At 43.7% G+C, this 57671-nt stretch carries 51 protein-coding genes, 1 pseudogene, 1 riboswitch and 1 other annotated feature (2 of these 54 cut by a window edge); of the genes and pseudogenes, 3 read left to right on the top strand and 49 right to left on the bottom strand.

Annotated features, from left to right (window positions below; all coding sequences use genetic code 11):
- The 13 genes from C5Q96_RS00530 to C5Q96_RS00470 form a co-directional block, all read right to left on the bottom strand.
- Positions 1–452: the 5' end (the start) of a murein hydrolase activator EnvC family protein gene (locus C5Q96_RS00530; protein ID WP_106056193.1), read on the bottom strand. It extends 730 nt beyond the left edge of the window; the window shows 452 of its 1182 coding nt (coding positions 1–452); its start codon is at positions 450–452; its stop codon lies beyond the left edge, outside the window.
- Positions 453–463: 11 nt separating this feature from the next.
- Positions 464–1357: a permease-like cell division protein FtsX gene (gene ftsX / locus C5Q96_RS00525; protein WP_106056190.1), complete on the bottom strand. Its 894-nt coding sequence runs from the start codon at positions 1355–1357 to the stop codon at positions 464–466.
- On the bottom strand, positions 1347–2075 hold the full coding sequence (gene ftsE, locus C5Q96_RS00520) for a cell division ATP-binding protein FtsE (protein WP_106056188.1): 729 nt from the start codon (positions 2073–2075) through the stop codon (positions 1347–1349). Before ftsE ends, ftsX begins: the two co-directional genes overlap by 11 nt.
- 245 nt (positions 2076–2320) lie before the next feature.
- Complete coding sequence (locus tag C5Q96_RS00515) at positions 2321–3040, bottom strand: amino acid ABC transporter ATP-binding protein (RefSeq protein ID WP_106056186.1); 720 nt, start codon at positions 3038–3040, stop codon at positions 2321–2323.
- Positions 3040–3756 carry an amino acid ABC transporter permease gene (locus tag C5Q96_RS00510; RefSeq protein WP_106056184.1) on the bottom strand — a complete coding sequence of 239 codons (717 nt, stop codon included), beginning with the start codon at positions 3754–3756 and terminating at the stop codon, positions 3040–3042. Before C5Q96_RS00510 ends, C5Q96_RS00515 begins: the two co-directional genes overlap by 1 nt.
- Positions 3757–3956: 200 nt before the next feature.
- Positions 3957–4316: a hypothetical protein gene (locus C5Q96_RS00505; RefSeq protein WP_106056182.1), complete on the bottom strand. Its 360-nt coding sequence runs from the start codon at positions 4314–4316 to the stop codon at positions 3957–3959.
- A gap of 167 nt (positions 4317–4483) precedes the next feature.
- A complete protein-coding gene (locus tag C5Q96_RS00500; RefSeq protein WP_106056180.1) occupies positions 4484–4840 on the bottom strand; it encodes a hypothetical protein in 357 nt (118 codons plus the stop codon).
- A 112-nt stretch (positions 4841–4952) separates the two neighbouring features.
- On the bottom strand, positions 4953–6323 hold the full coding sequence (locus tag C5Q96_RS00495) for a peptide MFS transporter (protein WP_106056178.1): 1371 nt from the start codon (positions 6321–6323) through the stop codon (positions 4953–4955).
- 329 nt (positions 6324–6652) lie between these two features.
- Positions 6653–7585, bottom strand: a complete 933-nt coding sequence (locus C5Q96_RS00490; RefSeq protein WP_106056176.1) for a transketolase family protein — start codon at positions 7583–7585, stop codon at positions 6653–6655.
- Positions 7585–8415, bottom strand: a complete 831-nt coding sequence (locus tag C5Q96_RS00485) for a transketolase (protein WP_106056174.1) — start codon at positions 8413–8415, stop codon at positions 7585–7587. The genes C5Q96_RS00490 and C5Q96_RS00485 overlap by 1 nt, the downstream gene beginning before the upstream one ends.
- A 162-nt stretch (positions 8416–8577) precedes the next feature.
- Positions 8578–9972 (bottom strand): magnesium transporter, encoded by a 1395-nt coding sequence (gene mgtE, locus C5Q96_RS00480; protein ID WP_106056172.1) that lies wholly within the window; start codon positions 9970–9972, stop codon positions 8578–8580.
- Positions 9973–10047: 75 nt separating this feature from the next.
- The gene (gene ligA, locus C5Q96_RS00475; protein ID WP_106056170.1) at positions 10048–12009 is read right to left on the bottom strand and encodes an NAD-dependent DNA ligase LigA; all 1962 of its coding nucleotides are present in this window, start codon (positions 12007–12009) and stop codon (positions 10048–10050) included.
- Between the two features lie 69 nt (positions 12010–12078).
- Positions 12079–14406, bottom strand: coding sequence for an ATP-dependent helicase (locus C5Q96_RS00470; RefSeq protein ID WP_106056168.1), 2328 nt, complete (start codon positions 14404–14406; stop codon positions 12079–12081).
- A gap of 242 nt (positions 14407–14648) precedes the next feature.
- Between C5Q96_RS00470 and gdhA the strand changes: the two genes are divergently transcribed.
- On the top strand, positions 14649–15995 hold the full coding sequence (gdhA, locus tag C5Q96_RS00465; protein WP_106056166.1) for an NADP-specific glutamate dehydrogenase: 1347 nt from the start codon (positions 14649–14651) through the stop codon (positions 15993–15995).
- A gap of 204 nt (positions 15996–16199) precedes the next feature.
- Here gdhA and ahpC read toward each other — a convergent pair whose 3' ends face one another.
- Positions 16200–16763 carry an alkyl hydroperoxide reductase subunit C gene (gene ahpC / locus C5Q96_RS00460; RefSeq protein WP_106056164.1) on the bottom strand — a complete coding sequence of 188 codons (564 nt, stop codon included), beginning with the start codon at positions 16761–16763 and terminating at the stop codon, positions 16200–16202.
- Between the two features lie 577 nt (positions 16764–17340).
- On the opposite strand from ahpC, the gene C5Q96_RS00455 reads away from it, so the two are divergent.
- On the top strand, positions 17341–18402 hold the full coding sequence (locus C5Q96_RS00455) for an NAD(P)-dependent alcohol dehydrogenase (RefSeq protein ID WP_106056162.1): 1062 nt from the start codon (positions 17341–17343) through the stop codon (positions 18400–18402).
- Positions 18403–18504: 102 nt separating this feature from the next.
- Positions 18505–19446 carry a GTP-binding protein gene (locus C5Q96_RS00450; protein ID WP_106056160.1) on the top strand — a complete coding sequence of 314 codons (942 nt, stop codon included), beginning with the start codon at positions 18505–18507 and terminating at the stop codon, positions 19444–19446.
- 73 nt (positions 19447–19519) lie between these two features.
- Here C5Q96_RS00450 and thiC read toward each other — a convergent pair whose 3' ends face one another.
- The 35 genes and pseudogenes from thiC to C5Q96_RS00280 all read right to left on the bottom strand — a co-directional run.
- The gene (gene thiC / locus C5Q96_RS00445) at positions 19520–20833 is read right to left on the bottom strand and encodes a phosphomethylpyrimidine synthase ThiC (RefSeq protein WP_106056158.1); all 1314 of its coding nucleotides are present in this window, start codon (positions 20831–20833) and stop codon (positions 19520–19522) included.
- Positions 20834–20911: 78 nt separating this feature from the next.
- Positions 20912–21859 (bottom strand): bifunctional hydroxymethylpyrimidine kinase/phosphomethylpyrimidine kinase, encoded by a 948-nt coding sequence (gene thiD / locus C5Q96_RS00440; protein ID WP_106056156.1) that lies wholly within the window; start codon positions 21857–21859, stop codon positions 20912–20914.
- The gene (gene thiE, locus C5Q96_RS00435; protein ID WP_158696636.1) at positions 21856–22548 is read right to left on the bottom strand and encodes a thiamine phosphate synthase; all 693 of its coding nucleotides are present in this window, start codon (positions 22546–22548) and stop codon (positions 21856–21858) included. The genes thiD and thiE overlap by 4 nt, the downstream gene beginning before the upstream one ends.
- A 74-nt stretch (positions 22549–22622) precedes the next feature.
- Positions 22623–22729, bottom strand: a riboswitch (TPP riboswitch).
- Positions 22730–22829: 100 nt separating this feature from the next.
- Positions 22830–24716, bottom strand: coding sequence for a tRNA (guanosine(46)-N7)-methyltransferase TrmB (trmB, locus tag C5Q96_RS00430; protein ID WP_106056153.1), 1887 nt, complete (start codon positions 24714–24716; stop codon positions 22830–22832).
- A gap of 22 nt (positions 24717–24738) precedes the next feature.
- Positions 24739–25542: an energy-coupling factor transporter transmembrane component T family protein gene (locus tag C5Q96_RS00425; protein ID WP_106056151.1), complete on the bottom strand. Its 804-nt coding sequence runs from the start codon at positions 25540–25542 to the stop codon at positions 24739–24741.
- 1 nt (position 25543) lies between these two features.
- Positions 25544–26404 (bottom strand): energy-coupling factor transporter ATPase, encoded by an 861-nt coding sequence (locus tag C5Q96_RS00420; protein ID WP_106056149.1) that lies wholly within the window; start codon positions 26402–26404, stop codon positions 25544–25546.
- Entirely contained in the window at positions 26395–27231 is an 837-nt protein-coding gene (locus C5Q96_RS00415; protein WP_106056147.1) for an energy-coupling factor transporter ATPase, read from the bottom strand. Before C5Q96_RS00415 ends, C5Q96_RS00420 begins: the two co-directional genes overlap by 10 nt.
- Positions 27232–27541: 310 nt before the next feature.
- A complete protein-coding gene (locus C5Q96_RS00410; RefSeq protein ID WP_106056145.1) occupies positions 27542–28528 on the bottom strand; it encodes an ornithine cyclodeaminase family protein in 987 nt (328 codons plus the stop codon).
- Positions 28529–28539: 11 nt separating this feature from the next.
- Positions 28540–29631: an endonuclease/exonuclease/phosphatase family protein gene (locus tag C5Q96_RS00405; RefSeq protein ID WP_106056143.1), complete on the bottom strand. Its 1092-nt coding sequence runs from the start codon at positions 29629–29631 to the stop codon at positions 28540–28542.
- A 178-nt stretch (positions 29632–29809) separates the two neighbouring features.
- Positions 29810–31003, bottom strand: a complete 1194-nt coding sequence (gene tuf / locus C5Q96_RS00400) for an elongation factor Tu (protein ID WP_106056140.1) — start codon at positions 31001–31003, stop codon at positions 29810–29812.
- 82 nt (positions 31004–31085) lie between these two features.
- The gene (gene fusA, locus C5Q96_RS00395) at positions 31086–33155 is read right to left on the bottom strand and encodes an elongation factor G (protein WP_106056138.1); all 2070 of its coding nucleotides are present in this window, start codon (positions 33153–33155) and stop codon (positions 31086–31088) included.
- Between the two features lie 51 nt (positions 33156–33206).
- Entirely contained in the window at positions 33207–33677 is a 471-nt protein-coding gene (gene rpsG / locus C5Q96_RS00390; protein ID WP_106056136.1) for a 30S ribosomal protein S7, read from the bottom strand.
- 99 nt (positions 33678–33776) lie between these two features.
- Positions 33777–34190: a 30S ribosomal protein S12 gene (gene rpsL, locus C5Q96_RS00385; protein ID WP_106056134.1), complete on the bottom strand. Its 414-nt coding sequence runs from the start codon at positions 34188–34190 to the stop codon at positions 33777–33779.
- A gap of 178 nt (positions 34191–34368) precedes the next feature.
- Positions 34369–38001, bottom strand: a complete 3633-nt coding sequence (gene rpoC, locus C5Q96_RS00380) for a DNA-directed RNA polymerase subunit beta' (RefSeq protein ID WP_106056132.1) — start codon at positions 37999–38001, stop codon at positions 34369–34371.
- 13 nt (positions 38002–38014) lie between these two features.
- Positions 38015–41830: a DNA-directed RNA polymerase subunit beta gene (gene rpoB / locus C5Q96_RS00375; RefSeq protein ID WP_106056130.1), complete on the bottom strand. Its 3816-nt coding sequence runs from the start codon at positions 41828–41830 to the stop codon at positions 38015–38017.
- Between the two features lie 288 nt (positions 41831–42118).
- Positions 42119–42484, bottom strand: a complete 366-nt coding sequence (rplL, locus tag C5Q96_RS00370; RefSeq protein WP_094233844.1) for a 50S ribosomal protein L7/L12 — start codon at positions 42482–42484, stop codon at positions 42119–42121.
- Positions 42485–42579: 95 nt separating this feature from the next.
- Complete coding sequence (gene rplJ / locus C5Q96_RS00365; RefSeq protein ID WP_106056129.1) at positions 42580–43098, bottom strand: 50S ribosomal protein L10; 519 nt, start codon at positions 43096–43098, stop codon at positions 42580–42582.
- A gap of 73 nt (positions 43099–43171) precedes the next feature.
- Positions 43172–43284, bottom strand: a sequence feature (ribosomal protein L10 leader region).
- Positions 43285–43297: 13 nt separating this feature from the next.
- Complete coding sequence (rplA, locus tag C5Q96_RS00360; protein ID WP_106056127.1) at positions 43298–43993, bottom strand: 50S ribosomal protein L1; 696 nt, start codon at positions 43991–43993, stop codon at positions 43298–43300.
- Positions 43994–44043: 50 nt separating this feature from the next.
- Positions 44044–44469, bottom strand: a complete 426-nt coding sequence (gene rplK / locus C5Q96_RS00355; RefSeq protein WP_106056125.1) for a 50S ribosomal protein L11 — start codon at positions 44467–44469, stop codon at positions 44044–44046.
- A gap of 34 nt (positions 44470–44503) precedes the next feature.
- A complete protein-coding gene (gene nusG, locus C5Q96_RS00350; RefSeq protein ID WP_106056123.1) occupies positions 44504–45097 on the bottom strand; it encodes a transcription termination/antitermination protein NusG in 594 nt (197 codons plus the stop codon).
- Positions 45098–45114: 17 nt separating this feature from the next.
- On the bottom strand, positions 45115–45399 hold the full coding sequence (gene secE / locus C5Q96_RS00345) for a preprotein translocase subunit SecE (RefSeq protein WP_106056121.1): 285 nt from the start codon (positions 45397–45399) through the stop codon (positions 45115–45117).
- A gap of 13 nt (positions 45400–45412) precedes the next feature.
- Positions 45413–45562, bottom strand: coding sequence for a 50S ribosomal protein L33 (gene rpmG, locus C5Q96_RS00340; RefSeq protein ID WP_094233838.1), 150 nt, complete (start codon positions 45560–45562; stop codon positions 45413–45415).
- A 184-nt stretch (positions 45563–45746) separates the two neighbouring features.
- Positions 45747–46835 carry a 23S rRNA (guanosine(2251)-2'-O)-methyltransferase RlmB gene (rlmB, locus tag C5Q96_RS00335; RefSeq protein WP_106056119.1) on the bottom strand — a complete coding sequence of 363 codons (1089 nt, stop codon included), beginning with the start codon at positions 46833–46835 and terminating at the stop codon, positions 45747–45749.
- Positions 46835–47329 (bottom strand): dihydrofolate reductase, encoded by a 495-nt coding sequence (locus tag C5Q96_RS00330; protein ID WP_106056117.1) that lies wholly within the window; start codon positions 47327–47329, stop codon positions 46835–46837. The genes rlmB and C5Q96_RS00330 overlap by 1 nt, the downstream gene beginning before the upstream one ends.
- A gap of 117 nt (positions 47330–47446) precedes the next feature.
- The gene (gene thyA, locus C5Q96_RS00325; protein ID WP_106056115.1) at positions 47447–48277 is read right to left on the bottom strand and encodes a thymidylate synthase; all 831 of its coding nucleotides are present in this window, start codon (positions 48275–48277) and stop codon (positions 47447–47449) included.
- A 1-nt stretch (position 48278) separates the two neighbouring features.
- Positions 48279–48647 (bottom strand): Mini-ribonuclease 3, encoded by a 369-nt coding sequence (locus C5Q96_RS00320; RefSeq protein WP_158696635.1) that lies wholly within the window; start codon positions 48645–48647, stop codon positions 48279–48281.
- Positions 48648–48660: 13 nt separating this feature from the next.
- Complete coding sequence (gene cysS, locus C5Q96_RS00315; RefSeq protein ID WP_106056111.1) at positions 48661–50064, bottom strand: cysteine--tRNA ligase; 1404 nt, start codon at positions 50062–50064, stop codon at positions 48661–48663.
- Positions 50065–50131: 67 nt separating this feature from the next.
- The gene (locus C5Q96_RS00310) at positions 50132–50722 is read right to left on the bottom strand and encodes a chromate transporter (protein WP_106056109.1); all 591 of its coding nucleotides are present in this window, start codon (positions 50720–50722) and stop codon (positions 50132–50134) included.
- Complete coding sequence (locus C5Q96_RS00305; RefSeq protein WP_106056107.1) at positions 50722–51384, bottom strand: chromate transporter; 663 nt, start codon at positions 51382–51384, stop codon at positions 50722–50724. Before C5Q96_RS00305 ends, C5Q96_RS00310 begins: the two co-directional genes overlap by 1 nt.
- A 59-nt stretch (positions 51385–51443) precedes the next feature.
- A complete protein-coding gene (locus tag C5Q96_RS00300) occupies positions 51444–53180 on the bottom strand; it encodes a proline--tRNA ligase (protein ID WP_106056105.1) in 1737 nt (578 codons plus the stop codon).
- A gap of 2 nt (positions 53181–53182) precedes the next feature.
- The gene (gene ispF, locus C5Q96_RS08865; protein ID WP_334293712.1) at positions 53183–53653 is read right to left on the bottom strand and encodes a 2-C-methyl-D-erythritol 2,4-cyclodiphosphate synthase; all 471 of its coding nucleotides are present in this window, start codon (positions 53651–53653) and stop codon (positions 53183–53185) included.
- A gap of 21 nt (positions 53654–53674) precedes the next feature.
- Positions 53675–54475: pseudogene (locus C5Q96_RS08860) on the bottom strand (IspD/TarI family cytidylyltransferase); the annotation flags it as partial.
- 74 nt (positions 54476–54549) lie between these two features.
- Entirely contained in the window at positions 54550–55638 is a 1089-nt protein-coding gene (locus tag C5Q96_RS00290) for a PIN/TRAM domain-containing protein (RefSeq protein WP_245905570.1), read from the bottom strand.
- A 92-nt stretch (positions 55639–55730) separates the two neighbouring features.
- A complete protein-coding gene (locus C5Q96_RS00285) occupies positions 55731–56204 on the bottom strand; it encodes a CarD family transcriptional regulator (RefSeq protein WP_106056101.1) in 474 nt (157 codons plus the stop codon).
- A gap of 225 nt (positions 56205–56429) precedes the next feature.
- Positions 56430–57671, bottom strand: partial view of a leucine-rich repeat domain-containing protein gene (locus C5Q96_RS00280; RefSeq protein ID WP_106056099.1) — the final stretch only. It continues 2256 nt past the right edge of the window; only the last 1242 of its 3498 coding nucleotides appear in the window; the start codon falls outside the window, past its right edge; it ends in the stop codon at positions 56430–56432.

Below are 57671 nucleotides of genomic sequence, written 5' to 3'. Positions count from 1 at the left end.
TAGTCCTTCTGTAGTGTGCTGAGAAGCTTCTTGTCACTAGAGAGCACTCTCTGCACCATACTAACGTTTGTTATCAGTTCGCTAACATTGCCTGAACTCAAGATTACATTGATAAAGCCCGCTGTACCCGTCTTATACATAGCTCTAAGCCTTGAATTTAGAGCTTCAGTCTGCTTGCTTACAGCAGCCTTCTTTGCCTCGAGCTTTGCCTGTGTCGCATTGATCTCCGCTTGTGCATTATTAATATTAGCTTCTAGTTCTTCAACCTTCTTAGTCGCTTCACCAACTTTAGCGCTAAACTCCGCAGACTTTGCTCCTGCAGCTGCCGCTTCCTTCTTCTTCTGAGTAGCGCTAGTTGCATATGACGGCACAGATGTTACAAATGTCGACACAACCATAGTTAAGGCGAGCAGTGAAACCACTACACACTTTGTTTTATTCACCCTAGTCATTCGTCTCCTCCTTATCTATCTAAGAACCTTCTTATCGAGATTATACTGCCGCAGGTACCTACTCCTACTCCTAGCGCAATGAATATGAGCATTACGTTAGGAATCAGGTATCCTGTTGGAACTACCGGCACTGATAACATCCTCATGATATCAGGTCCAACTACCCCGATGAGTCTCGAATATATAACAAACATTAAAGCAGTTGAAATCGTCGCCGACACAAATCCGAGAATAATCCCCTCAAACAAGAATGGTCCTCTTACGAACCAGTCCGTCGCTCCAAGGTATTTCATTATGCTTATCTCCTTAGAACGTGCAAATACAGTAAGCTTAATGGTATTAGCAACGATGATAACCGATACGATTATAAGGAAAATCATGGTGATAATCGACGCTGTCTGAATGAAATTCGTTATCCTCTGCAGCTTCTCGACTGTATCCTGATAGTACTTAATATCTTCAACACCAGAAATGGATGTTGCACTCTTGGAAAGCTTATCTGCTACCGACTTATCCTTAACATACACGAGATATGAGTTAGGTAGCGGGTTATCCGCAAGGCTATCGAGAAGATAACCGTTATCTCCCCAGCGTTTCTTCATGATCTTTATCGCATCTGCCTTAGATCTGAACTCAACCTTGTCCACACCTTCTGTGGACTTAAGTTTGCTCCCGATATCATTATTTACAGCATCTGTATTGTTATCGTTTAAGAAGACCTCAACGATATTGTAATCCTGTTTGATAACATTGGCGAAAAGGTCAACGTTTACAAATGCTACGAAGAATAATCCGAGGATAAGCATCATCGCCGAAATAGCAAGTACGGCAGTGATGTTCATACCCTTGTTACGACCAATCTGCGAAACCGACTGCTTGAGAGTGTACTTTGCTCTAGAAAACATATTTATCTACCCCCTCATCGTAATCGTAGTATTCTTCTTCGTTATAGAATCCATATTGCCCCTGCTCATCACGGACAATATGACCATCTTCAATCGCTACTACACGCTTATTCATCTGGTCAACGATGTCCTTCGCATGTGTAACCATGAGGATTGTGGTGCCACGAAGATTAATCTTATCCAGGATTTCCATAATTTCCATGGCCGTAATAGGGTCAAGATTTCCAGTTGGCTCGTCGGCGATAAGGACTCTCGGATTATTGACAATCGCTCTAGCGATACCGACACGCTGCTGCTCACCAGCACTGAGCTCATTAGGATATCTGTCCTGCTTATCGAGAATGCCGACTAGGTCAAGCACGTATGGGACCTGTCTCCTGATATCCTTGCGCTTAGCATGTACTACTTCCATAGCGAAAGCGACATTTTCATACACAGTCTTCTTTTCAAGAAGTCTGAAATCCTGGAACACCATTCCAATCTTCTGCCTCAGTTCTGGGATCTCCCTTCTGGACAGTCTTGTTATATCCTTACCGGCAACTACAATGGTTCCCTTATCTGTGCTAATTTCATTAAGTATCAGCCTTACAAAGGTTGTCTTACCCGCACCACTCGGTCCAACGAGGAAGACGAAATCGCCTTTCTCAATGCGAACAGTTGCGTTCTCTAGTCCTACGTTGTTGCCATAATGTTTAGTAACATTCTTAAATTCGATCATATGACCTCCTAGATACACCAACAGATTGTAGTATTATACACCAAAAACGCTGAAAAATAAACAAAAGGCACTACAAAAGCACGGTACAGAGTCACTATACCGTGCCATTTTTCAACAAATTCAATCGCAAATCTTCACATAAAAACTGAATAGCGCAAAATATTGTTGTGCGTACTTTGAGAGCCACTACATATCAGCATTTAACAACCACTATAGCTTTTATGTATCAGCTTAATTGCGTAATATTAACTTAAAACCTTGGATAGGAAGTTCTTCGTTCTCTCCTCTGACGGATTTACGAGAACCTCTTCGGGTGTTCCCTGCTCGACGATAACGCCCTCATCCATGAATATGACCTTATCAGCTACCTCCTTGGCAAACCCCATCTCGTGAGTGACCACAATCATCGCCAACCCTTCCTTGGCTAAGTCCTTCATTACATCTAGAACCTCTCCCACCATCTCAGGATCAAGTGCAGATGTAGGCTCGTCAAAGAGCATTATCTCAGGATCCATAGCTAGAGCTCTAGCTATCGCAACACGTTGCTGCTGACCTCCTGATAGCGAACGTGGATAGGCATTAGCTTTGTTATCAAGACCAACTCGCGTAAGAAGCTCCATGGCTTTTGCTTCAGCATCAGCCTTGCTCACACCTTTAACGTTGATAGGTGCACAGGTTACGTTCTCGAGTACTGTCATATGCGGGAAGAGGTTGAAGTTCTGAAACACCATCCCCATCTTAGTTCTGATTTCATTGATATTCTGGCTCGTCACTAGTTCCCCATCGATGTATACTTCTCCGGATGTAGGAACTTCAAGTAAATTGATGCATCTAAGCATCGTGGATTTTCCAGAGCCTGAAGGTCCTACTATGCAGAGCACCTCCGCCTCGCTTACTGTCTGATCGATGCCCTTAAGCACTTCATTATCTCCATATGATTTATATAGCTTCTTAATCTCTATCATTATGCTGCTCCTCCCTCGAGCACTGGTTTGTTTTTCTCTTCCCCTATCTTCTTCTCACTCCCCTTGCCACGTCGCTCAAGAACAGCGATTAGCTTAGAAAGAGGCAGTGTTAGTAGCAGATAAGCTAATGCTACGCCTATGTATGCCGGAAATGCTTCAAATGTTGCTGCACTAAGCAGTGTACCCTTACGCAAAATCTCATGTACTCCTACATAACTCAGAACAGATGTCTCCTTGATAAGTGTTACAAATTCATTTCCAACCGCTGGAAGTATAATCTTAACAGCCTGCGGAATGATTATAAGTCTCATAGCCATAGTCTTACTCATACCGAGCGACCTCGCTGCTTCCATTTGTCCTTTATCCACAGCCTGGATTCCGCTGCGAATTACCTCAGACATATATGCTGCACTATTAAGCCCACAAACGATTATAGCAGGTATGATTAGGTTTGCCCATTTGAAGTAAAACAGATGTGTTTGTATGAACTCCGGTATTCCATAGGCAAATATGAGTGCCTGCACGAGCATAGGAGTACCTCTGACTATATCGACATATAGCTTTGAGATTCCACTTAAAAATCTATTCTTTGATGTTCTCATGAGAGCAATCAGCAGTCCGACTACCGATCCTATGGCAACTGATAATACACTTACAAATACTGTTGCGGGGATTCCCTTACATGAAACTAGAAAACCTGTGATATAAGCATCCATTTTGATTCCTTACTTTCTATAATCATTTAACGATATGAATATAATAACACCATTTTATCTGTAAATCAACAATTTTTTGTATTTATTTTAGTATAATAGTATATTTATACAAACGAGTGCAACGCACATAATTTCTGCAAATAATAAAAAACTCACCTTCTGCAAGGTGAGCTTTCGCATTAACTTTTAACAAATAGCATTTACATAGCCTCTGATCTTTTATTTTTAAGAGCAACAATAATTATTGCATATAGCACAGCAATTATACCGAGTGCTGTAATTCCATATATAACTTTCGTTGCGAAAAATCCTACAGCTATGCCCAGTATAAACGCACTGTTGTTAAGATACCCGCCAAACCAATTCTTACCATACGAGTAGAACATAGGCTTATCGGTCTTAGTTTCCCTGATAGCGAGAGCGATGCCTATAAGTGCAAGAATTGTCCCTACGCCAAAAGATAGTATCATCGGTAGGTCGTTTCCTCCCGTGGCAGCGATGATTAACAATACAGCAAGTCCTACTACAATTAAATATCCAACTCTCTTGATGTTTTTCATAGCGATAACCTCCTTAGAAGATTTAATGTGTAAAAACCTATGCTTAAAGGTTTTATAAATCGTCTGAAGCGCTTCTTTGTATCTTTATGATATCACTTTAATATCATATGTCAATTGTAAGTTCTATTATTATCGCTATTATATTTGTATTTATTCTGTACAATATATTATTTCCATTCGAATATGGATATCAACGCATATAGAGCTATTTCAATTCCAAATGCACATATGCCATGGACTCCATTACTTGCAAAGAAGAAGATGCTTGCTCCTACAACCATCGAGCTATTGATCACCCCGATATTAAATATCGAGCTTCCAGCGCCCCAGAACAGCGGTAGCTCATTCTTTATCTCCCAAAATTCTAACGCAAGTCCATAGATTAAGAAAAATACACCAAGTGTAATCTGAACCTTGTACGGAACCATAAAAGAATATGAAATATTCAAAACCATTCTGACTATCAACAGGAACATGCCGCATATTACAGTAAAAGCAATATTCTTTCCTCTCCTTAGTTCCATAACGCACCTGCTTTCGTAAATTCTATATTAGAGAGATGTGAAAAAGCGAAGGGCATGCCCTTCGCTTTAATTCTAATATATACGATTTAGACTGTAAATCAGTATTATATAATTATTCCTGTTCAGCCCAAGAATCAAGCTTACCGCTGAGGATCCATAGAACTACACCGAATACGATTACGATTCCACCGAGTAGACCGTAAGCAAAACCGAAGTTCTGTGTTAAAGTCCAAGCATAGATCTTAGGGTAGATGAACTGTGAAATAAATACAGCTACTGGCCATGTTCCTAGAAGAAGTCCTAGAAGCTTAGCAGGAGCTAGCTTGTTAATGAATGAGTTTCCGAGTGGTGAGAATACCATCTCTCCAACTGACATCATTATACAAACTAGACCAACCCATAGTACAGAAACCTGACCATGGTCTCCAGCGAGTTTGTCAGCGAATACCATTACGAAGTATGCAAGTCCTAGAAGTCCGCATCCTAGACCAGTCTTCTTGTACATGCTGAGGTCTCCCTGAGGTCTCTTAGCAAGCTTTAACCATACACCAGCGAGAACTGGTCCAAGAACTACACAAGTTAGAGCGTTTACAGAGTCAAACCAAGATGTAGGAATCTTGAAGTTACCAATTACCCAGTTAGCCTTGTTTAGATACTCAGCTCCGTCTCCGTAACCAAATCTGAAGTATGCTGGGAAGTAAGCGAGGTACCATAGCATCCAGAATACCATCGAGAATACGATTACGAGAAGTACAGCTGCAACTCTCTTCTTATCTCCTGCTGTTAGAGGAGCAGACTCTTCGCTCTCCTTCTTCTCAGCAGATACGAACTCTCTCTGGTCCTTCTTGAATGGTGACATACCAGCTTCACCGAGAGCCTTGCCTCCAACTACGAAGAACCAAATAGCATCGATGAATAGGAAGATACCTGTAATCAAGAATATCGTTCTGTAAGTTACGTGAACACCGAACATACCTGTTGTTGCAAGCGGAGCAATGAATGTTATTCCGATGAACGAACCGATGTTAACGAACGTGTACTGAATAGAGAATGCAGAGTCAAGCTGCTCAGCGCTGTTGAATAGCTGACCTGTGATTCCGGATAGGTTACCCTTGAAGAGTCCTGTACCAACAGCTACGAATACGAACATCACGTATACGAGAGTAAGTGATGTTGCCTTCCATGCAATCATGTAGCCAACACCCATCAGAAGCATACCGATAAGCACGCACCATCTAGGCTTAACCCAACGGTCAGCGATATATCCACCGAACATAGGTGTGATATATGTCCAAGCTACGAATCCTGCGGAAATAGCAGTAGCCTTAACCTGGCCCATGCCTAGACCACCACTTAGTACATCTGCAGCAACCCACATTGCCAAAATGTACTTTACTGTGTAGAACGAAAGTCTCTCAAATGTATAGCCCATGGAGCATACATAGAAGCCAAACGGTCTACCTTTCTTTACACCAGTTTCCATAAAAAACCTCCTAAAGTAATAAAAATATAATTGCAAGTAACGAATATATATTAGGTATTAATATAATACGTTTCGCCAATTGCTCTTGAACCCAATCCCCTCGAGTCCATATGTTATAAAACAATTCATACTATATCACTTATTCATCACATTGTAAATTGAGTTTGTACTAATTTCATATTATTTTGTTAAATTTTTACTAGCTAAAAACAAAATCCACTCTGAACCCTAGTATTTGCAAATGAAAAAGCAACCCTTGTGTGAAGAATAATTCACTAAAAGAGTTGCTATTTTTTTATAATTTTAAGTTCTTTTATTATTTTTAATCTTTACGCGATTACTTTCTTAACAGCTTTAACGATATCAGCCTTTGTAAGCCCATACTTTTCTCTGAGTTCAGCCGGCTTTCCAGATTCACCAAACGTATCCTTCTGTCCTACCATCTCAACTCTCACTGGTTTATTCTTAACCACGACCTCTGCCACCGCACTGCCGAGTCCGCCGATAACCGAGTGTTCTTCTGCGGTTACAATCGGACCATTCTCTCTAGCTGCGTTTATAATCGCCGTCTCATCAATTGGCTTAATAGTATGCATGTCGATTACACGAGCATAGACACCTTCATTTGCAAGCTCTTCAGCCGCTTCAAGCGCGTCTGCTACCATGATTCCAGTTGCGATGATTGTCACATCACTGCCTTCCCGAATTACATTCGCCTTCCCAATCTTGATGTCAGAACTCTCATCATAAATCACTGGCACTCCAGATCTGCCCAGTCTAACGTACGCAGGACCATCTGTATCAACCACTTCATTTAAAAGCTTCTTAGCACTTACAGCATCAGCGGGGTTTACAACGAGCATGCCCGGAATCTCCCTCATGAGCGCAATATCTTCGAAAGTCTGATGGCTCGCACCATCTTCTCCAACTGTAATACCTGCGTGAGTTGCGCACACCTTAACATTTGCATTTGTATATCCAATTGAATTTCTTATAATTTCATATGCCCTACCTGCAGCGAACATAGCGAATGTACTAGCACACACAACGTGCCCCGAAAGAGCAATTCCAGCTGCCTCAGCCATCAAATCCTGTTCAGCAATGCCGCAGTTTACGAATCTTTCAGGATAAGCCTTTGCAAACCCCTTAGTCTTTGTCGAACCTGACAGGTCTGCATCCATAACGATAAGATCCTCGCGTTCTCTGCCCTTTTCCACCAGGAATTCTCCGTATGCAGCCCTAGTTGCAATCTTATCTGCCATTAGTTGTCACCTCCAAGCTCTTCTATCGCAGCAGCTAGTTCCTCATCGCTTGGCGCCTTGCCATGCCAGCCAGCATTATCTTCCATGAACGATACGCCCTTGCCCTTGTGAGTATGAGCTATAATTGCAGTCGGTACACCTTCAGAGCTCTTTGCTTCCTTAAATGCCGTAGTCAGTTCTTCAAAATTATGACCATCTACGTTTATCACGTTCCACCCAAAGCTCCTAAATTTCTCGTCCACCGGGCACACGCACTTTACATCGCTTACCTTGCCATCAATCTGAAGTCCGTTCAGATCAACGATTGCAACTAAGTTGTCGAGTTTCCTATGAGCTGCTTGCATCGCAGCCTCCCACACGATTCCCTCTTGAAGTTCTCCGTCACCAGTGAGCACATATACTCTGCCAGGATTTTTATCAATTTTGCCTGCGACAGCCATTCCTACTGCTGCGGAAAATCCCTGTCCGAGCGAACCGGTTGACATCTCAATCCCAGGAACTTTACGCATATTAGGGTGTCCTTGGAATTTGCTGCCCACCTGTCTGAGCGTCATCATTTCGTTTACTTCGTAAAAACCTCTCTCCCCGAGTGCTGCATAAAGCGCAGGAACCGCATGACCCTTGGATAACACAAATTTATCTCTATCTGCCATCTTCGGATTCTTTGGGTCGATATTTAGCTCACCAAAATATAGCGTTGCAAGAATATCAGCAGAAGATAATGAACCTCCCGGATGACCTGACTTTGCGGCATGAATTGCCTTTAGAGCATTGATTCTGATTTTGCGCGCTTTTTCAGCGAGCTCAGCATAGTTGTTAGTATTCACCATATCCTCCTACAATGAAATTTTGAAAACTAATTGTGTTATTTGTGTTGATATTTAAATAGAAATATCTTGAAGCTTTTTATATATTATTTGTTATTGATAATTTAATTGTTGTAGTCGTCGTTGAAATTGTCTTCCCAGTATGTAAGGCAGTCGCTTTCATCTCTAGATTTTAAGCACCAGCCTTGCCATCGTAAAATACGTGCCGAGCGCAACCATGTCGGTAAGTGAAGCCATCATCGGGCCAGCAATAAGAGCCGGGTCAATGCCGATTTTCTTAGCAATCATAGGCAGGAGAGCACCGATGCATTTTGCGATGATAACGATTAATACCATCGACAGGCACACCGTAAGCGCTACCAAAGAGCCGTTATGGTCAAATGCCACTATCCTCATGTAGTTCAAGATGCTGACACATATACCGACTATAATTCCTATGCGAAATTCCTTCCATAGAACTCTAAGAACATCCGATAACTCGAGGTCTCCTGTAGCCATACCTGTGATAATTACTGTAGACGACTGAGTTCCTGAGTTACCACCAGTGCCCATTAGCATCGGCATATAAGCTACTAGCGCGATTACTGCGGAGAGCGATTTTTCAAAACTAGCAATCATGCCTCCAGTAAATACATAAGATACCATGAGCACTAGTAGCCATGGCAGTCTAGCCTTGACGTGCATCAGGACGGGTGTATCGAGGTAGTCCTTGTCTGTGTTATCGATGACACCTCCCATACGCTCCATATCCTCGGTGTTCTCTTCTTCGATTACGTCGAGGATATCGTCGAAAGTGATGATTCCGACCAATCTGTCTTCATTATCAACTACCGGTATCGCGATAAAACCGTATTTCTTAAAAAGTTCAGAAGTCTCTTCCTGGTCATCATCGACGTGTGCGAAGATGATGTCTTCTTTCATAATATCGGAGACCTTAGTATTCTCATCTGCAAGAACCAAGCTCCTGAGCGATACGACACCTACGAGTTTACGCCCACCGTCGAGCACGTAGCATGAGTAAATCGTCTCGGAGTTCATTCCCACATCGCGGATATGATCCAGCGCCTCACGCCTCGTCATATTTTTACGCAGATTTATATAGTCCGGCGTCATCAGCGAACCGGCACTGTATTCCTTGTACTTCAGGAAAGTGTTTATCTGTCTTCGCTCATTCTTAGGAGTTTTGTCTAAAATCTTGTCAACGATATTGGCCGGCAGCTCGTCAAGCACGTCGATCATATCGTCGAAATCCAGCTCTTCAATTATGTATTTAATCTCGGGATCAGTGATAATATTGATGATTTCAACCTGATCATCAACGTCAAAGTGTGCGAATACCTCAACAGAAGCACCCTTTGGAAGCGTGCGAAACAGTATGATAGCTGTCTGCATGCTATACTTTCGCATCACTTCTTCAAGTAGCTCAGCAATATCTACTGCGTTGAATTTTAACAGTTCATCCCTACAACGGAAATATTTCTTCTCTTCGAGGAGTTCGAATATCTTTTCTTTGCTTTCTTCAAAAGCCTGTTCCTGGTCAATCAAGTTTGTATTTTCCATTGGCCTTCCTCCTCACTTTAAAATTTAGTACTGCGAATATTTATTATATATCGAAATAGACTTTTCGATAACCCCCTAATATCCGAGCATCGTACGAATTTCGTCTTCTGTTATGATTTTTACACCGAGTTCCGCTGCTGCCTTGTTCTTAGACGAACCTGATTCAGGATTGTTGGTCACGAGATAGCTGGTGTTTTTACTAACGCTTCCTGCAACCTTACCTCCCTGTGCCTCGATTTCCTTCTTAAGTTCAGTGCGGCTCTTATAATGTTCAAGGCTGCCAGTTATTACAAAGATTTCACCCGACAAAGCTTCCCCGGCCTTCTCATAGCTCTCATCTATGTCGAGTTCGCTCACTAAATCCAAAACGACAGACTTGTTGTGTTCATCTGCAAAAAAAGCCTCATAGTCTCTAGCCATAACTTCTCCGATGCCACTTACGGATATAAGTTCATCGTAAGTGAGCGAAGAAATTTTAGCCCATTTATTCTCATACGCTCTCGCAATCTGAGCTGCAGTAGTAACACCAACTCCAGGTATACCAAGTGCAACAAGAATCCTAGCTGGGACTGTATGGCGAGACTTCTCTATCGATGATGATAATTTATCATATGACTTTTTACCGAAACCATCTAATTCTACGATTTCATCCCTATGATTCTCTAGTCGGAATATATCAGCGAAAGACTTGATATAACCGAGTCCTATGAACTTTAGCAAGGTCTGTTCAGATAGTCCCTCGATATTAAGCGCATCCCTCGATACGAATAGAGAAAATCTCTTCACCTGCTTAGCCAGGCAATTTGGATTGGTGCATGTAAGTACCTTTGTGCCGGTCATCAGTTTTATCTCTGTAGTACCATCGCATACCGGACAATGGCTAGGAAGCTCAATATTCCCACTCTTAGTAAGGTTATCACCAATCTGCGGTATTATCATATTCGCCTTGTATACGGTGATAGTATCACCGATGCCTAGCTTTAGGGTTTCCATTATATTAAGATTATGAACCGATGCTCTCTTAACTGTGGTTCCTTCGAGTTCTACCGGGTCAAATATAGCAATTGGATTTAGCAGCCCAGTTCTCGATGGGCTCCATTCGATTTCACGGAGAATTGTCTCCGCTTGCTGATCTGCCCACTTGAAAGCCAGAGAATCACGCGGAAATTTCGCGGTCGTTCCAAGTGTAGCCGCATATTCTAAATCCTCTAATGTCAGCACGAGGCCATCAGACGGGATCTCAAAGCTATGCACTCTCTCTGCATAATTGTCTATCGCTTCGAAAATACTCTTATTATCTACTTTCACGTATTCAACCACGTCGAAGCCTTGCTCCGCCATCCACTTCATTTGGTTTGATCTAAGGCCTTCATAATCAACTCCATCTGCTTCGCTGAGCGTGAAAGCATAGAACCTAACATTTCTCTCAGCGGTAATTTTGCTATTTAGCTGCCTTACGCTTCCGCTGCATAGGTTTCTCGGATTCTTATACTTCGCATCTGCATCGTCGATTGCCTCATTGATTCTATCGAATTCCTCATAGGTAATAACCGCCTCGCCACGGATTACAGCATGCCCTTTGTAAGGAATGTGCTTCGGTACATTGACAAATACACGTGCATTAGGCGTGATAACCTCTCCGATATCCCCATTTCCACGTGTCACGGCCTTGACTAGCTCTCCTCCCTCATATGTGAGCACAACGGTTAAACCGTCGAGCTTCCATGATAAGAGTCCTTCATGATCCCCAAGCCAAGCCGCGAGTTCCTCACGGCTCTTAGTCTTATCAAGGCTAAGCATACGGCTTCTGTGCCTTTCCTTAGGGAGCTCCGACTGAACTGTGTAGCCGACATTCTTAGTCGGACTATTCAGAGGAGTATACCCCGTCTTCTTCTCAAGCGATTCAAGCTCATCGTACAGCGCATCGTATTCGTAATTGCTCATAATCTCACTAGCCTCGTCATAGTACGCTGCCGAAGCCTTGTTAAGAGTTTCTATTAACTCCTCTATCCTTCTCTTCTTGTCATCAAGATTCATAATATCCCCTATTTACTTCTCTTACTGTTAGTGAATTCGTTCCTGTAAATCCCCTTACCTATGTAGTCACTACTCGACTTTAGTTAGCTTGACGAAGCCCTTGCCAAGCTTTTTAATCCCAACGGAATCAAAGGCAATAGTCAGCGTTTTAGCATCCTGGTCTATGAGCAGACCTTCTCCGAACTTCGGATGGCGAATCCTGTCTCCTGCCTCAAAGCCTTCGTTGCTTATACCCTTGGAAGCCTGTTTCTTAGCGAATTTAAGTGCATCAAATGGTTTAGAGAAGCTGGCATCATAGCCATCCGCACTACCTTCATATCTACCCTTGAATTCTCTCATTCCGAGTATTCCGCCGTCTCCGCAGATTCCGCCTGCATTAGCCGACCTCTCTGCTACTGTCGGATCACCATCTAGGAGATCTGTGTCCATCTCTCTCATGAATTCCGATTCAATCGTGAAGTCCGTCCTACCGTAGAGCATCCTAGTCTGCGCACCTGTTAGGTAAAGCTTTCTCATAGCTCTTGTAATTCCAACGTAACAGAGCCTGCGCTCCTCCTCCATCTTGCTTGGATCATCCATAGATGCTGACCCTGGGAACAAACCGTTTTCCATACCCGGCATGAAAACCACTGGAAATTCAAGTCCCTTAGAGCTATGTAGCGTCATCATCACAACCGCATCTTCGCTCTCATCTCTATTATCTATGTCCGACAGCAGTGCGATTCTCTCGAGGAATGACTGGAGCAAGGTGGGTTCTTTTACATCAAATCCATCTTCTCTTAGCCTATCTCTCTCCTCTCTGAACTCGTCTTCTTCATCTGTCAGCACTGAGCCTGCTGCTTTTTCCTCGAATTCTACTATCACCGAGCGCAGCTCCAGGATGTTCTCTATCCTCGCATCTGCTTCTACTGTATTTTCTGCTTCGAGTGCTGTCAGATAACCTGAGCGTCTAATCAGATTGTCATATATATCTGAAAGCTCCATGTTATCCTGTTCAGCTCCTAGTTCATCGAGCATCGTAACTAAATCTTCTACTGCAGCTCTCGATTTCCTTGACAGCGAACCCAGAACCTCCTGCTCCTTGAGTGCTTCAAATATGCTTAGTTTGTATGCCTTGGCATATGAAACTATTCCGCCTAGGCTCTTCGGTCCTAGTCCCCGCTTAGGCTCGTTTATTATCCTCGCCATAGCCACGTCATCGCTAGGGTTTTCGACGAGGTGCATGTATGACATCACATCTTTGATTTCCTTGCGGTCGTAAAATCTAGTGCCACCTAAAACCCTGTACGGGATGCCTCTAAATGAAAACTTTTCTTCGAACGGTCTAGACTGTGCATTCTTTCGATACAAGATAGCCATATCGTTAAACGGAACACCTTCTTCATCATGCAAACGCTGGATTTCACCGCCTACATACCAAGCCTCTCGCTGTTCATCCTCGAGTCTACGGTACGTTATCTTATTGCCTTCATTCCTATCTGTCCAAAGCTCTTTCGCCTTACGGTTTCTATTGTTAGCAATTACAGAGTTAGCTAAATCTAGTATGTTGGCATCGGACCTGTAGTTCTGCTCTAGTTTGATGACCTTGGTTTCAGGAAAATCCTTCTCGAAGTCGAGAATATTCCTAATATCTGCACCTCTCCATTGATAGATACATTGGTCGTCATCGCCGACCACGCATAGATTATGGCTCTTCTCCGCCAAAGCATGTATGAGTTTGTACTGAAGATAATTTGTATCCTGATACTCGTCTACCATTATATATTTAAATCTCTCTTGGTAATATGAAAGAACCTCGCTGCTCGCTTCAAACAGCTTGACAGCATTCCAGAGGAGGTCATCAAAATCCATAGCGTTATTCTGCTGTAGATCTTCCATGTATCTCGCGTATACCTTTGCGACCGTCTCGGCTTTGAAATTCATAGAGTTGTTCTCTATATAATCGTCGGGATCTTCCTCAGCCTCCTTACAAGAGCTTATTACACTCCCAAGGTACGAAACTGGATAAATCTTTTCATCAATCTTAAGGTCTTTGACGATTCTTTTGAGAAGAGCCTTCTTGTCTGACTCGTCGTATATCGAAAATCCGTTTTTAAATCCAAGAACGTCCCCGTGATTTCTGAGTATACGAACACACATGGCGTGAAATGTCATCACCCACATGCCTCGAGTACCTCCAGTCAGCGACTCAATCCTATCCTTCATCTCCCCGGCAGCTTTATTTGTAAATGTAACAGCCAAGATATTATAAGGGCTCACTCCCTTTTCTAGCATGTATGCTATACGGTGAGTCATCATAGTGGTCTTCCCGCTTCCAGCACCTGCTAAAATCAGCAGTGGTCCCTCCATATGCTTTACCGCTTCTTGTTGCTCTTTATTAAGTCTGCTCAGATCCATTTTTCTCAACTTTCTTCCATAAAATAATTACTTTTAATTTTATCATAGTGCCCTGCATTAATCTAATATTAAAAATCTGTCAAACTATTGAATAATCGTCGTTCCAACTTTATTTATAGTGCATCGCTGTATATTGTATACACGTTGACAGCGTATTATCAGAGTGCTAAAATTCAACTATATGGTGCAGAGGCACCAGAATTTATACATTTTTATATTGTATTTTTTGTAAGGAGTTTAAAATGGCTAATATTTCACAAAAGTACATCGACATCGCTAAGAAGAACTATCCAAACGAGCCTGAGTTCCTTCAGACTGTAGAAGAAGTTCTACTATCAATCGAGCCAGTTCTTGAAGCTCATCCTGAGTATGAGAAGGCTGGTCTTGTAAAGAGACTTATCGAGCCTGAAAGAATGATTTCGTTCAGAGTTCCTTGGGTTGATGATAATGGTGAAGTTCAGGTTAACAGAGGATACAGAGTGCAGTTCAACAGCGCTCTAGGACCATATAAGGGTGGTCTAAGATTCCAGGCTAACGTATACCCAGGAATCCTTAAGTTCCTCGGATTTGAGCAGATTTTCAAGAATTCCCTAACAGGACTTCCAATCGGAGGTGGTAAGGGTGGTTCTGACTTCGATCCAGCTGGAAAGTCGGATGCAGAAGTTATGAGATTCTGCCAGAGCTTCGTAACAGAGCTCTACAAGCACATCGGACCTAACACTGACGTACCTGCTGGAGACATGGGTGTAGGCGGCAGAGAAATCGGTTTCATGATGGGTCAGTACAAGAGAATGACTAACCAGTACGACGGAACATGGACTGGTAAGGGAACTACAAACGGCGGACTAAACGGAAGAACAGAAGCTACTGGTTTCGGTATCGTATTCTTCGCTAGAGAGGTCCTCAACCACTTCGGTGATTCCCTTGAAGGAAAGACTGCAGTTGTTTCCGGATTCGGTAACGTATCTTGGGGAACAATCACTAAGCTAGTTGAACTAGGTGCAAAGCCAATCACAATTTCTGGACCAGACGGATACATCCTCGACGAGGAAGGAATCACAACACCAGAGAAGATCAACACACTTCTTGAGCTACGTAACTCTGGAAAGAACGTTTGCGCACCTTACGTAGAGAAGTTCCCTAACGCTAAGTTTATCCCTGGAAAGAGACCTTGGGAAGTTAAGGCTGATCTATACCTACCTTGCGCTATGCAGAACGACATCACTATGGATTGGGCTAAGGAAATGGTTGCTAACGGAGCTAGATACCTCATCGAGGGAGCTAACATGCCTACAACAAACGAGGCTGTTCAGTACCTCATGGAGAATGGTTGCGTAGTTGCTCCTTCCAAGGCTGCTAATGCTGGTGGAGTTGCTTGCTCTTGCCTCGAGATGGCACAGAACGCTGAGCACCTCATCTGGAACAAGGAGAGAGTATACGCTGAGCTAGAGAACATCATGGTTCACATCTTCAAGATCACAGAGGAAGCTTGTGCTAAGTACAACCTCGGTGAAAACCTCGTAGCTGGCGCTAACATCGCTGGATTCGAGAGAGTTGCAGAAGCTATGATGATGCAGGGCATTGTATAAGCTCTGATACTCGGAGATATAACACCAAACAATTAATGGGGGATGCATTAGCATCCCCCATTTTTTTCGTTATGATTTGCTACTTATGTGGTCTATATATGATCTATAGGTGCTTTAGCTATCTCTTAATCACTCTAGTTATCACTTATCCACTCTAGCTGATTCTTAGTCAACCTAGTTGCCCTTTAGTTGCTCTAGCTATATCTATAGAGCCCCTACTAGATCAATCCCAGGCTTCAGTGTTGCTGCACCCGGAGTCCATCTAGCCGGGCACACCTGATCACCATGCTCAGCTACGAACTGGCTAGCTTGAAGCTTTCTAAGCAGCTCTTCTGCATTTCTTCCAACATTTCCTGCATTAACTTCATATACCACAATCTTCCCCTCAGGATTTACTATGAAGCTTCCTCTTTCCGCAATGCCTTGATCTTCAATCAGAACTTCAAAGTCCCTTGCGAGCGCCTGTGTAGGGTCAGCGAGCATCGGATAAGTAATCTTGCCAATACTCTCCGAATTATCGTGCCATGCCTTGTGCACAAAGTGAGTATCGCAAGATACTGAATATACCTCGCATCCAGCTTTCTGAAACTCTGCATACTTCATCTGAAGATCCTCGAGCTCCGTTGGGCACACGAAAGTAAAATCAGCTGGGTAGAAAAAGAAAACGCTCCACTTTCCTAATATATCCGCTTTAGTAATAGTTTTAAACTCATCATTCACATAAGCCTGAGCTGAAAAATCCGCTACTTCTTTATTAATTAAAGACATACCAATATCCTCCTTTATATAGTTAGCTATATCTAACCTTTGCATTTATCAAAAGGCAGGCTGTGAATTACATACCTGCCCGTAAATGCAGAAATATTTTCAAGAGAGTTAGTCCCCTCTTACTCGTAATATAACCTTTGATATAGTGAATGTCAATCCCTTTTTTCGATTATGCAATTATATATCACGCTATCAATATTCATCATTCATTTTGCATAGCTCATACATCTATATCTACCTATTAGTCCCAAATTTCACTCCACCTGCTCATTTTTAATTGATGATTTTAACGATTAAAGTTTTATATAATATTGATAGATAATTATCAATATTGAGATTTAAATATATTTTATAACCTATGTACTCATTTGCATATAAGACTTATCGCCTTCTGTCGCTCTTTACAACCCTTAAAATTCCAATATTTTTAGATTTTGTTTACAATATAATCTTGTTGCTTTCTTTTCAAATTCATGTCAATATATTAACAAAGAGCAGGTGTTCTCACTTTCTCGCAGAAGGCTTGCATACAAAACACTTAATGACATTAAAAAAAATCAAAAATGGAGGTAACACAATGAAAGGCTTTGCAATGCTAGAAATTGGTAAGACTGGCTGGATTGAAAAGGAGCGTCCAAAATGTGGACCACTTGATGCTATTATCAGGCCACTAGCTTTATCCCCTTGCACTTCTGATATTCACACCGTATGGGAAGGCGCACTCGGAGACAGACACAACATGATTCTAGGTCACGAAGGCTGTGGAGTTGTCGAAGAAGTTGGTGAGCTCGTCAAAGATTTTAAGGTTGGGGACCGTGTAATGGTTGCTGCTATAACTCCTGATTGGTCTTCCCTAGAAGCTCAGGGCGGATACCCTATGCACTCCGGCGGAATGCTATCAGGCTGGAAGTTCTCAAATTTCAAAGACGGTGTATTCGGTGAGTACTTCCATGTTAATGATGCAGACGGCAACCTCGCACATATGCCAGAGGCTGTTTCGCCAGAAGAAGCTTGTATGCTATCCGACATGGTTCCTACTGGATTCCACGGTGTCGAGCTTGCAGATATTCAGTTTGGAGACACTGTGCTAGTTAACGGAATTGGACCTGTTGGTCTGATGAGTGTTGCAGGCGCAAACCTAAGGGGTGCTTCAAGAATCATCTGCGTAGGAACAAGACCTGCTTGCAGGGAAGCTGCTAAGAAGTATGGTGCAACTGATTTTATCAGCTATAAGGAAGGATCAATCGATGAGCAGGTTCTTGAACTAACTGGAGGCAAGGGAGTAGATAAGGCTATCGTTGCTGGTGGCGGAGTTGAATCCTTCGATCCTATCATCAAAGCTCTTAAGCCAGGTGGAAAGATTGGTAACGTAAACTACCTGGGTTCTGGCACCTACGTAACAATTCCTCGTGTTGAGTGGGGATGCGGAATGGGTCACAAGATGATCACAGGTGGACTAATGCCTGGTGGTAGACTAAGACTCGAGAAGCTCGCTAGCCTAATCGAAGTTGGCAAGCTCGATGTTAGACACCTAATCACACACAGATTTGATGGTTTTGAACACGTTGAGGATGCGCTTATGCTCATGAAGGATAAGCCTGCTGACCTGATCAAGCCAGTTGTTAATATCGGCAAATAGAGCTGAATTCCCCGGCCCTGATGGATGTCTTAGGGCATTTCCCCTGCGGCCGGGGGTTTAATTTATTCGAAACGGAAACTATTGCGAAAAGGATTGCATTTTATGAAGGTACTGATTATTTCCGGCTTTCTAGGTGCTGGAAAGACCACGTTTATCAAGGCGATGTCGGATATATTAAATCGAGATTTCGTAATCCTCGAGAATGAATATGCGTCTCTTAATGTTGATGAAGATATTCTAAAGGAAGAATCGGGACTTAGTGTATGGGAGCTCACTGAAAAATGTATATGCTGCACTGGAAAGACCGATTTTGCTTTGAACATACTTACAATTGCGAATTCTATCGCACTAGAGTATCTCATCGTTGAACCCACTGGCGTCGGATATCTTTCTAATGTAATAAACAATATTTCGCAGATTGAATATGAGCAGATTGAAATGCTGGCACCGATTACTATTATCGATCCAAATTGTTTTTTCAAGCACATCGACGAATACCCTGAGCTACTTACCGACCAGATAAAGTGTGCAGATACTATCATCTTATCAAAATGCGATAAGTCGGTCGATATTGATGTAGAGGCCGTTGTTTCTAAGGTAAAAGCTATTAACGCTGATGCAAATATTATCAGTAAGCACTACAGCAGTCTGCCACACGCCTCCTGGGAGGAGTTTCTGCTTCGAAAGAGAGATGGCAGCATTGAGATTCCTAAAATTCAGGAAGAAACTGAGTTCGAAAGTATCAGTGTTCCAAACGCAGAGTTTCCTTCTATTGGCGATATTGTATTCTTCCTAGAGGATTTGATCAGAAAGAGATACGGGAATATCATTCGTGCCAAAGGCACTATGGGTGTTTCGGACGCCTTGATTAGATTCGATGTCTCCGATGGTAACTATGCTATTTCTCAGGCGGACCCAGAGTCAAAGCGAGGTTGTGTGTTTATCGGCGATGATATCAAGGCTGGTGATTTAAGAATTAAATTGCTACCTATTAGCTTTGCAAGACCTGGCTTTGGTAAACTGAGAAAAGCAGCCACCAAATAAAAGAAGTGAGCATTTAAGCTCACTTCTTTTATATTTATGACTATTTAGGATGTAATTTATATAGTGCTTGGTCTTATAGGATGTCTATTACCTCGCCTGAAAGCGCTTTATTCATACTTCTAACCGCACAGAATTTTCCGCACATACTGCAAGTATCGGAATGGTCTTCCTCTGGCATTCTTGACTCTCTTATTGCTTTTGCCGTCTCTGGATCAAGCGCCTCGAGCCACTGTGCATCCCAGTCGAGCGCCCTTCTAGCCTTCGCCATTCTATCGTCCTGGTCACGGGCTCCAGGAATCCCCTTGGCAATATCTGCAGCATGAGCAGCTATTTTACTAGCGATGATACCGTCATGAACGTCATCTACATTTGGCAGTGCAAGGTGTTCTGCCGGTGTAACGTAGCATAGGAACGCAGCGCCAGACCAGGCAGCAATAGCACCACCTATAGCAGCGGTGATATGGTCATATCCTGGTGCAATATCTGTAACGAGAGGTCCGAGCACATAAAATGGCGCACCCTTACACAAAGTTTCTTGAACCTTCATGTTCGCCTCAATCTGGTCCATTGGCACATGTCCTGGACCTTCAATCATAACTTGTACGTCCCTAGCCCACGCTCTATCTGTCAGCTCACCAAGTCTAATCAATTCCTCAATCTGACAGTTATCCGTTGCATCAGCTAGGCATCCCGGTCTACATGCATCCCCAAGGCTTATCGTTACATCGTGTTCACGGCAGATTTCTACGATTTCATCGAAGTACTCATAGAATGGATTTTCTTCACCCGTCATGGTCATCCATGCAAATACAAGGCTTCCTCCTCTGCTGACTATATTCATCTCTCGAGTACCGTTCTTAATCTGCTCAATCGTCTTGCGTGTTATTCCGCAGTGCAGGGTTACAAAATCCACACCATCTTCAGCATGCATCCTGATGACATCTAGGAAATCCTGTGCAGTGAGAGTATTTAAATCTCTCTGATAATGGATTACAGAATCGTATACCGGAACTGTTCCGATCATCGCTGGACACTCGGTGCAGAGCTTCCTTCTAAATGGCTGCGTGTCACCATGACTTGATAAATCCATGATTGATTCTGCACCGAGCTCAACCGCCCTCATAACCTTCTTCATTTCAATATTGTAGTCCTTGCAGTCCCTGCTTATGCCGAGGTTTACGTTAACCTTCGTCCTTAGCATTCCTCCAACACCATTTGGATCGATTGATGTGTGATGTATATTTGCCGGTATAACCATCTTGCCCTCTGCAAGCAGTGGTAGCAGTTCATCTACTGAGCGATTTTCTTTTGCCGCAACAATTTCAAGCTCTGGTGTAGCTATTCCCATTCTTGCTGCTTCTATTTGTGTCGAATAAGTCCTTGTCATTTCTTCCTCTTTTCCGCCTTTTTCAGGCCATTAATAACAATTGTAAATTGCCCTTTCCCATTTCCCTTTAAATTTCTTTCATTGTCTCACGAGCGCTCCGTGATCTATCGAGCCATTACCCGTTCCTATGCGCATATCACTCTTAAGAGCTGTTGTCACGTATTCCTTGCCTATTTCAATAGCTGCTTCAAGCGTGTGCCCTTTCGCCATATTTGCTGCTATTGAGCTGGATAGTGCACATCCCGTCCCATGTGAACTTGTTGTCTCTACCCTGTCGCCTATGAACTCAGTAGTGCATCCCATCATGTTCTCATCACTAGCAGTCCACAGATAATCCGTAGCACTACTGCCTTCAGCATGACCGCCTTTGATGAGTACACTGCAGCCACACCTCTGACCTATGAAACATGCTAGCTCGGGCGCTGATAGATTTGCTGCTTTACCATAAATCTCTGTTTGAGATTGAGGTTTAGACTGAGGTTGAGACTGAATTTTAATTCGAGATATATCTTTAGATTGTACTTGAGCTTGATATTGCATCTGCCCATCATCTTCCAACTTAAGGTTTTGACATCCTATAATCTCGCATATTCTCTTAGCTTCCGGCAGGTTAGGTGTCACGAGCGTCGATAACGGAAAGAGCTTTTCTATCATGGATTTCATCACTTCTTCGCTCGCAAATGCTGCTCCGCTTGTCGGGGCAATTACGGGGTCAACGATTACATTTTCAAGGCTATGCCGCTTAATTAGACCCACTATTACATCGACCTGCTCGGCCGAAACAATCATGCCAATCTTTGTAGCTTCCGGTTTTATATCGGATATAACCTCATCAATCTGTCTATATAAGAATTCAGTAGGCACTGGCATAACATCAGATACGCCCAAGGTGTTTTGCACCGTAAGGCCGGTGACTACCCCCATCCCGTAGCAGCCCTCTGCAAATATAGTCTTGATATCTCCCTGAATGCCCGCTCCGCCGCTTGGATCACTGCCAGCGATCGATAGAACAGTCGGAATTTTCATATCCCCGACCTCAACTTTTCGTGCTGCAGCTTATCAGCCATGTTTCTTAAATCCTCTGCGCTTTTCTTGATATCCTGCGTGCCGAACAGAGCCGAAATAACTGCGACCCCCGCAAGATGACGACCTGCTAGTGTACCGATATTATCGATATCGATGCCGCCGATTGCGACAACGGGGATTTTTACCGACGACGTAATCAGGTTGTATACATCAAGGCTAGGTAGCTTAATTGCATCACCCTTTGAATTAGAACCAAAAGCAGCTCCTACACCTACGTAATCAGCACCTTCGTCTTCTGCAGCGAGAGCCTCCTCGAGATTGTGTGCAGTTGCACCGATAATCTTTTCCTCTCCAAGAAGCTTCCTTGCCTCAGCTATTGACCCGTCGCTCAGACCTAAGTGGACACCACTTGCATCTGACACTTTACAGATTTCTATATCATCGTTGATTATCAGTGGAACTCCTGCTTCGTCGCAGATAGGCTTAATCTCGGAAATCATCTTGAGTATCTGTTCTTTATCTAAATGCTTCTCTCTAACCTGCATACACGTCATACCGCCATCAATCGCTTGCATGGTGGCTTCTCTATATGTAATCCCTTGCAGAGTTTCACCTCCGAGTATTCCATATAGTCTCAGCTTTTCGTGCAAGGATGATTTCTTTAATACTTGTTTAACCATTTTTTTCATAGTTTTAACTCCTAATGTAACGCTATGACCATTCGTGCAATAAAAAATGTGTAACACCCTAGCTTGGGTATTACACATGTAATTCAGCACTCTCCCTACGTTGGCATTATCCAAATCAGGTTCAGAGTCGTAATGTATTTCACCATTACCTCTCAGCGATACCGCTCCCCTTGCTCGTTGTATTCTCTTGTTCACCTAATAATTATATATCAGCGGTGTATGCATTTCAATACATTAGTAACCGAATATTATTATATTCACTAACAATCCACACTTTATGGCTATAAGCTCTGAAGTGCGTCCTTGATAATTGCAGGTAGCTTTCTACACTTAGCCTCAGATATTGATGCAATTGACACTCTCACGCCCTTGTCCATCGGTACGCAGTACACATCACTCTCCTCAAGCTTTGCACTTAATGCATCTGGATTTTCGCATGGAATAGATACGAAAAAGCCTGCTCTAAACGGTACTATTTTGAGATTAACTTTCTTAGCTTCCTCTTCAAAAGCTCTTCCGCGCGCCAGCAGCATATCACGGAATTCCTTGCGTTCTTCGTCTACCTTCGCCAGCAGTTCTTTATCACTGTAAATCTTTGCGACTACTTCCTGTGGTCCACGAGGCGAGTTTGACCATGTGGATCTGCTTGAATACGAGCATACCTTTACGAACTCATCTGCGATTTCTTCACTATCAGCTAGACAAATCAGTGCCGCACATCTAAACCCGTAGAAGGTGAACGTCTTTGAAGTGCTGTATGCAAGTAGTGGCAGCACATTGCTTTTAAGCTTTTCAAGCTCTGGAATAAACTCTCTAACCTTCTTCTCATCCCCAGCAAAATCGATATATGCTATGTCTACAACTAATGCTACTACCTTGTCATCTGGCACCCTGTTAAGAATCTCAATTATACTCTTCCATTCTTCAAGAGAAAGTGAATATCCCGTAGGGTTATTCGCAGGAGTATTGAGAATCAGAACTAATCTATCCTGTATACGTAGCAGCTTGTTCACCTTATATTCGAAATCAGCTAGATTAAATTTACCATCCTCATCGAACATTTCAAAAGTCTCAAAACCACGTCCCTGCTCTGCCGCAATGTTTTTATAGTTAGGCCAGCACCAGTTATGAGTCAAAATCTTATCTCCTGGGCAAGAATAATTCGCAATGGCATTTGTAAGCGAGCCTGTACCTCCTGGCGTTGAAACTATCCCTATATGTCTAGATGTTTCATAACCACCTAGTGCTGCCTGTATTGCCGCCGCCTTAAACCCTGGAGTTCCTGCAATTGGAGCATATTCAGCGTACTGTGATGGTTCAAGGCTCTTCACCGCTTCATCTACAGAAGATAGCACGATTAACCCCCCATCATCATCTAACAAAGCTCCGATTGTTGCATTCGCAACATTTTCGTGTCCTTTCTCCTTTATAGCTGCTTTCGCTCTGCCACTAATTCCAAATACCTTATCTTGCTTCGGAATCTCTCTGCCATTTAGTGCTGCTAAACCCATCTTTTCACCTTTCCTTCGTATGCGTCCGATCTCCATCATCTTAATATTGAACCCCTTATCGCTAAACTTCTCCTCATACTCAGTCATGATATTGTCCTCATTATAAGGCGAAGCATGCAAATCCCTAGTGAATTCTCGAATCCTTAAATCCGATGCAATTACTTCATTTATCGAGTAGTTGAATAAATCCGTGTTGTCAGTCTTGAACCTAACAACTCCGTCTTCTTTAAGTACATCGAAATACTGTTTGAGTTTCCCTCTGTACGTAAGCCTCTTCTTCGCTGAATAATTCTTGGGAAGCGGATCACTGAAATTAAGATAAATTCCGTCAAGTTCGCTATCTATAAACCATTCGTGCAGGTTCTCGATAAACTCTGGAATGAACACGACATTAGTCAGTCCAAGCTCATGCACTTTTTCCATGGCGCGGAGAAGTACACTCTTGTGACCTTCTACAGCGATGAAGAAATTTTCTGGTTCACGGGAAGCTAACTGGGAGATAAACCTACCTTTGCCGCAGCCAACCTCCATATAAATTCCTTTGCTTTCACCTGCACGCTCTGCCCATTTTCCGCGTATCTCTGCTGGATTATATACCAATATATCTTCGAATCTAGCGTATTTCTCTTCCAGATTTTTTACTTTTCTCTGTCTCATATATTCTCCTGTTTTATATAGATTATATGGTTAAAAACCTGCTGGCAACAAGCACCCCGAGGAATATTATCAGCATCAGTGCCGCCACTACATCACGCTTCTCAAATCTAGTCTCATTAAGTTTCGTCCTGCCGTTACCACCTCGGTAGCACCTTGCCTCCATAGCTAGCGCAAGGTCTCCCGCAATCCTAAACGAACTCACGAAAAGTGGCACTATTATCGGAATCATGCTCTTAGCTCTCTGTATTATATTCCCAGATTCAAAGTCCGCACCTCTTGATTGCTGCGCCTTCATGATTTTATCCGCCTCATCCATTAATACAGGGATGAATCTGAGCGCAATTGTCATCATCAGCGCGATCTCATGTGCAGGAAGACCAAGTCTAGAGAACGGACTGAGGAGCTTCTCAATACCATCTGTTAATTCAGTCGGTTTCGTGCAAAATGTCAGGAGCGAAGTGCCTATAATCAGCAGCACCAGTCTTATGCCCATAAATGCAGCCCTATATAGACCTTCATAGGTAATCTTCAGGAATTTCCACTGCCACAGTATGGTTCCATCCATCATAAATATGTTAAGAATCATAGTGAATGCAATGATTAACACTATCGCCTTAAGCCCCCGTACCATGTACGAGAACGGAACACGCGACAGCTTAATTACTATTCCAACTGCAACCGCCGCAATTGCAAATCCCCAAAGCTTATTTACCAGAAAGAGCCCCACGAGATACGCAAATACACCGAGCACCTTAGTGCGCGCCTCCAGCCTATGAATCGGAGATTCCACCGGATAATACTGACCAAGTGTTATATCTTTAATCATACTACCTTTGCCTCTCCTTTAACTGCTCCGCGATGTACTTAGCAGCTTCTCTCTCTTCAAAAATGGGCTCGAACTCAAGACCCAGCTTCTCAGACACTTCATATAGAATCTCTGTCACTGGCGGTACACTAAGACCCATGCTCTTTAGCTCACTAGCCCTTGCAAATACTTCTTTAGGGCTTCCGTTCATCACCAGTTTTCCGCCATTCATAACGATGATACGGTCAGAGAGTTCGGCTATATCTTTCATGTTATGTGAGACGAATACCACAATTAAGTTTCTTTCCTGTCTAAGCCTCTTAATCACTTCAAGCATATCACGCTTGGATGCGGGGTCGAGCCCAGCCGTTGGTTCATCTAGTATAAGAACCTTTGGCTTCATCGCTAGTACACCAGAGATGGCAACTCTACGTTTCTGCCCACCGGATAGCTCAAATGGCGATTTCTCAGCCACAGCATTGTAGTCGAGTCCGAGCAATTCGATAGACTCCCTTACTATGCCAGGAATCTCATCTTCGGGCACGCCGAGGTTTCTCGGTCCAAAAGCCACGTCTTTTGCAACGGTCTCCTCAAAGAGCTGATACTCAGGATACTGAAATACAAGCCCTACATTTTTACTTATATCAACCTTCTTGACTGAACCGTCTCCGATATTCATATCAGAGACAATTATTTCTCCCGAATGAGGCTTCAGCAATCCGTTCATATGCTGAAGGAGCGTCGATTTTCCAGAGCCGGTATGTCCAATTATGCCTATGCATTCTCCACCGGCAACTTCAAACGAAACATCATCCAGCGCTACTGTCTCCCCAGGAAGTCCTTTTGAATATATATGTGTTAGATGTCTTGCAATTATCGACATAAAGCGTCCACCAAATCGTCCTTATTTATAACCTCATGCGACAGACTAATTCCATTCTCAATGAGTTCATTTCTCAGTAAGACAGCAGCTGGAATCTCGAGTCCTGCCGACTCAATTAGATTCGTATCGGCAAATACATCTTCCGGCACACTGTCAGCGAGGAGCTTTCCAGACTTCATGACTAGCACGCGATCTGCTTCTGCTACCTCTTCCATAAAATGTGTAATTAATATAATCGTAATCCCCTGATCATTTAGTTCTCTAATTACCTTCATAACCTGACTTCGCCCTTTGGGATCGAGCATTGCAGTAGGCTCATCGAAAACTATGCAATCCGGTCTCATAGCTACCGCTCCAGCAATTGCAATTCGCTGCTTCTGTCCTCCAGAGAGTTTATGAGCTTCACGATTTCGGTATTCGTACATGCCCACTGATTTCAGTGCATTATCTACTCTTTTTCGGAGCTCTGGATTCTCGATCCCTATGTTTTCAGGACCGAATGCCACTTCATCTTCAACCATGGAGGATACAATCTGATTATCAGGATTCTGAAACACCATGCCTATTTTCTTTCTAATGTCCCAAATTAAATCATCATCATTAGTATCCATCCCATCGACAAGAATCTCGCCTTCAGTCGGTAATAGCAGCCCGTTAAGGCATCTTGCAAGCGTGGATTTACCGGAACCATTAGATCCAGCAATAGAGATGTATTCGCCACGCTTAATTTCAATAGAAACATGATCAATTGCAGGGCATAGATTATCATCGCCCTGCTCCTTAGAGTATCTATAAACTAAGTCTTTTACTTCGATAAAATTAGCCATAATACCTCCAAGTTTTAATTATATATTAGTGCCAAAAGTATGGCAACGAAATGAGCAAATTGTCAGCAAATAAATAAGCCGAAGGCTACGCCTTCGGCTTTGTTCGCAATGGCTACAACGAACGTTTTCAGATGTATCAAGAAATCCCCTATTCCTGATACTTAAAATCTGTATTTCAACCCTTTTCACTTATTGACAAGATGATTATAGTAGACTGTATTTCAATTGTCAACAATTCATTTGTACATTTTCACAAACTTAATGTGTACCACCGCTTTGTTATTGTAATATTTACTATTTTATTTATAAATTATCCCCATTGGTATCCAATTTTTCTATTTTTTGCTTTTTCATAGATTAGCTTTGCAATTACAAGATCAAGTATTCCAAGCCCTACATTCTTAAATATAATGATCTCATCATCAGACTCTCTGCCGCTTATCTCCCCAAGCGCATACTCTCCTATATCTCCCGTGAGTCCCTCTAATGAAACTAATCCTTCCCTAAGAGGGATTTGTATATCTGCTGACTCAGCAATACAAGCATCCTTAGAGTCGAAGTATATCTTATCCGCTAGCTTAAAGAGCTTTGGATCAATCTCATTCATCTCAGCTGTATACGACCCCACGCCGCTCACCACAGCTCCCTTCTTTACTCTATTTGCATCGAATACTGGCTCCGTAGAAACAGTCACTACTACTATGACATCGGCACCATCTACAGCTTCGTTTGCATCATCGTATGCAATCAGCTTAGCGCCGCTGTCTTTGAATCTCTCAGACATCTCTTCAGCGAACTTCTCCGTCTTGGCAAAGTCTCTAGCTACAATTCTAACCTCATCTAGATTACATGCCGCCAGCATAGCTTCAAGCTGGCAGTCCGCCTGGCCACCAGTTCCAATAAGACAGCCAATCTTTGCATCATTCCTTGCAAATAATTTAAAAGCTGCGCCTGACGCTGCTCCTGTGCGGAACTTAGTGATAAAGCTACCATCCATCAGAGCTAATACTTCCCCGTTCTTGTCATCCATGAGTAGAACCTGCCCAATAGTTGTTGCTTCACCACGCTCTCTATTACCCGGAAATATGTTTACGATTTTAATGCCCGCCGCTCCAAGCTTTGAGCTATAAGCTGGCATAAACGCAAAGTTACCTCTTCCTTCATCAGCAGCGATAACTTGACGAAGCGGTACAACTGCGTTCCCACTAGAAAAAATCTTATATGCCTCGATATTTGAATCTATAGCATCGTTCATATCGAAAACTTTTCTTATGTCTTGTTCATTAAGTAGTAACATTGTGTCCTCCTTTATTTTAGCTTTATCTCGGCAACTACTGGATTATGATCGCTATTTTTAAAACCAAGATCCACCGTTTTGCAATAACTCATCTCTATGTTAGATGAATAAATCATTCCATCAATTACATAGTACTGGAACTTTAATTTGTTCGCACCTTTTAGCGGTTTATCCAAGGATCTGCATGTAGGCGTGGTACTATCCATAACGAAGTTTAACGAGGAATCATACTCACTAATATCTATTATACCTGGTTTCCATAATCCTTTTTGCACCTTATATTCGTTTGTATCCACATTATTAAACGTCTGATTGAAGTCACCCGCAGCGATTACGTAATTACCTTTCGCAGCTTCCTGCTTAAGTATCCTGTTCAATGCTCGAGTCTGTGCCTTTTTGCCTGCACCTTTGTCATATGCTTCTAAATGCAGATTAATATATACAAGTTCCTTGCCGGTTCCCTTGACCTTAGTTCTGGATATAAGTAGGCAGCGTTTGAGGTTTACCGTTCTTACTGGCCAAGTAAACGAAACAGGCAAACTCACACGCTTTGCAGAATTAGCTTTAAGTCTTGAAATAGTCATTATGCCGCTATCCATTTTGCCAAGAGGCGGTATCGGGTATGGCACAAAAGCCGCTTTATAATTCCTCGCATAGTAGTATTCGCTTCCATCCATGGCTTTCCCAAGCTTTTCAACTTGGTTGATGTAATATGAGCGTCTTGAATCCTTATCCACTTCCTGAATCATGGTTATATCCGGAGATTGTTTGCGTATCTCGCCAGAAATTGATTTAATATTTTTCTTAACGCGATTTTTACTAGAAGTTAAAACATGATTGCCTCCGTCCATAAAGAAGTCTGCATTGTCGCCTAGAGCTCCATATCCTATATTCCAAGACATCATCTTGATTGAATCGCCTTTTTTTACTCCTTTAGACGAATTCCCATAAATTCTTATTCTTTCAACCTTATCAGGCTTATATTCAGTTAAAGATATAAATGCTATAAGTCCTGCAAAGGCAATAGCTATAATCAATACGATTATAAAAATTGCCTTAAAAAATCTTTTCATCGGCGATCTTTTCATAGGTCTACTATGCATTTTAAAGTTCTCCTTAGCTCGATCTATATTGAAGGTTCAAATTCTCCCATAGCATTTTATAACAATAAATCGTTTATATAATAGAATACCACATGTTATATGTATTTGAACACATAAAAACAGGGGCACATGCGCCCCTGTTTCTTAGTATTATAGTGGTCTACCTCGTAATCTATGATTACTCGATGATCTCTGTAACTACTCCGGATCCTACTGTTCTTCCACCTTCTCTGATAGCGAAACGTAGTCCCTCTTCGATAGCTACTGGTGTAATCAGTTCGATCTCCATTACTACGTTATCTCCAGGCATGCACATCTCTGTACCCTCTGGTAGCTTTAGATCTCCTGTTACGTCTGTTGTTCTTAGGTAGAACTGTGGTCTGTATCCATTGAAGAATGGTGTGTGTCTTCCACCCTCTTCCTTCTTTAGTACGTATACCTGTCCCTTGAACTTTGTGTGTGGGTGAATTGAGCCTGGCTTCGAGAGTACCTGTCCTCTTTCGATTTCGTCTCTCTGAATTCCTCTTAGTAGTGCTCCGATGTTGTCTCCTGTTTCTGCTGCGTCAAGAGTCTTCTTGAACATCTCTACTCCAGTTACAACTACCTTTCTCTTCTCGTCGCTTAGTCCTACGAGCTCTACTTCGTCTCCTACCTTGAGTGTTCCTCTCTCAACTCTTCCTGTTGCTACTGTTCCACGTCCTGTGATTGAGAATACGTCCTCGATTGGCATTAGGAATGGCTGATCGTTTGCTCTCTGTGGCTCTGGAATGTATGTGTCTACTGCTTCCATTAGCTCACAAATCTTATCTCCCCACTCACCGCTTGGATCCTCTAGTGCCTTTAGTGCAGATCCTCTGATGATTGGTGTGTCATCTCCTGGGAACTCATACTCGTCTAGTAGCTCTCTTACTTCCATCTCTACTAGGTCTAGTAGCTCCTCGTCATCTACCATATCGCACTTGTTCAGGAATACGATGATGTATGGTACGCCTACCTGTCTAGATAGCAGGATGTGCTCTCTTGTCTGAGGCATTGGTCCATCTGTTGCTGCTACTACTAGAATAGCTCCGTCCATCTGAGCTGCTCCTGTAATCATGTTCTTTACATAGTCAGCGTGTCCTGGGCAGTCTACGTGTGCGTAGTGTCTGTTTGGTGTCTCATACTCTACGTGTGCTGAGGAAATCGTGATTCCTCTTGCCTTCTCTTCTGGTGCCTTGTCGATCTGGTCGAATGCTACGTCTGCTCCGAGTCCATATCTGTTGTGAAGAGTCTTTGTGATTGCTGCTGTTAGAGTTGTCTTGCCGTGGTCAACGTGGCCGATTGTACCGATGTTGATATGTGGCTTGGTTCTCTCATACTTCTGCTTTGCCATGATAATTTCTCCTATTTAGAATTATTTGAAATAATTTTCTGTAAAATTTGTTTTATCACTTATAACTTAGTGATATTAAAGATTATTTTGCAACCTTTTCCTTCAAGCTCTCTGGTAGCTTATCGAAGTGGTCGAACTGCATTACGTATACACCACGACCCTGTGTCTTAGAACGCAGGTCAGTAGCATATCCGAACATCTCGGATAGTGGAACGAATCCTCTGATTACAGCTGCACCATTATTGATATCAGAACCTTCGATAGATCCTCTTCTTGAGCTGATATCTCCGATGATGTCACCCATGTTGTTCTCAGGTACAGTAACCTCTACCTTGAAGATTGGCTCTAGTAGAACTGGCTTTGCCTTCTTGCAAGCTTCCTTGAATCCCATGGTAGCTGCAATCTTAAATGCCATTTCAGATGAGTCTACTTCGTGGTATGAACCGTCATATAGATCTACACCAACGTCCACTAGCTGGTAGCCTGCAACAGGTCCGTTCTGCATTGCTGCTTCCATTCCCTCCTGAATCTTAGGGATGTATTCCTTAGGAATAGCACCACCTGTGATGGAGTTCTTGAATTCGAATCCAGAACCAGCTTCTCTTGGATATAGTCTGAACTTAACGTGTCCATACTGACCAGAACCACCGGACTGCTTCTTGTGCTTGTAATCTTCATCGACCTCAACGGTAATAGTCTCTTTGTAGGATACCATTGGCTTACCTACGTTAGCTTCTACCTTGAACTCTCTTAGAAGTCTATCAACGATGATTTCAAGGTGAAGCTCACCCATTCCAGCGATGATAGTCTGTCCAGTATCAGGGTTAGTATATGTTCTGAATGTTGGATCCTCTTCAGCCAGCTTAGCGAGAGCGATACCCATCTTCTCCTGACCAGCCTTGGTCTTAGGTTCGATAGCGATCTCAATTACTGGATCTGGGAATTCCATAGATTCGAGAATAATTGGTTTCTTCTCATCACAGAGTGTATCTCCAGTTGTAGTCTGCTTTAGTCCTACTGCTGCTGCGATATCTCCTGAATAAACCTTCTCGATTTCTTCTCTGTGGTTAGCATGCATCTGAAGAATTCTACCGATTCTCTCGCGCTTACCCTTAGTTGCGTTGTACACGTAAGAACCAGTCTCGAGTGTTCCAGAGTAAACTCTGAAGAATGCGAGCTTTCCTACATATGGGTCTGCCACAATCTTAAATGCGAGTGCTGAGAATGGCTCCTTGTCACTTGCGTGTCTTACATCCTCTTCTTCAGTATCAGGGTTTACACCACCGATTGAAGGAATGTCTGTAGGTGCAGGCATGTAATCAACTACACCATCTAGCATCATCTGAACACCCTTGTTCTTGTATGCAGATCCACAGAATACAGGGAAAATATTTCCTGCGATAGTCTCTCTTCTGATAACTGTCTTAAGCTCCTCAACTGAGATTTCCTCTCCCTCGAGGTACTTCATAGTCAGATCTTCGTCTAGCTCAGCAACAGCTTCAATCATCTTATCATGCCAAGCCTGTGCTTCTGCCTTCATATTCTCTGGAATGTCTACGATTTCGAATTCCTTACCTGTAGCATCGTTCTTATCGTACACCTCAGCCTTCATAGTGAGAAGGTCGATAATTCCTTCGAACATGTTCTCAGAACCGATTGGAATCTGAACAGGTACAGCGTTAGCTCTTAGTCTATCGTGAATAGTATCGATTACGTGGAAGAAGTTAGCTCCTAGGATGTCCATCTTATTAACGAAAATCATTCTTGGAACATTATACTTCTCAGCCTGTCTCCATACTGTCTCGGACTGAGGCTCAACACCTTCCTTAGCACTTAGTACCATTACAGCACCATCAAGTACACGAAGTGATCTCTCTACCTCAACAGTAAAGTCAACGTGTCCTGGGGTATCGATAATGTTAATTCTTGTGCCGTTCCACTGAGCGGTTGTAGCAGCAGAGGTAATTGTAATACCACGCTCCTGCTCCTGAGCCATGTAGTCCATGGTAGCAGCACCATCATGAGTCTCACCGATCTTATGAGTCTTTCCTGTGTAATAAAGGATTCTCTCAGTAGTTGTTGTTTTACCAGCATCGATGTGGGCCATGATTCCAATATTTCTGGTATTTTCTAGAGAAAATTGTCTAGCCATAACTCCTCCTTCCTGCTTTTATCTAATCTCTGTAAGGTGTATCATCTCAGATTACCACCTGTAGTGTGCAAACGCCTTGTTAGCCTCAGCCATCTTATGAGTATCTTCTTTCTTCTTCACAGATGCACCTGTGTTGTTAGAAGCGTCCATAAGCTCGTGAGCTAGTCTCTCAGCCATAGTTCTCTCACCTCTAAGTCTTGTAAACTTTGTGAGCCAACGTAGAGCTAGAGTCTGTCTTCTCTCTGGTCTAACTTCGATAGGAACCTGATAGTTTGCACCACCGACTCTTCTTGCTTTAACTTCTAGTACAGGCATGATGTTGCTCATTGCCTTCTCAAATACTTCCAGCGGTTCTTCGCCAGTGGATTCCTTAATCTGGTCAAATGCATCATAAACGATTGACTGGGCTACACCCTTCTTACCGTCAAGCATGATGCTGTTGATCAGCTTTGAAACCACTACGCTACCGTATACTGGATCTGGAAGTACTTCTCTCTTTGGTACGTTACCTTTTCTTGGCACTTCTCTTCCCTCCTTAGGTTCACGGGGTACTCGGTCTGCTTCTATCACCGACCGTGTGCGCCTTAATATCATATATTAAGGACAATATCCCGAAATCAATTACTTCTTAGGTCTCTTTGCTCCATACTTGGAACGTCCCTGACCACGACCCGATACGCCAGCTGCGTCAAGTGTTCCTCTAACGATGTGATATCTCACACCAGGGAGATCCTTAACTCTTCCGCCTCTGATTAGTACAACACTGTGCTCCTGTAGGTTATGACCGATTCCAGGAATATATGCTGTTACTTCGATACCGTTAGTCAAGCGAACTCTGGCAACTTTTCTAAGCGCCGAGTTAGGCTTCTTAGGAGTTACAGTCTTAACTGCAACGCATACTCCCCTCTTCTGAGGCGAATTTACATCAGTAAGAGTTTTCTTAAGGTTGTTCATGTTCTTACCAAGAGCTGGGGAACCTGACTTCTTAATTGCACTCTTTCTGCCCTGACGAACTAATTGGTTAATAGTAGGCATTATTGTCTCCTTTCTTATAAAATTAACTCATTCAAACAAGCAGTGACTATCTAGGCAGTCTCCGCTTAGTATATTGAACCTACATATTATAACAGCCGATGCACTGAATTGTCAATGCATCGGCTATTTTATTATGCATGATTAATTTGCATGGTTTGTAGCTTAATCACGTCTCGTTTTATTCCTCAATGCCATCGTATAGCGGCGCTATAGCCTGTGGCTGAACATTCGCCGATGGCATCTTGAGAACCATGTTCTCGTCATCGTAGCTTGAGTTCATAAGAGGCTCATTTTCACCGTAATCAACCTCAACCGCTCCATAACGTTTCATGCCTGTTCCTGCTGGAATTAGTTTACCAATCATGACGTTCTCTTTGAGTCCGTCTAGATGGTCTGTCTTACCCTTAACCGCAGCGTCTGTCAGGACACGAGTTGTCTCCTGGAATGATGCGGCGGACAGGAATGAACTTGTTGCAAGAGCAGCCTTGGTGATACCAAGCAATTGACGTTCGTATGTAGCTGGCTCGCCTTCTTCTGGATCAATCTCAGCATTCGCCTTGTTAATCTCGTTGATGCTGTACATACTTCCAGGAAGCAGATTTGTATCTCCTGCCTTTTCGATTTTGTACTTTGATAGCATCTGAGATGCGATTACCTCAACGTGCTTGTCGTTGATGTCTACACCCTGTTGTCTGTATACTCTCTGAACCTCGCGCAGCAAGTACTCGTATACTCCCTGAACGCCGAGAATTCTCATTACATCATGTGGATCGAGAGGTCCCTTTGTAATCTGACCACCTGCATATACAGTGTCACCAACCTTTACATTGAGTCTTGATCCGTAAGAGATGATGTACTCGCGGTTGCCACCTTCCTCCTTAACAACAACGCTAGTTCTGTTGTCATCAGTTGGCTCGATGGATACAACCTCTCCATCTCCCTCACAGATTTCAGCTAGACCCTTAGGCTTTCTAGCTTCGAACAGTTCCTCAACTCTTGGGAGACCCTGTGTGATATCGCTTCCTGCTACACCACCAGTGTGGAACGTTCTCATAGTCAGCTGCGTACCCGGCTCACCGATAGACTGAGCGGCAATGATACCAACAGTCTCACCTGGTAGAACTGCAGTTCCTGTAGCGAGGTTTCTGCCGTAGCACTTAGCGCAAACTCCGTGCTCTGCCTGACAAGTCATGACAGATCTAATCTTAACCACTTCGACTCCAGCTGCCTCAATTGCTTCTGCAACATCATCTTCGATAAAGTCGCCTTCAGCAGCGAGAACCTCGCCAGTTTCTGGATGCACAACAGCTTCAGTAACAAATCTGCCTGCAATTCTCTGTGATAGTGGCTCGATAACTTCCTTGCCATCTGTAAACGCCTTGATTTCAACGCCTTCTTCTGCTCCGCAGTCATCCTCAGTTACGATTACACTATGAGAAATATCTACAAGTCTTCTTGTTAGATATCCGGAGTCAGCAGTACGTAGCGCTGTATCCGCAAGACCCTTACGAGCACCATTTGACGAAATGAAGTACTCCAGTATGGATAGACCTTCACGGAAGTTAGCCTTGATAGGAATCTCTACAGTGTGTCCTGTCGCATTAGCCATAAGTCCTCTCATACCACCAACCTGGCTGATCTGAGACTTGTTACCTCTGGCTCCAGAGCTTGCCATGATGAATAGATTGTTGAGAGGTCCTAGAGAATCCATCAGGGCGTCAGCAACCTGATCAGTTGCATCCTTCCAAGTCTTGATGATTCTGTCGTAACGTTCTCTATCCGTCATCAGACCACGCCTGTATGCAGCCTCAAACTTATCTACCTGCTTATCAGCCGCTGCAACGATTTCAGCCTTCTCCTCAGGAACCTCCATGTCGGATACACTTATTGTAACAGCCGCCTTAGTTGAATAGTGGTAACCGATGCTCTTTACATAGTCGAGCATGAGAACCGTTCTTGTATTACCGTGCTTCTTGAAGCACTTGTCGATAATGACACCAAGTTTCTTTTTATCGCAGAGGAAGTCTACCTCGAGTGAATACGGATCTTCGTCTCTATTTACAAAGCCCATATCCTGAGGGAGCCCTTGATTGAAGATAAATCTACCTACTGTAGACTCTACCAGCTTTCCTGGATCTCCAGGGAACGCCTGTCTTCTAACCTTAACCTTTGCGTGAATTCCTACAGCATGATTCCTGTATGCCATGAGCATCTCATCGATATCTGCAAAGCACTTTCCGTCACCCTTTTCATTCTCAAGGTTACGAGCCTCTGTACCCTCATGGGTGAGGTAGTAGCTTCCGAGGATCATGTCCTGAGTAGGAATTGTGATAGGCGAACCATCCTTAGGAGCAAGGATATTATTAACCGAAAGCATGAGGAATCTAGCCTCTGCCTGCGCCTCTACTGATAGAGGTACGTGCACAGCCATCTGGTCTCCATCGAAGTCGGCGTTGAACGCTGTACAAACCAGCGGATGAAGCTTAATGGCCTTACCTTCTACTAGAACAGGTTCAAAAGCCTGAATTCCGAGTCTGTGCAGTGTCGGAGCACGGTTTAAAAGTACCGGATGGTCCTTAATTACGTAGTCGAGAACGTCCCACACCTCGGACTTCATCTTCTCAACCATTGTCTTTGCACTCTTAATGTTATGCGCAAGTTCACGCTCTACAAGCTCTTTCATAATGAACGGCTTGAACAGCTCTAGCGCCATCGTTTTAGGAAGTCCGCACTGATAGAATTTCAGTTCAGGTCCTACTACGATTACAGAACGACCAGAGTAGTCAACACGCTTACCGAGTAGGTTCTGACGGAAACGTCCCTGCTTACCTTTGAGCATGTCAGAAAGCGACTTAAGCTGTCTACCAGCAGCACCAGTAACCGCTCTGCCTCTTCTGCCGTTATCAATTAGGGAGTCAACAGACTCCTGAAGCATTCTCTTCTCGTTTCTAACGATGATATCAGGTGCTCCCAGCTCGAGCAGCTTCTTAAGTCTGTTGTTTCTGTTGATAACTCTTCTATATAGGTCGTTAAGGTCAGATGTAGCGAATCTACCACCCTCTAGCTGAACCATAGGTCTAAGATCAGGCGGAATTACAGGAACTACGTCAAGAATCATCCACTCAGGTCTATTATCAGACTGCTTTAGAGCCTCGATAACTTCGAGTCTCTTAACTAGACGAATCCTCTTCTGTCCAGTTGCCTTCTTAAGCTGTTCTCTAAGAAGTTCAGTTTCTTCATCTACATCGATATTTTCTAGCAGCTTCTTGATAGCCTCTGCACCCATCGCTGCCTCGAAGTTCTTTCCGTAAATCTCGCGAGCTTCGTTATACTGATTCTCTTCGATAATCTGCTTGTACTCGAATGGAGTCTCTCCTGGATCAGTTACGACATATGCTGCAAAATACAGCACTCTCTCTAGCTGCTTAGGAGTGATATCGAGCACGAGACCGATTCTTGAAGGGATTCCCTTGAAGTACCAAATATGAGATACAGGGCTAACAAGCTGAATATGACCCATTCTCTCTCTTCTAACCTTGGACTTCGTTACTTCAACTCCGCAGTAAGGGCAAACGATGCCCTTAAAGCGAATTTTATTGTATTTTCCACAGGAGCACACCCAATCCTTAGTAGGTCCGAAAATCTTCTCGCAGAAGAGTCCGTCTCTTTCAGGCTTGAGAGTTCTGTAGTTGATAGTCTCAGGCTTTGTTACCTCACCGTGAGACCACTCAAGCATCTTCTCTGTTGAAGCCAACTTGATCTGTAGGGATTCAAAATTTCTAAGATCTTGATTGTTATCGTTTTTAGTCATGTTTCCCCCTTAATTATTCATCAATAGCTTCGTCGCTTGTGCCAATTATCTCGTCAAGGCTTACCATCTCTGGCTCCTCATCGTCATCTAGGATAGCTGGTACATCTTCATCGACACCAAGTGCTGCTGAAAGTGTATTCAGAATATCTAGATCTGGCTCTTCATCGAAGTCTGCCGTTTCAACGAACTCATCATCCTCATTCTGCTTTAGACGAAGTTCCTCTTCGTGCTCACGTTCGCGCTCGTGCATAGCCTCTGTACGTCTATCAGCTTCCTTGAGCATACGATCTACTGAAGCAGGTTCGTCGAATTCAGATGTATCCTTGAGCTTGATTTCCTTATTATCACCGGACATTACCCTAACATCGAGCGATAGTGCCTGCAGCTCCTTAATGAGTACCTTGAATGACTCTGGAATTCCAGGCTTTGGAATGTTGTTACCCTTTACGATAGCTTCGTAAGTCTTAACACGTCCGATGATATCGTCAGACTTAACTGTTAGTATTTCCTGAAGTGTATAAGCTGCTCCATAAGCCTCTAGCGCCCATACCTCCATCTCTCCAAATCTCTGTCCGCCGAACTGAGCTTTACCACCAAGTGGCTGCTGAGTTACTAGCGAGTAAGGACCTGTACTTCTAGCGTGGATCTTATCATCTACAAGATGGTGCAGCTTGAGCATGTACATGTAGCCTACAGTTACTGGGTTGTCGAAGTACTCTCCAGACCTACCGTCTCTCAGTCTGAGCTTACCTGTCTTAGGGTATCCGCAATCATCAAGTAAATTGATTACGTCATTCTCACTAGCACCGTCAAATACTGGTGTTGAAATATACCAGCCCTTTGTCTTAGCTGCGAGTCCTAGGTGAACCTCGAGTACCTGTCCAACGTTCATTCGGGAAGGTACACCCAGCGGGTTGAGCATTACCTGTAATGTCTCACCATCTTCCTTGAATGGCATATCCTCCTCTGGAAGAATTCTGGAGATTACACCCTTGTTACCGTGACGACCAGCCATCTTATCTCCAACGTTGATCTTCCTCTTGGTAACTATGTAAACTCTTACAATCTTATTTACCCCTGGTGGGAGTTCGGAGCTATTCTCTCTTGTAAATTCTCTCACGTCGATGACAATACCCGTCTCACCGTGAGGAACTTTGAGAGATGTATCTCTTACTTCCTTGGACTTCTCACCGAAGATTGCACGAAGCATTCTAACCTCTGCAGTTAAATCTGTCTCGCTCTTAGGTGTAAGCTTTCCTACGAGGATATCGGACGACTTAACTTCTGCTCCGATTCTGATGATTCCGTTCTCATCGAGCTCCTTGAGCGCCTCTTCACTGAGGTTAGGAATATCTCTTGTAATCTCTTCTGGTCCAAGCTTTGTATCACGAGCTTCGCACTCATACTTAACTATGTGTAGCGATGTTAGAACATCGTCCATTAGAAGTCTCTCGTTGAGGATGATAGCGTCCTCGTAGTTGTATCCTTCCCATGTCATGAATCCGATCAGAAGGTTCTTACCTAGCGAAATCTCACCGAGGTTAGTCGATGGTCCGTCCGCTAGAACCTCTCCTGCATCAACGTGTTCGCCGCACGCAACGATAGGTCTCTGGTTGATACAAGTTCCCTGGTTGGATCTCTTGAACTTGAGTAGCTTATACTCGTCAAGTTCACCATTGTCGTCTCTACGAACCTTTACGTACTGAGCATCAACAAACTCGATAGTTCCTGCTGCCTTTGCAAGGAGTACTGCTCCAGAATCGCAAGCTGCCTTGTACTCGATTCCAGTTCCAACGTAAGGAGCCTCAGTAACGAGTAGTGGTACAGCCTGTCTCTGCATGTTAGATCCCATCAGCGCACGGTTAGCGTCGTCGTTCTCAAGGAACGGAATCATCGCAGTAGCAACAGAAACTACCTGCTTAGGAGAAACGTCCATGTAGTCGACGCTTTCTTTTTTAGCGAGCGTGATCTCGCCCTTAACACCTCGTACTGCAACCTTGTTGTTAACGAAATGACCTTCAGCATCGAGAGGCTCGTTAGCCTGCGCTACAATCATCAGTTCTTCATCGTCCGCAGATAGATAGTCAACCTGTTCAGTTACAACGCCAGTTTCCTTATCAACCTTACGGTATGGGGTTTCGATAAATCCATACTCGTTTATGATGCCATAAGTAGTTAGTGATCCGATAAGTCCGATATTAGGACCTTCTGGTGTCTCTACTGGGCACATTCTGCCATAGTGTGTATAGTGAACATCACGCACCTCGAATCCAGCTCTTTCTCTCGAAAGACCACCAGGTCCAAGTGCGGAAAGTCTTCTCTTGTGTGTTAGCTCTGCAAGAGGGTTGTTCTGATCCATAAACTGTGACAGCTGAGAGCTTCCAAAGAACTCCTTAACTGCTGCAGTTACAGGTCTAATATTGATGAGCTGCTGAGGAGTTGCATTCTCAGTAGTCATTCTCTCTCTAACAGATCTTTCCATTCTTGCAAATCCAATACGGAACTGGTTCTGCAGAAGCTCTCCAACTGATCTCAGTCTACGATTACCGAGATGGTCGATATCATCTGTCTCGCCGATTCCATAGGATAGGTTTAGGAAGTAGCTCACAGATGCGATGATATCATCGTGGATGATGTGCTTTGGTGAAAGCTCGTTCTTGCGATTAGCAATAGCAGCCTTCAGTGCATCCTCATCTCCGTTTGCTTCTTCGATAATCTCCATCAGAACTGGGTAGTAAACCTTTTCTGACAGCTTGTATGGAGCAAGGTCTAGGTCGATATACTTAGTTGGGTCAACGAAGTTATTACCGATAACCTTAACTACCTCATCGTCCTCAGTCTTGCTGTTTACATATGCATAAGCAACACCTGCATCCTCGATTTCCATAGCCCTCTTACGGGAGATGAACTCACCCTTTTCAACGAGAACTTCGCCAGTCGAAGGATCGACAATCTGCTCAGCCGCAATTGTCTCAACTAGTCTATTGTGGATGCCAAGCTTCTTGTTATACTTGTATCTACCAACCTTAGCTAAGTCGTATCTACGCGCATCAAATAGCAGTGAGTTAACCATAGACCTAGCATTCTCAACTGTTGGAGGATCTCCAGGTCTTAGTCTCTTGTATATTTCCTTAACGCCATCATCTGCATTCTTAGTGCTATCCTTCTCAAATGTTCTTAAGAGAGCAGGACTTTCACCGAATGTATCGAGGATTTCTTCGTTTGATCCGAGTCCCATCGCTCTTAGGAACGATGTGAGAGGAAGCTTTCTGGTTCTATCAACTCTTACGTATAGAACGCCAGCCGAGTCAGTCTCATACTCGAGCCATGCTCCTCTGTTAGGAATAATAGTCGAAGAATAAAGCTTGTTATTCGACTTGTCGGTATCAAACTCAAAATACGGTCCTGGAGATCTTACGAGCTGTGTTACGATAGCTCTCTCCGCACCGTTATATATGAATGTGCCTTTTTCTGTCATCAATGGGAAATCTCCCATGAAAACATCTTGTTCCTTGATCTCAAGAGTCTCCCTGTTTATCAATCTTACCTTGACCGTCAGAGATGTAGCGTAAGTGGCGTCACGCTCCTTGCATTCCTCCTGATCGTATTTAGGTGTATCTGAGAAGGAGTAGTCAGCGAACTCTAGGCTCAAAGTATTGGTGGTATCCCTAATTGGAGATACATCTTCCAGAACTTCGGCTAGTCCCTCTTCGACAAACCACTTGTATGACTCAGTCTGGATATCAATGAGGTTTGGCATCTCGCAAACTTCGTTGATTTTCGCAAAAGTCATACGTTCTTTCCTTCCAACTTTTACAGGTTTTGGCATGTTATCACTCCTTGTTATTTAAGAAAAAACGTCTCCATAGCAACTTACTATTATAGAGTAAGGTTGTAAATATTTCAAGCCCAGAGATGAGCATATTATGCATTTTTTGCAACTTTTCGCACTCTTGCAATCGAAAAACTACAAAAAACACATAATCTTGCCCGTCACCACAAAAGCAATACCCGATGTTGATAAATCAGATATTGCAGCGAAATTGAGCCTCTTATAAATAGCAAGAATTGGGCTCCCGAAATCAGGAGCCCAATCCAAAATTGTTGTGCTATTTAATTACTTAAGCTCTACTGTAGCTCCAACTGCCTCGAGAGCTTCCTTAAGTGCGTTAGCTTCACCAGCTTCGATGTTCTCCTTAACGTTAGCAGGTGCTCCATCAACAAGCTCCTTAGCTTCCTTAAGTCCAAGACCTGTAGCTTCTCTGACTGCCTTGATAACCTTAATCTTCTGGTCTCCAGCGCTAGCAAGAACTACTGTGAACTCTGTCTGCTCCTCAGCAGCCTCTCCGCCACCTGCAGCAGGTGCTGCAACTACAGCTGCAGCTGCAGATACTCCGAACTCCTCTTCGCAAGCCTGAACGAGCTCGTTGATCTCAAGAATGGTCATACCCTTTAGGGCTTCAATGATCTGATTCTTATCCATTTTATTTCTCCTTTTGTCTAAATTTGCTGAAATGTCAGCTTCTCGATACACCGATTAATCGGTAAAATTTCTAAAAAATGTTAGCTACTAATAGCTTATGCCTCAGCAGTCTCTCCTGCTGGAACTGCACCCTCATCAGCAATTGCCTTGAATGTTCTAACAAGCTGTGATAATGGTGACTGGATGCTTCCCATGAAACGAGCGATAAGCTCTTCTCTTGATGGGATATCTGCAAGTGCTTCAACCTGCTTAGCGTCATAAACTGAGCCATCAACGTATCCGCCCTTGAATGACATCTTGTTGTACTGCTTCATAGCCTTCTTGAGAAGTCTAGCTGAAGATGTTGCATCCTCTTCGCAGAATGCGAATGCGCTAGATCCCTTCAGGGCTTCGCCGAGTCCTTCGTACTCAGTTCCGGCGATAGCACGCTTTACAAGTGTGTTCTTATATACAGTTAGGTTCACGCCGTTCTCTCTAAGAGTCTTTCTTAGTTCGTCAGCCTGAGCTACTGTAATTCCAAGATAGTCTACAACTACGATCGAGATGGATTTGTCAAATTTTGCCTTAATCTCATCGATAATTAGCTGTTTTGCGTTCTTTGCTTCTACAGACATTTGGTCTCCTTTCTTGAACACGTTTGTGCCCATAATTGTGGTTTAACCTATTCGGTCTTGTGTGCTAATACCAAGTACGGTACAAATAACCCCGCTGCGAGACAGCGGGGAACAAATTTATGTTTGTACCTCGGTGGGATATTAAGCTTTCGCTCCCACTGTCTACGGTTGATATTCGATTATTAACACCGGCCGACTATTAGCTTAGGGATGCTGTGCTGATCTTAACTCCAGGTCCCATTGTCGATGTAACAGTAACACTCTTGAAGTACTGACCCTTAGCAGCTGCTGGCTTAGCCTTAGCAACAACCTGGATTAGAGCGTTAGCGTTTTCAACTAGCTGCTCCTCAGTGAATGAGCACTTACCGATAATTACATGGATAATGTTAGCCTTGTCAAGACGGTACTCTACCTTACCTGCTTTGATCTCTTCAAGTGCCTTCTGTACGTCCATTGTTACAGTGCCTGACTTAGGGTTTGGCATAAGTCCCTTAGGACCGAGAACCTTACCTAGACGTCCTACAACGCCCATCATGTCCGGTGTAGCAACTACTGAATCAAAGTCGAACCAGTTTTCCTTCTGGATCTTTTCTGCAAGATCCTCTGCGCCTACATAATCTGCACCAGCTGCCTCTGCCTCTTCAGCCTTAGCACCCTTAGCAAAAACAAGAACCTTCTTGCTCTTACCTGTTCCGTGCGGAAGTACAGTTGCGCCTCTAACCTGCTGGTCTGCGTGTCTTCCGTCTACACCTAGACGAATGTGCATCTCAACAGTCTCATCGAACTTCGCATTAGCAAAGCTCTTTACGTTCTTTACAGCTTCTGCAACATCATAAGTCTGTGTCTTGTCGAACGACTCCATGATTGCGCTGTATCTTTTGCTTTTCTTAGCCATAATTCCTCCTTGTGGTTCTATCGACATTTCTTAAAAATGCCTCCCACTGATTACTCTGTTACAGTAACTCCCATGCTGCGAGCAGTACCCTTGATCATATCAGTAGCTGCCTCAAGTGTAGCCGCATTGAGGTCCTGCATCTTAGTCTTCGCAATTTCCTCTGCCTGAGCATATGTAATCGATGCAACCTTTGTCTTGTTAGGTTCGCCCGATGCCTTATCAATGCCTGCTGCCTTCTTGATAAGTACTGCTGCTGGTGGAGTCTTGCACACGAATGTGAATGATCTGTCTGTGTAAACTGTGATTACAACTGGAATGATCATTCCCTGCTGATCCTGAGTCTTAGCATTGAACTGCTTACAGAAGTCCATGATGTTGACACTCTTCTGACCTAGGGCAGGTCCAACTGGTGGTGCTGGTGTTGCTCCTCCTGCAGGGATCTGAAGCTTGATATAGCCGTCGATCTTCTTTGCCATCTTATTCTCCTTTCTCTGAGACTATAACTCCCAGTTAGTTAAGTTTTCCCACCTGCGAGAACTCGAGCTCTACAGGTGTATCTCTACCGAACATCGATACCTTTGCCTTAACAATCTGCTTATCAGGACTGATATCCTCAACGATACCCATCTGGCCCTCGAAAGGTCCACCGATAATACGAATTGTGTCGCCAGTCTCAACATCCAGGTCGATGCGCATTTTCTCAACGCCCATCCTAACCACTTCTTCTTTAGTTAGTGGAATAGGATCCGAACCGTGACCCACGAACCCCGTAACGCCCTCTGTGTTGCGCACTAGATACCAGGTCTCGTTGTTGACAATCATCTTGATGACTACATAACCAGGATAAAGCTTTCTAGTCTTGACCTTTCTCTGGCCATTCTTAATCTCGACTCTATCCTCAGTAGGAATCGTAACCTCAAGGATGAGATCCTGCATTCCTCTGTACTCTACCATCTTCTCGATGTTAGTCTTAACCTTGTTCTCATAACCAGAATACGTATGGATTACGTACCACTTAGCGGTACCATCGCCACGTAGACCTTCGCCCTCAAGTGGTGACAGCGTTGTGCCGCCCGTATTCAAGTTTTCGGTCTTATCTGTCATGTATATCTCCTTCTAGCCTATTTCGATAGCGTAATTCCGAGAAGCTTCTTGAGCACTGCTAAGAAGCCTGTATCCATCCCCCAGAACAACAGGGAGAAGAAGATGCACACACCAAAAACAACTACAGTGTCCTTGGTCAGTTCCGCTCTCGTCGGCCATACTACTTTGGCCATCTCCTGTTTAACACCAGTGAAATATCCAATGATGCCCTTACGCTCCTTGCGCTGTTCCGGTTTACTGGTCTTATTCTCTACTTTAGTATCCTTGCCATCTCTGGATATGGTTTCATTGTTGTTTGCCATGATGTCCCCTCGACTACTTAGTCTCCTTGTGGAGTGTTTCCTTACCGCAGAACTTACAGAACTTTCTAAGCTCAATTCTATCAGGATTGTTCTTCTTGTTCTTAGTTGTGTTGTAGTTTCTCTGCTTGCACTCTGTGCATGCTAGTGTAATCTTGTTTCTCAAGGTGATGACCTCCTTTGCAAATATATATGTAAGCTAATTGCTTCTCTCAACTCAAAAGTCAGAGCCCGCCTCGCAAGCTCTGTCGTGAATTCATAAAGTAGCCTTATAATAATACGCTGTACAGATGTCAATGTCAAGCATTTTCCTTGATATTTAATGCTATACAACTCGTAAATATAATCGGCTAACAGTCTCTGCTTCGTCTAACTGCATACATCATAATAGCTGCTGCATTAGATGCATTTAGAGAGTTGATGCTGCCCTTCATCGGAATTGATATCGTGAGGTCGCACTTCTCCTTAACGAGCCTGCTGATACCTTTTCCTTCATTTCCGATTACTAGAGCTATCGCACCTTTCATCACGCCTTCTGTCTCATAATATGATTTTCCATCCATATCCACTGCTGCTACCCACACGCCCTGTGCTTGCAGCTCTTCGATAGTCCGAGATATATTGGTCACTCTCGCAACCGGCATACGCTCTAACGCACCTGCTGAAGTCTTTGCAACGGTGCTAGTTAGTCCGCAGGCATTTCGCTTAGGAATGATAACGCCATGAGCGTTTGCGCACTCTGCAGTTCTGATAATCGCACCTAGGTTATGAGGATCTGAAATCTCGTCGAGTACCATGATGAAAGGTGGCTCATCACTGTCTGCTGCTCTTTCCATGATATCTTCAAATGTTGAATATGAGTATGCAGATATCTCTGCTGCCACTCCCTGATGCTTCTCCCCTGGAGCCATTCTGTCAAGCACTATTCTAGGAACTGTATCCACCACTATGCCGGCATCCTTAGCCATAGCTCTGATTTTTACGACGGAGCCCTCAGCTCCTGCCGCCATGTAAATCTTTTCGATCTCGCGGCCGCTTTTGATTGCTTCGATTACCGGATTGCGGCCGGCTATCAGATTCGCGGCTGGAGCACTCTGCTCCTCAGCAAAGCTGCCGCCACGTCTGTCCCATTCACTGCTGCGGTATGTATTTTTGTAGTTATCTCGCGGGCGGCTGCTTGAGTTTCTGTCGCGCTGAGAATTGCTATAACTCCCTGAGTTGCCATTACGCTGTGAACTACCGTATCCTCCAGCGTTACCGCTAGTACGTTTAGGTCTTCCTGTGTTCCGCTCAGTATTGCTACGGAACTCTTCCGCAGGATCTCCATCATAAGGTATGAACGCTGCTTTTCCTCTCTCCGCGCGTCTCTGATACACTCCGTGTGCATCACGTCTGTTCTTGCCGCGAGTGCCCGTTTTCTTTTTATCTGATTTTGCCATTACTTCTCTACTTTCTCATACATAGTGAACTCATAGTCTATACCATTCTCACTATGCATCTCACTCTTCCACGTCTCTTTAAAATCGTCATCCTCATCAAGGTTAACCATGAATTTGTCAGCATGCAAATCCGCATGCATCTTAGTTACGAAGCACTTGTCGCAATATTTGTAAAACTTCCTATATATGCTCTCTCCGCCGATGATAAACACATGCTCTGGATCATACTGCTCGAGCTCCTTGAACAGCTCCTCCTCGCTATGCACGGCTATGCATCTTTCGGCCTCGAACCCTGAGTTCGATGTGAGCACGTAATTTATACGCTTTGGAAGCCCCCTCTGCTTAGGTAGGCTCTCGAGGGTTCTGCGCCCCATCACTACAACTCCGTCAGTCGTCTTTTCCTTGAAATACTGCATGTCTCCAGGAATCGAAGCGAGCAAATCATTGTCGCACCCAATGCCCCATTTCTCATCAACAGCTACTATTAGATTCATAATTCACCTCAGTTTGTTATATTCGTGCATTATGCACTCACATGCTGACATTATCATTTTAATAATATTTAAGACGGCACCTCAGTAAACTAAAGGCACCGTCTATATAATCTCGAATTAAATCGCTACTGGAATATTTTTCACCTGAGGGTTCTTCTGGTAGTCCTCGACGATTAGATCATCAACCGTGAAGTCGTAGAAATTCTTTACCTCAGGATTTAGCGTCACCTTAGGCGCAGGATACTGTGGACGCTCGATGAGCTCCTTAACTATATCCACATGCCTATCGTAGATATGAGCATCGGAAATCACATGTACTAGCTCCCCCGCCTTGAGACCGCTAACTTGCGCAAACATCATAAGAAGCAGTGCATACTGCACAACATTCCAGTTGTTCGCTGTCAAGATATCCTGAGAACGCTGGTTTAGAATCGCATTAAGCGTATCACCTTTTACGTTGAAGGTCATACTATATGCGCAAGGCTCTAAGTTCATCTCGCTTAGATCAGCAAAGTTATACATGTTAGCCATGATTCTTCTGGAGTATTTATCATGCTCAAGTAGCCATAGGATGTTATCAACCTGGTCCATCTCGCCTTGCTTGAACTTATACTTAACTCCGAGCTGATATCCGTACGCCTTGCCAATAGTTCCATCCTCACCTGCCCACTCATCCCAGATGTGGCTTCCTAGGTCAGAAACTCTGTTAGACTTCTTCTGCCAAATCCACAGCAGCTCGTCAAACGCGAGCTTGATAGCCGTAGGTCTTACGGTAAGAGCAGGAAACTCCTCCTGTAAATCATATCTATTTACCACGCCAAAATTCTTAATCGTGTGCGCAGGTGTTCCGTCTGGCCAGTGAGGTCTTACCTTCTGCCCTTCAGTGCTGAATCCATTAGCAATTATGTCTTCGCACATGCTCACAAACAGTTTATCCGCCTTGCTCACTCTAATCCTCCTCAATAATTCGGACAGCCTCCGCCAAAACCTCTTCAAGTCTAGCGTCATCCTTATCCAAATGAAGTGCCCCTATCAGCGCCTCAAATCCCGTAGCAAGCTTATACTTGCGTGGATCGGCATTCTTAGGTCTCGATGTCGCGCGCTTATTCCTTGCACGCTTAACGAGCTTTTGCTCCTCTTCCGTTAGAAAATCATTCATCATGGACTTTATAGCCTTAGCCTGTCCATCAGAAGACACGTATGATACCGCTCTCTTATGCACCTTGCCGACATCGCCTTTGCTTCGCCCAATCAGAAGTTCCCTTATATGTAGTTCGTAGACAGCATCGCCTATATAGGCGAGTGCCGTCGTATTCATGCTCTTGATATCGTTATGCATCTGCTTTAATTATCTGAACCCCCTGCGGAGTATCCTTGAGAGTATACCCCATAGTGGCAAGCTGATCCCTGATTTCGTCAGCTCTAGCCCAGTTTTTCTCCTTACGAGCCTGTTGTCTCTCATCTACGAGGGCCTGAATATCCTCGCCTACCGCATTTTCACTACTTCTCTGAAGCACACCAAGGACGTCAGCGAGTTCATGGATAATCTCGAGAGCCTTTCCCGCAAATTCCTTTGATGCTCCCCCTTCAATCTCCACGTTAATAGCCGAAACTAGCTCGAAGAGGGCACCTATAGCACCTGCAGTATTAAGGTCATCACTCATGCACTCTATGAATTTTTCCTTATAGTCTCTAAACGACTTAACCGTCTCCTCTTCCTTCTCTGTTATCTTATCAGAGCCATTCTGAACGAGGAACTCCAAAGTTTCGGTAGCGTTTATAAGCCTATCATATCCCTGCTTAACCTGCTTCATACCTTCGTCGCTAAAGTTGATAGGTCCTCTGTACTGAACGCTAAGTAAGAAGAATCTGATAAAGTCACCATCGTACTCCTTACGAATATCTCTAACTGTAAAGAAGTTATTTAGCGACTTAGACATCTTCTCGCCGTCAACCATGATGTATCCGTTGTGCATCCAGTAGTTCGCAAAAGGTGCGCAGTTGCACGCTTCGGACTGAGCGATTTCATTTTCATGGTGAGGGAACTTGAGATCCTGTCCGCCTCCGTGAATATCTATAGTTGTGCCAAGATGCTTCTTAGACATAGTAGAACACTCGATATGCCAGCCTGGTCTCCCCTTTCCCCAAGGAGAATCCCAGGCAATCTCATCATCGGTCTTCTGTGCTTTCCAAAGAGCAAAATCAAGGGGATCCTTCTTAACCTCCCCGATAGCAATTCTAGCACCCGACTCTAGGTCGTCGATATTCTGTCCCGATAGCTTCCCATACTCTGGGAACTTGCGCGTGATGTAATAAACGTCGCCATCAGCCTCATACGCATAACCTTTCTCAATTAGCGTACTGATGAACTCGATGATATCCTCGATATGCTCGGAAACCTTAGGGTGCACGTCAGCCTTTATTACATTGAGAGCTTCCGCATCTTTGAAATACTCTTTGATGTACTTCTCCGATACCTCAAGTGCCGGTAAATTCTCTTCCTTTGCCTTGTTGATAATTTTGTCATCAACGTCTGTAAAGTTCTGCACGAACTTAACGTCATATCCGATATATTTAAAAAACCTACGCAGAGTGTCGAACACTACGAACGGTCTGGCATTACCTATATGAAAATAGTTGTAAACCGTAGGCCCACAAACGTAGATATTGACTTTTCCTTCATGGATAGGTACAAACTCTTCCTTGCGTCTAGTCATAGAGTTGTAAATCTTCATTTCTTTCCTCCACTAAATCATGTATCGACTTATTTCGTCATTTCCCATCTGGGTATAGTTGTCTTGATTATACACCAACGACAGCGCCTACGCACGCAATAATGACAAGTACGAGCATCGGATTTATCTTAAATTTTTGAATTAACAGTATAGTCAGTCCACAAAGAACTATCGATATCACATCTATGTGCATGCCCCCTGCGGAAATCGTCATGTCTCGAAGTACCGAGAAGTTGCCTCCAAGAGAATGTTCTGGCATTACTGCCGCCTCACCGATAGTGATTACCGCTGCTGCTATAAGTCCTACAGTTGCTGGTCTAATGCCTTCAAGTGCACCCTTGACAGCAGCGCTCTCCTTGTAGCGTTCCACTGCATTTGCAACCATAGCTATAATTATAAACGCAGGAGTTGCAACACCTAACGTCGCTAGCGCTGAACCGAGATATCCTCCGACTTCGTATCCAACATACGTAGCTGAATTTACCGCCACCGGTCCTGGAGTAACTTGGGCAATCGCAACGATATTTGCAAACTGCTCAGGAGATATATTCGCAAACTCTTTGATGCTGTCGTAGATGAGCTGGATAATCGCAAGTCCGCCGCCAAATCCAAATAGACCTATCTTAAAGAAGGCAAGAAATAACTTCGCTAGTAGCATCACTCATCGCCCCCTTCTTTGGTTTTTTCATCTTCTCCAATTGCATCTGGTTGTTCATCCCTCTGATTTAGAGATGATTGATAGGCTCTTACGTCTGCATCTGATAAAGATTCCCCGCAATCCCTAGTGTCTATCGATGACTTCGTTAGTAAAGCACGTCCGATGCCGAGAGCCAGGAATAGCACGATAATATACACCACATTTATCTTGAGAACTGCAATAAGTATAAAACTGAGTGCGGCACCGATAGCACTGAAAGCATCCTTGATAACACCCTTGGCAACCTGATATACAGCAATAATAATAAGCCCAAGCGCTGCAGCCCTAAGGCCTCCTAGTGCTCCTTGGACGTATGGATTGCCGTCTATAAAATTCATACCTTTTGCTATAATAACGATTATCACAAACGAGGGAAGTATCACACCGAATGTTGCAACAAAGGATCCAATTAGTCCTCGCTTCTTGAATCCCACATAAGTTGCCATATTGATGGCGATAACACCTGGCAACCCCTGACAGATAGCGATGATATCTATCATCTCATCTTCGGTGAACCATTTCTTATCTTTGACCATAATATTAGAGAGGATGGGAATCATAGCGACCCCACCCCCGATTGTGAACAATCCCAGTTTGAAAAATGTGACGAATAGTTCCAGCATTTTTCCTCCTAATTCTCAGGACTGTAAATCACCTTGTGATTAATATTGTACCTTCGGTATTATAGTCCGAAGATTTCCTTGTCAACGAGTTCTGCTGCTGCCTTGATTGCATCCTCTGCAGAAAGAACCTCGTTACTCTCTTCGCGTCTTAGCTTGTACTCAACGTTGCCGTCCTTAGCGAGCTTTCCAACTGTGATTCTAACAGGAATACCGATTAGGTCAGCATCGTTGAACTTAACACCAGCTCTCTCATCCCTGTCATCTACTATAACTTCAACGCGCTTAGCTTCAAGTTCAGACTCAATCTTATTAGCAAGATCCATCTGAAGCTCATCCTTAGGGTTGATAACAGTTACGATTACGTGGTAAGGAGCAACTGACATTGGCCAGATGATACCCTTATCATCGTGACTCTGCTCAACGATGGCCTGCATAGTTCTTGTAACGCCAACTCCGTAGCATCCCATCCAGTAGATCTGGTCTTCGCCGTTCTCATCCTTATACGTTGCATTCATCGACTCTGAGTACTTAGTTCCTAGCTTGAAGATCTGTCCAACCTCAATGCCTCTTGTATGCTTGATTGGAGCTCCACAGTGTGGGCATGGATCGCCTTCCTTGAGCGTCTTGATATCCGTTACGATGTCTCCAACATAGTCTCTGCCGTAGCAAACGCCCTTCATATGGTGATCTTCCTTGTTAGCTCCAGCAACCATGTTCTTGGTTCCAACTAGCTCGCTATCGACAACGATCTTGCAGTTGTGAATTCCAACCGGTCCAGTAAATCCACCAACGATGCCTGTAACAGGTCCCATCTCATCCTCATCCGCAAACTCGATGTAGTGTTCAGGGATTCCAAGAGCATTTACAAGCTTAATCATATTAACGTCTCTATCTCCTCTGATAAACACGCAAACGTAGTCAGCTGGATTTAAATCCTGATCAAAGGTAGTAAACATGAGAGCCTTGATAGTTTTCTTTTCATCCACCCCTAGATAGTCACATACATCCTTGATAGTCTTAGTACCTGGTGTATAAACCGCCTCTAGTTCTTGCTCTGGCTCATCTACTGGCTTATCATCGATGCACTCAGCTCTCTCGATAGTAGCCGCCATGTCGCACTTCTCGCAGTATGCGATTTCGCTCTCACCAACGTTAGAAAGAGCAGAGAATTCGTGCGAGTTGCTTCCACCGATTGGGCCGTTGTCAGCTTCTACGATTCTGAAGTCTAGGCCGCATCTTGTAAATGTTCTTACGTATGCCTCGTACTGAAGTCTATAAGCCTCTTCTAGGTCTTCTGGAGTTCTGTCAAATGAATACGCGTCCTTCATGATGAACTCACGCGATCTCATAAGTCCATATCTTGGACGAGCTTCGTCACGATACTTGAACTGGATGTGGTATAGCTGAAGAGGAAGCTCTCTGTATGAAGAAACCTCCTGCTTTACAATGTTCGTACATAGTTCCTCACATGTAGGAACGAGGCAGAAATCTCTACCATTTCTGTCCTTGATTCTCCATAGCTCTGGTCCGTAAGCGTACCATCTGCCGGACTCCTTCCATAGCTCGGATGGATTTACGTGAGGCATGTGAAGCTCTTGGCAGCCGATTCTATCCTGCTCCTGTCTTACTATCTCCTCTATCTTTCTTATTGTCCTCCAGCCAAATGGCATGAATGTATATATACCAGCAGCTTCCTTCTTAATCAGGTTAGCTCTAATCATCAGCTTGTGGCTGACTAGTTCTGCTTCATTTGGTGCTTCTCTCAACGTCTTGAGATGGAGCCTCGATAATTTCATAGTTAAAATCTCCCTTCTATTGTGCAAACAGCTTGCGCTGCAATGCCTTCTTCTCTTCCGGTAAATCCAAGCTTCTCTGTCGTAGTCGCTTTCACGTTTACCGCGCCAATTGGCATCTCAAGTGCCATGGCTATGTTCTCTCTCATCTTATCTATATAGGGTGCCAGTTTAGGTCTCTCAGCTATTATCGTGATGTCGACATTGCCGATACTTACGTCGCCGATTTTCTCCTTCACTTCGCGGAGAAGCGCGATGCTATCCGCACCCTTATATCTATCATCTGTATCAGGAAAATGCTTTCCTATATCGCCTAAGCATGCTGCTCCGAGCAGCGCGTCCATCAGCGCATGTGTTGCCACATCAGCGTCCGAATGTCCGACCAGCCCTCTGTCACTCGGGAGTGGGACCCCGCACAGTATAAGTCTGTGCCCTTCGGCGAGTCTATGAACATCATATCCTGTACCTACTCGTATTCCCATAGGGATGTCCTTTCCGGTAGTTATCTTGGTGTTGGCATAATCTCCTTCAACTAGAGCTATGTCTATCCCAAAATGCTCCGCGATAGAGGCATCATCTGTACCGACATATCCATCACGCCTCGCCTTGTCGTAAGCAGCCATCAAGCTGCTTAGTTTAAAGCACTGTGGCGTCTGCACAGCGACTACCCTATCTCTATCAATAGATTTACTATTAATTATAAGATAATCATTATGTGATGACAAGTCGTCAAAAAATTCACTTGCTGATTTTTCTGTCATCCTGAGCGAATCAATCATCGGAACCACAGTGCATGTAGCCTCATTATCTCTCATAGCTGCGATATTTCTATCGATAATCTCTTCAGTTATCTCTGCCCTAGCTGCATCATGAATCAATATCACCGCTTCGCAGGCCTCTATGGAGTCGCTATTATCAATTTCACAGTTCTTAGATAAGTAATCCGAAATAGCTTCGAGCCCATGGAAAACTGACTCTCCTCGGGAACTTCCACCATACGAACAGCGGATAGGCTTGCCGTACAAGCATTCTAGCCTATCCGCTATTTGAAAGAATGTCTCATCGTATTCCTTATCTTGTGGTATGAGGAGAAATACCGCATCTATCTCCTCGTGTGCCGCAAAGACGGACGCCGTTCGCTCAACCACTGTCATCCCTTTGTAGCTCATAAGCTGCTTGGGAATCTCCGCACCCATGCGTGTACCCTTACCTGCTGCGGCGACAAGAGCAATGTGAGGGCTTCTAGCCTTGCTAGCCGTTGCACTCTTATAGTTATTTATTTTAATCGTTATATCCATCCTTTATCTAGTCTACAAAGGATTTGCACCTTTGCGCCTATGACTCTTTTAGGCGAGTCAATTCTATTATTGCATTATGGATTGATGCGTGCAAATATCATTTTGCCTGCAGATGTCTGTATCACACTCGTTACTGTCACGAATGCACTTTCAGATATATGACCAGCTCCATCCTCAACTACAATCATCGTGCCGTCATCCAGATAGCCAATGCCCTGCTCTCGATCTTTACCATGCTTAACAATGTCAACGAGTAACTTCTCACCGGGAATAACTACAGGTTTAATCGCATTTGCCAGCTCATTGATATTAAGCACCTTGATATCGTTAATAGTCGCTACTTTGTTGAGGTTGAAATCTGTAGTAATCAGATTCGCGTTGAGTTCGCGTGCCAGCTTAATCAGTTTTACATCTACCTCAGTAACACCATCGAGATGTCTGAGCTTGGCGGTATTATTATAAACTTCTACGTTAAACTCACTTCTGATCTGATTTAGGATGTCTAGCCCTCGTCTTCCGCGGACGCGCTTGATATTATCGCTAGAATCTGCAATATGGCGGAGTTCATCGAGCACGAACGTCGGAATGATAATTTTACCATCGATGAACCCTGCTCTCATGATATCAAGGATTCTTCCGTCGATTATTACGCTCGTATCAATAACTTTAGGTGTACCAGAATTGATTTTTTCATGGCTCCGAAGTGCACGGCTGTCAAGAATTTTTCGATGCCCCTTGACTTTAGCTGATGCAACAACGAAACCGAAGAAGCCAAACACAAAGTATAGCGTAATAGTAATCACTGAATACCAAAGTGGTGGTAGAAGTGATCTATAGCTCATGGAAATTATTAATGCAACAACTAGACCTATAACAACTCCAATGGCATCTATGAGAATTGCATCTATAGATACATCCTTAAGATCATGCTCAATATACGACGCCGCTTTTTTCTGTTTATTAATGAGTGCCGGTGCAAAAATTCTAAAAATAAGTCCGAAAATGATTACGAAAAGCACCAAAATGCTAAAATCAGCGACACTCGTGACAACTACTTCGTTGAAGCTTATATCTTTGAGCTTCATTTGCAGAGCGCAAAACAAAAGGCTTCCAATTATGCCGCCGATAATAAACAGCAGCACAGCATATAGTTTCTTAATCACTCTATCTCCTCCTTTCTGCCAAAAATTAAACAATCGCTTTTATAATAATGGGCACTTGCGGTCAAGGCTTGACGCAACAAGCACCCTTATGGCTAAATATTTGATTCTACTAGGCTATCAGCCTCGTCGAGAGAAAGCCCTCCTGCAAGTACTAATTCACTCTCGAGGATTTGCTTAGCATTGCCGAGGAGTTTCTTCTCCCCAGTCGAAAGCTTCTTGATCCTATCGCTACGAACGAGGTTTCTCACCACACCGGCGACTTCATAGATATCCCCAGTGCGAAGCTTCTCGGTATTCTCTCTATACCTTCTATTCCAGTTATTAGACATCTTATCGGACTCATCACCAAGGACATTAAGCACTCCTTGGATATCTTCCTTGCAAATGATGGCTCTAACCCCCACCTTGTCCGAATTATCGACAGGAACCATCACATGCATCTTGCTGTACGGGAGGCTTACATGATAATAGCGGCAAATCTCACCGAGAACTTCTTTTTCTTCGATTTCAGTAACAACTCCCGCCCCGTGCATTGGATACGCAATACTATCTCCGATATTGAACAAAGCAGCCTCCTCTCTCTACATCTTGTACTTAATAAAATTATATTATAACTGTATTTAAAAAGCAACAATCGAAACTTTATAAATTAGCACAAGAGATTAGCATTGTCAATAATTATTTGGCAATTATTGTCAAATCTTTTATTTTAATTACTTCTACAAAAAAAGCAGAAAGGCGGGTCGCCTTTCTGCTTTGACATCACGTTATGCATTTTTCCCTCGCCGTATTTATCTATAGCGTTTTCTACGACTAACCGTCACTATCGCCAGTGCAGAAATAGACGCTCCAAAGATTACAAACGGCATGAACGGTAAATTATCTCCCGTCTGAACTACACCTCGCCTGTAGATTCTACTAGACTTTATAGCATACCTTCCTTTTCCGTGCTTAGTAACACTGATTTTACTTCCAGAAGAAGCATTTCTCGAATCATAGACGGTAAACTCTGCAGTAGCAGTTCCAGAAGCTTCATTAACCTCTAGCCTATATCTACCTGGCTTTAGAGTTTTAAGGTATGCAGCCTTTAGCTTGACCCTAGTGCTTCCGGAGCTCTTCTCGAAGTCAGTTCCTTCCGTTAGAACTTTCCTATAATTCGTACCTGTAACAACAGCAGATTCAAACTCCGAAACTGGAGCTGATGCTCTAAAGTTTAAGTCTGTGCCTAGAGCAAGGTCATAGCTGCTGCCATTTCCTTCAATCATCTTGTTAGGTTCAGCCTTACCATATGTGAACGTAATCTTGTTGCTTGGAAGTGATGCAACAAATCCGTTATCTAGAAGCTCTTGATCTACATCACTCGACTGAACCGCATAGCCTTTGATCTTCTTAGCCTTGATACCTAATGAGTAAATCTCAGACACTCCGTAAGCTTTATAATTGTCTGAAGCAGCTAGCTTATTTCCACTCTCATCCACGTAGTTGACTTCGATATTTATGAGGTTCTGCATCTGTGCTGGAGTGAATAGTTTATCTCCCATATATCCATTGTTGTGGATAATCATCTTATACTTTGGCTGAGATAGATATGTCTTTCCACCATCCAGGGACACCGTTACCGTGTACGTCTTATCTGCTCCTATATTAGTTGGTGCCATGAGGTCAAATTTCATCTTAGTACCAGCTGGATCCACATAATTAGGAACAGCCTGGAATCTATACATAGAATTGCAGAGTGGAACTGGCGTTGTAGGCCACTCCACACCATTTTCATCAACAGCCTTAATCTTTACATTGTCTGTATTAAGGTTGCTTCCATTTAGCTCGAGAGTTGCAGCCGGTGTTACGTACTCTTCGACTGTACCTTCAAATGTATCATCTGATGGATCCTGATCATCAGCGCCTGTCAGCGAATATGATGTAACTGCACCAGGTATTACCTCGTCCTCCTTTGCAGTTAGAACGGTAACCTTCTTGGTTCCGTTAAATGCACCTGCAGTATCAACTTCCTTACCGTCTGCCGTTAGTACCGC

This window comes from Mogibacterium diversum, from assembly GCF_002998925.1.
In the GTDB taxonomy this organism is placed as follows: Bacteria; Bacillota; Clostridia; order Peptostreptococcales; family Anaerovoracaceae; genus Mogibacterium; species Mogibacterium diversum.
This window is presented reverse-complemented; position numbering and strand designations above follow the sequence as displayed.

Excerpts from the sequence above, each read along its gene's own strand:
- ftsX (WP_106056190.1), bottom strand. The coding sequence starts at position 1,357 with ATGTTTTCTAGAGCAAAGTACACTCTCAAGCAGTCGGTTTCGCAGATT.
- ftsE (WP_106056188.1), bottom strand. The coding sequence starts at position 2,075 with ATGATCGAATTTAAGAATGTTACTAAACATTATGGCAACAACGTAGGA.
- C5Q96_RS00515 (WP_106056186.1), bottom strand. The coding sequence starts at position 3,040 with ATGATAGAGATTAAGAAGCTATATAAATCATATGGAGATAATGAAGTG.
- C5Q96_RS00510 (WP_106056184.1), bottom strand. The coding sequence starts at position 3,756 with ATGGATGCTTATATCACAGGTTTTCTAGTTTCATGTAAGGGAATCCCC.
- C5Q96_RS00505 (WP_106056182.1), bottom strand. The coding sequence starts at position 4,316 with ATGAAAAACATCAAGAGAGTTGGATATTTAATTGTAGTAGGACTTGCT.
- C5Q96_RS00500 (WP_106056180.1), bottom strand. The coding sequence starts at position 4,840 with ATGGAACTAAGGAGAGGAAAGAATATTGCTTTTACTGTAATATGCGGC.
- C5Q96_RS00495 (WP_106056178.1), bottom strand. The coding sequence starts at position 6,323 with ATGGAAACTGGTGTAAAGAAAGGTAGACCGTTTGGCTTCTATGTATGC.
- C5Q96_RS00490 (WP_106056176.1), bottom strand. The coding sequence starts at position 7,585 with ATGGCAGATAAGATTGCAACTAGGGCTGCATACGGAGAATTCCTGGTG.
- C5Q96_RS00485 (WP_106056174.1), bottom strand. The coding sequence starts at position 8,415 with ATGGTGAATACTAACAACTATGCTGAGCTCGCTGAAAAAGCGCGCAAA.
- mgtE (WP_106056172.1), bottom strand. The coding sequence starts at position 9,972 with ATGGAAAATACAAACTTGATTGACCAGGAACAGGCTTTTGAAGAAAGC.
- ligA (WP_106056170.1), bottom strand. The coding sequence starts at position 12,009 with ATGAATCTTGATGACAAGAAGAGAAGGATAGAGGAGTTAATAGAAACT.
- C5Q96_RS00470 (WP_106056168.1), bottom strand. The coding sequence starts at position 14,406 with ATGGATCTGAGCAGACTTAATAAAGAGCAACAAGAAGCGGTAAAGCAT.
- gdhA (WP_106056166.1), top strand. The coding sequence starts at position 14,649 with ATGGCTAATATTTCACAAAAGTACATCGACATCGCTAAGAAGAACTAT.
- ahpC (WP_106056164.1), bottom strand. The coding sequence starts at position 16,763 with ATGTCTTTAATTAATAAAGAAGTAGCGGATTTTTCAGCTCAGGCTTAT.
- C5Q96_RS00455 (WP_106056162.1), top strand. The coding sequence starts at position 17,341 with ATGAAAGGCTTTGCAATGCTAGAAATTGGTAAGACTGGCTGGATTGAA.
- C5Q96_RS00450 (WP_106056160.1), top strand. The coding sequence starts at position 18,505 with ATGAAGGTACTGATTATTTCCGGCTTTCTAGGTGCTGGAAAGACCACG.
- thiC (WP_106056158.1), bottom strand. The coding sequence starts at position 20,833 with ATGACAAGGACTTATTCGACACAAATAGAAGCAGCAAGAATGGGAATA.
- thiD (WP_106056156.1), bottom strand. The coding sequence starts at position 21,859 with ATGAAAATTCCGACTGTTCTATCGATCGCTGGCAGTGATCCAAGCGGC.
- thiE (WP_158696636.1), bottom strand. The coding sequence starts at position 22,548 with ATGAAAAAAATGGTTAAACAAGTATTAAAGAAATCATCCTTGCACGAA.
- trmB (WP_106056153.1), bottom strand. The coding sequence starts at position 24,716 with ATGAGACAGAGAAAAGTAAAAAATCTGGAAGAGAAATACGCTAGATTC.
- C5Q96_RS00425 (WP_106056151.1), bottom strand. The coding sequence starts at position 25,542 with ATGATTAAAGATATAACACTTGGTCAGTATTATCCGGTGGAATCTCCG.
- C5Q96_RS00420 (WP_106056149.1), bottom strand. The coding sequence starts at position 26,404 with ATGTCGATAATTGCAAGACATCTAACACATATATATTCAAAAGGACTT.
- C5Q96_RS00415 (WP_106056147.1), bottom strand. The coding sequence starts at position 27,231 with ATGGCTAATTTTATCGAAGTAAAAGACTTAGTTTATAGATACTCTAAG.
- C5Q96_RS00410 (WP_106056145.1), bottom strand. The coding sequence starts at position 28,528 with ATGTTACTACTTAATGAACAAGACATAAGAAAAGTTTTCGATATGAAC.
- C5Q96_RS00405 (WP_106056143.1), bottom strand. The coding sequence starts at position 29,631 with ATGCATAGTAGACCTATGAAAAGATCGCCGATGAAAAGATTTTTTAAG.
- tuf (WP_106056140.1), bottom strand. The coding sequence starts at position 31,003 with ATGGCAAAGCAGAAGTATGAGAGAACCAAGCCACATATCAACATCGGT.
- fusA (WP_106056138.1), bottom strand. The coding sequence starts at position 33,155 with ATGGCTAGACAATTTTCTCTAGAAAATACCAGAAATATTGGAATCATG.
- rpsL (WP_106056134.1), bottom strand. The coding sequence starts at position 34,190 with ATGCCTACTATTAACCAATTAGTTCGTCAGGGCAGAAAGAGTGCAATT.
- rpoC (WP_106056132.1), bottom strand. The coding sequence starts at position 38,001 with ATGACTAAAAACGATAACAATCAAGATCTTAGAAATTTTGAATCCCTA.
- rpoB (WP_106056130.1), bottom strand. The coding sequence starts at position 41,830 with ATGCCAAAACCTGTAAAAGTTGGAAGGAAAGAACGTATGACTTTTGCG.
- rplL (WP_094233844.1), bottom strand. The coding sequence starts at position 42,484 with ATGGATAAGAATCAGATCATTGAAGCCCTAAAGGGTATGACCATTCTT.
- rplJ (WP_106056129.1), bottom strand. The coding sequence starts at position 43,098 with ATGTCTGTAGAAGCAAAGAACGCAAAACAGCTAATTATCGATGAGATT.
- rplA (WP_106056127.1), bottom strand. The coding sequence starts at position 43,993 with ATGGCTAAGAAAAGCAAAAGATACAGCGCAATCATGGAGTCGTTCGAC.
- rplK (WP_106056125.1), bottom strand. The coding sequence starts at position 44,469 with ATGGCAAAGAAGATCGACGGCTATATCAAGCTTCAGATCCCTGCAGGA.
- nusG (WP_106056123.1), bottom strand. The coding sequence starts at position 45,097 with ATGACAGATAAGACCGAAAACTTGAATACGGGCGGCACAACGCTGTCA.
- secE (WP_106056121.1), bottom strand. The coding sequence starts at position 45,399 with ATGGCAAACAACAATGAAACCATATCCAGAGATGGCAAGGATACTAAA.
- rlmB (WP_106056119.1), bottom strand. The coding sequence starts at position 46,835 with ATGGCAAAATCAGATAAAAAGAAAACGGGCACTCGCGGCAAGAACAGA.
- C5Q96_RS00330 (WP_106056117.1), bottom strand. The coding sequence starts at position 47,329 with ATGAATCTAATAGTAGCTGTTGATGAGAAATGGGGCATTGGGTGCGAC.
- C5Q96_RS00320 (WP_158696635.1), bottom strand. The coding sequence starts at position 48,647 with ATGAATACGACGGCACTCGCCTATATAGGCGATGCTGTCTACGAACTA.
- cysS (WP_106056111.1), bottom strand. The coding sequence starts at position 50,064 with ATGAAGATTTACAACTCTATGACTAGACGCAAGGAAGAGTTTGTACCT.
- C5Q96_RS00310 (WP_106056109.1), bottom strand. The coding sequence starts at position 50,722 with ATGCTACTAGCGAAGTTATTTCTTGCCTTCTTTAAGATAGGTCTATTT.
- C5Q96_RS00305 (WP_106056107.1), bottom strand. The coding sequence starts at position 51,384 with ATGCTGGAACTATTCGTCACATTTTTCAAACTGGGATTGTTCACAATC.
- C5Q96_RS00300 (WP_106056105.1), bottom strand. The coding sequence starts at position 53,180 with ATGAAATTATCGAGGCTCCATCTCAAGACGTTGAGAGAAGCACCAAAT.